General features: G+C 64.9%; 45 protein-coding genes and 3 pseudogenes (1 of these 48 running past the window's edge). 23 read left to right on the top strand and 25 right to left on the bottom strand.

All coding sequences use genetic code 11. The annotated features are described in order from the left end of the window. From mrdA to A6723_RS08925, 6 genes are all read right to left on the bottom strand, one after another. On the bottom strand, nucleotides 1–684 hold the beginning of the coding sequence (gene mrdA / locus A6723_RS08950) for a penicillin-binding protein 2 (protein ID WP_054908517.1). 1,209 nt of this gene lie to the left of the window's left edge; 684 of the gene's 1,893 nt are visible here — the first part of the coding sequence; it begins with the start codon at nucleotides 682–684; its stop codon lies beyond the left edge, outside the window. A 414-nt stretch (nucleotides 685–1,098) separates the two neighbouring features. Next, nucleotides 1,099–1,497, bottom strand: coding sequence for a heme-binding protein (locus A6723_RS08945; RefSeq protein ID WP_054908516.1), 399 nt, complete (start codon nucleotides 1,495–1,497; stop codon nucleotides 1,099–1,101). Between the two features lie 51 nt (nucleotides 1,498–1,548). Next, a complete protein-coding gene (locus A6723_RS08940; RefSeq protein WP_054908515.1) occupies nucleotides 1,549–2,448 on the bottom strand; it encodes a DMT family transporter in 900 nt (299 codons plus the stop codon). A 52-nt stretch (nucleotides 2,449–2,500) separates the two neighbouring features. Further along, a complete protein-coding gene (locus A6723_RS08935) occupies nucleotides 2,501–3,769 on the bottom strand; it encodes an FAD-binding oxidoreductase (RefSeq protein WP_054908514.1) in 1,269 nt (422 codons plus the stop codon). Beyond that, entirely contained in the window at nucleotides 3,766–4,857 is a 1,092-nt protein-coding gene (locus tag A6723_RS08930; RefSeq protein WP_054908513.1) for a polyamine ABC transporter substrate-binding protein, read from the bottom strand. Before A6723_RS08930 ends, A6723_RS08935 begins: the two co-directional genes overlap by 4 nt. Nucleotides 4,858–4,923: 66 nt before the next feature. Further along, nucleotides 4,924–6,222, bottom strand: a complete 1,299-nt coding sequence (locus A6723_RS08925) for an FAD-binding oxidoreductase (protein WP_054908512.1) — start codon at nucleotides 6,220–6,222, stop codon at nucleotides 4,924–4,926. A 158-nt stretch (nucleotides 6,223–6,380) separates the two neighbouring features. Here A6723_RS08925 and A6723_RS08920 point away from each other — a divergent pair, with 158 nt between their 5' ends. Continuing rightward, the gene (locus tag A6723_RS08920; RefSeq protein ID WP_054908511.1) at nucleotides 6,381–7,289 is read left to right on the top strand and encodes a LysR substrate-binding domain-containing protein; all 909 of its coding nucleotides are present in this window, start codon (nucleotides 6,381–6,383) and stop codon (nucleotides 7,287–7,289) included. A gap of 7 nt (nucleotides 7,290–7,296) precedes the next feature. Here the strand turns inward: A6723_RS08920 and A6723_RS08915 are convergent, their stop codons facing one another. The 3 genes from A6723_RS08915 to A6723_RS08905 form a co-directional block, all read right to left on the bottom strand. After that, entirely contained in the window at nucleotides 7,297–8,397 is a 1,101-nt protein-coding gene (locus A6723_RS08915; protein WP_054908510.1) for a M14 family metallopeptidase, read from the bottom strand. Between the two features lie 107 nt (nucleotides 8,398–8,504). Further along, complete coding sequence (locus A6723_RS08910) at nucleotides 8,505–9,398, bottom strand: LysR family transcriptional regulator (protein WP_054908509.1); 894 nt, start codon at nucleotides 9,396–9,398, stop codon at nucleotides 8,505–8,507. Nucleotides 9,399–9,499: 101 nt separating this feature from the next. Further along, nucleotides 9,500–10,885, bottom strand: a complete 1,386-nt coding sequence (locus A6723_RS08905) for an APC family permease (RefSeq protein ID WP_054908508.1) — start codon at nucleotides 10,883–10,885, stop codon at nucleotides 9,500–9,502. 628 nt (nucleotides 10,886–11,513) lie between these two features. On the opposite strand from A6723_RS08905, the gene A6723_RS08900 reads away from it, so the two are divergent. After that, on the top strand, nucleotides 11,514–12,257 hold the full coding sequence (locus tag A6723_RS08900; RefSeq protein ID WP_054908507.1) for a class I SAM-dependent methyltransferase: 744 nt from the start codon (nucleotides 11,514–11,516) through the stop codon (nucleotides 12,255–12,257). Nucleotides 12,258–12,348: 91 nt separating this feature from the next. Here the strand turns inward: A6723_RS08900 and A6723_RS08895 are convergent, their stop codons facing one another. Then, nucleotides 12,349–13,401, bottom strand: coding sequence for a DUF2235 domain-containing protein (locus tag A6723_RS08895; protein WP_054908506.1), 1,053 nt, complete (start codon nucleotides 13,399–13,401; stop codon nucleotides 12,349–12,351). 487 nt (nucleotides 13,402–13,888) lie between these two features. On the opposite strand from A6723_RS08895, the gene A6723_RS08890 reads away from it, so the two are divergent. Then, entirely contained in the window at nucleotides 13,889–15,469 is a 1,581-nt protein-coding gene (locus A6723_RS08890; protein WP_054908505.1) for a bifunctional 3-(3-hydroxy-phenyl)propionate/3-hydroxycinnamic acid hydroxylase, read from the top strand. Between the two features lie 64 nt (nucleotides 15,470–15,533). Beyond that, complete coding sequence (locus tag A6723_RS08885) at nucleotides 15,534–16,181, top strand: TetR/AcrR family transcriptional regulator (RefSeq protein ID WP_054908504.1); 648 nt, start codon at nucleotides 15,534–15,536, stop codon at nucleotides 16,179–16,181. Nucleotides 16,182–16,187: 6 nt separating this feature from the next. On the opposite strand, the gene A6723_RS08880 is transcribed toward A6723_RS08885, so the two are convergent. The 6 genes from A6723_RS08880 to A6723_RS08855 are packed head-to-tail and all read right to left on the bottom strand — an operon-like array spanning nucleotide 16,188 to nucleotide 23,386. After that, on the bottom strand, nucleotides 16,188–17,417 hold the full coding sequence (locus A6723_RS08880; protein WP_064979617.1) for an NADH:flavin oxidoreductase/NADH oxidase family protein: 1,230 nt from the start codon (nucleotides 17,415–17,417) through the stop codon (nucleotides 16,188–16,190). A 4-nt stretch (nucleotides 17,418–17,421) separates the two neighbouring features. After that, nucleotides 17,422–18,615, bottom strand: coding sequence for an amidohydrolase family protein (locus tag A6723_RS08875; protein ID WP_256235519.1), 1,194 nt, complete (start codon nucleotides 18,613–18,615; stop codon nucleotides 17,422–17,424). Between the two features lie 15 nt (nucleotides 18,616–18,630). Continuing rightward, a complete protein-coding gene (locus tag A6723_RS08870; protein ID WP_054910683.1) occupies nucleotides 18,631–19,704 on the bottom strand; it encodes an amidohydrolase family protein in 1,074 nt (357 codons plus the stop codon). Nucleotides 19,705–19,734: 30 nt separating this feature from the next. Then, nucleotides 19,735–20,115 (bottom strand): hypothetical protein, encoded by a 381-nt coding sequence (locus A6723_RS08865; protein WP_054910682.1) that lies wholly within the window; start codon nucleotides 20,113–20,115, stop codon nucleotides 19,735–19,737. Nucleotides 20,116–20,117: 2 nt separating this feature from the next. Then, entirely contained in the window at nucleotides 20,118–21,764 is a 1,647-nt protein-coding gene (locus tag A6723_RS08860; RefSeq protein ID WP_054910681.1) for an FAD-dependent monooxygenase, read from the bottom strand. Then, a complete protein-coding gene (locus A6723_RS08855; RefSeq protein WP_175405534.1) occupies nucleotides 21,761–23,386 on the bottom strand; it encodes a bifunctional 3-(3-hydroxy-phenyl)propionate/3-hydroxycinnamic acid hydroxylase in 1,626 nt (541 codons plus the stop codon). Before A6723_RS08855 ends, A6723_RS08860 begins: the two co-directional genes overlap by 4 nt. 253 nt (nucleotides 23,387–23,639) lie before the next feature. On the opposite strand from A6723_RS08855, the gene A6723_RS08850 reads away from it, so the two are divergent. The 9 genes and pseudogenes from A6723_RS08850 (at nucleotide 23,640) to A6723_RS08810 (ending at nucleotide 38,788) form a co-directional block, all read left to right on the top strand. Further along, nucleotides 23,640–24,254, top strand: a complete 615-nt coding sequence (locus A6723_RS08850) for a TetR/AcrR family transcriptional regulator (RefSeq protein WP_054910679.1) — start codon at nucleotides 23,640–23,642, stop codon at nucleotides 24,252–24,254. A 79-nt stretch (nucleotides 24,255–24,333) separates the two neighbouring features. Beyond that, a complete protein-coding gene (locus tag A6723_RS08845; RefSeq protein WP_064979615.1) occupies nucleotides 24,334–25,437 on the top strand; it encodes a VOC family protein in 1,104 nt (367 codons plus the stop codon). Nucleotides 25,438–25,512: 75 nt separating this feature from the next. Continuing rightward, nucleotides 25,513–26,466: a fumarylacetoacetate hydrolase family protein gene (locus A6723_RS08840; RefSeq protein ID WP_054910677.1), complete on the top strand. Its 954-nt coding sequence runs from the start codon at nucleotides 25,513–25,515 to the stop codon at nucleotides 26,464–26,466. Next, entirely contained in the window at nucleotides 26,466–28,367 is a 1,902-nt protein-coding gene (locus tag A6723_RS08835) for an acyl-CoA synthetase (protein ID WP_054910676.1), read from the top strand. Before A6723_RS08840 ends, A6723_RS08835 begins: the two co-directional genes overlap by 1 nt. Nucleotides 28,368–28,418: 51 nt before the next feature. Beyond that, nucleotides 28,419–29,435: an MBL fold metallo-hydrolase gene (locus A6723_RS08830; protein ID WP_054910675.1), complete on the top strand. Its 1,017-nt coding sequence runs from the start codon at nucleotides 28,419–28,421 to the stop codon at nucleotides 29,433–29,435. Nucleotides 29,436–29,547: 112 nt separating this feature from the next. Further along, complete coding sequence (locus A6723_RS08825) at nucleotides 29,548–31,398, top strand: DUF1302 domain-containing protein (RefSeq protein ID WP_054910674.1); 1,851 nt, start codon at nucleotides 29,548–29,550, stop codon at nucleotides 31,396–31,398. A gap of 14 nt (nucleotides 31,399–31,412) precedes the next feature. Continuing rightward, nucleotides 31,413–32,768: a DUF1329 domain-containing protein gene (locus A6723_RS08820; RefSeq protein ID WP_054910673.1), complete on the top strand. Its 1,356-nt coding sequence runs from the start codon at nucleotides 31,413–31,415 to the stop codon at nucleotides 32,766–32,768. A gap of 210 nt (nucleotides 32,769–32,978) precedes the next feature. After that, nucleotides 32,979–37,052, top strand: a complete 4,074-nt coding sequence (locus A6723_RS08815) for an MBG domain-containing protein (RefSeq protein ID WP_054910672.1) — start codon at nucleotides 32,979–32,981, stop codon at nucleotides 37,050–37,052. Continuing rightward, a pseudogene (locus A6723_RS08810) lies at nucleotides 37,049–38,788 on the top strand (ShlB/FhaC/HecB family hemolysin secretion/activation protein). The gene A6723_RS08815 and the pseudogene A6723_RS08810 overlap by 4 nt, the downstream one beginning before the upstream one ends. Before the next feature lie 171 nt (nucleotides 38,789–38,959). On the opposite strand, the gene A6723_RS08805 reads toward A6723_RS08810, so the two are convergent. After that, nucleotides 38,960–39,286 carry a hypothetical protein gene (locus tag A6723_RS08805; protein WP_054910671.1) on the bottom strand — a complete coding sequence of 109 codons (327 nt, stop codon included), beginning with the start codon at nucleotides 39,284–39,286 and terminating at the stop codon, nucleotides 38,960–38,962. A 19-nt stretch (nucleotides 39,287–39,305) separates the two neighbouring features. Beyond that, nucleotides 39,306–39,692, bottom strand: a complete 387-nt coding sequence (locus A6723_RS08800) for a hypothetical protein (RefSeq protein WP_054910670.1) — start codon at nucleotides 39,690–39,692, stop codon at nucleotides 39,306–39,308. Nucleotides 39,693–39,850: 158 nt separating this feature from the next. Between A6723_RS08800 and A6723_RS08795 the strand changes: the two genes are divergently transcribed. Then, nucleotides 39,851–40,699 (top strand): helix-turn-helix domain-containing protein, encoded by an 849-nt coding sequence (locus A6723_RS08795; protein WP_054910669.1) that lies wholly within the window; start codon nucleotides 39,851–39,853, stop codon nucleotides 40,697–40,699. 406 nt (nucleotides 40,700–41,105) lie between these two features. Further along, nucleotides 41,106–41,489, top strand: coding sequence for a hypothetical protein (locus A6723_RS08790; protein ID WP_139092937.1), 384 nt, complete (start codon nucleotides 41,106–41,108; stop codon nucleotides 41,487–41,489). A gap of 507 nt (nucleotides 41,490–41,996) precedes the next feature. Here the strand turns inward: A6723_RS08790 and A6723_RS08780 are convergent. After that, on the bottom strand, nucleotides 41,997–42,896 hold the full coding sequence (locus A6723_RS08780) for a LysR family transcriptional regulator (protein WP_054910666.1): 900 nt from the start codon (nucleotides 42,894–42,896) through the stop codon (nucleotides 41,997–41,999). Nucleotides 42,897–43,154: 258 nt separating this feature from the next. On the opposite strand from A6723_RS08780, the gene speB reads away from it, so the two are divergent. Together speB and A6723_RS08770 are read left to right on the top strand one after the other, a co-directional pair. Beyond that, complete coding sequence (speB, locus tag A6723_RS08775; RefSeq protein WP_054910665.1) at nucleotides 43,155–44,123, top strand: agmatinase; 969 nt, start codon at nucleotides 43,155–43,157, stop codon at nucleotides 44,121–44,123. Nucleotides 44,124–44,280: 157 nt separating this feature from the next. Further along, nucleotides 44,281–45,318 (top strand): ABC transporter substrate-binding protein, encoded by a 1,038-nt coding sequence (locus A6723_RS08770; protein WP_064979614.1) that lies wholly within the window; start codon nucleotides 44,281–44,283, stop codon nucleotides 45,316–45,318. 166 nt (nucleotides 45,319–45,484) lie between these two features. On the opposite strand, the gene A6723_RS08765 is transcribed toward A6723_RS08770, so the two are convergent. After that, entirely contained in the window at nucleotides 45,485–45,961 is a 477-nt protein-coding gene (locus tag A6723_RS08765; protein WP_054910662.1) for a hypothetical protein, read from the bottom strand. Nucleotides 45,962–46,150: 189 nt separating this feature from the next. On the opposite strand from A6723_RS08765, the gene A6723_RS08760 reads away from it, so the two are divergent. Next, nucleotides 46,151–46,555 carry a hypothetical protein gene (locus tag A6723_RS08760; RefSeq protein WP_054910661.1) on the top strand — a complete coding sequence of 135 codons (405 nt, stop codon included), beginning with the start codon at nucleotides 46,151–46,153 and terminating at the stop codon, nucleotides 46,553–46,555. Between the two features lie 229 nt (nucleotides 46,556–46,784). Here the strand turns inward: A6723_RS08760 and A6723_RS08755 are convergent, their stop codons facing one another. Both A6723_RS08755 and A6723_RS32375 read right to left on the bottom strand, forming a co-directional pair. Continuing rightward, nucleotides 46,785–48,269 carry a lytic transglycosylase F gene (locus tag A6723_RS08755; protein WP_054910660.1) on the bottom strand — a complete coding sequence of 495 codons (1,485 nt, stop codon included), beginning with the start codon at nucleotides 48,267–48,269 and terminating at the stop codon, nucleotides 46,785–46,787. 361 nt (nucleotides 48,270–48,630) lie between these two features. Then, nucleotides 48,631–49,190: pseudogene (locus tag A6723_RS32375) on the bottom strand (autotransporter domain-containing protein). A 32-nt stretch (nucleotides 49,191–49,222) separates the two neighbouring features. On the opposite strand from A6723_RS32375, the gene A6723_RS08745 reads away from it, so the two are divergent. Further along, complete coding sequence (locus tag A6723_RS08745; protein ID WP_054910658.1) at nucleotides 49,223–49,651, top strand: hypothetical protein; 429 nt, start codon at nucleotides 49,223–49,225, stop codon at nucleotides 49,649–49,651. A 187-nt stretch (nucleotides 49,652–49,838) separates the two neighbouring features. Here the strand turns inward: A6723_RS08745 and A6723_RS08740 are convergent, their stop codons facing one another. Further along, on the bottom strand, nucleotides 49,839–50,699 hold the full coding sequence (locus A6723_RS08740) for an SDR family NAD(P)-dependent oxidoreductase (protein WP_054910657.1): 861 nt from the start codon (nucleotides 50,697–50,699) through the stop codon (nucleotides 49,839–49,841). Nucleotides 50,700–51,007: 308 nt separating this feature from the next. On the opposite strand from A6723_RS08740, the gene A6723_RS08735 reads away from it, so the two are divergent. The 3 genes from A6723_RS08735 to A6723_RS08725 all read left to right on the top strand — a co-directional run bounded on the left by A6723_RS08735 (nucleotide 51,008) and on the right by A6723_RS08725 (nucleotide 55,055). Further along, entirely contained in the window at nucleotides 51,008–51,517 is a 510-nt protein-coding gene (locus tag A6723_RS08735; RefSeq protein WP_054910656.1) for a sigma-70 family RNA polymerase sigma factor, read from the top strand. Continuing rightward, entirely contained in the window at nucleotides 51,514–52,470 is a 957-nt protein-coding gene (locus tag A6723_RS08730) for a FecR domain-containing protein (protein WP_054910655.1), read from the top strand. Before A6723_RS08735 ends, A6723_RS08730 begins: the two co-directional genes overlap by 4 nt. 113 nt (nucleotides 52,471–52,583) lie before the next feature. Next, on the top strand, nucleotides 52,584–55,055 hold the full coding sequence (locus A6723_RS08725) for a TonB-dependent receptor (RefSeq protein ID WP_064979612.1): 2,472 nt from the start codon (nucleotides 52,584–52,586) through the stop codon (nucleotides 55,053–55,055). A 324-nt stretch (nucleotides 55,056–55,379) separates the two neighbouring features. Here A6723_RS08725 and A6723_RS32090 read toward each other — a convergent pair whose 3' ends face one another. Then, complete coding sequence (locus A6723_RS32090; RefSeq protein WP_175405533.1) at nucleotides 55,380–55,523, bottom strand: DUF1329 domain-containing protein; 144 nt, start codon at nucleotides 55,521–55,523, stop codon at nucleotides 55,380–55,382. An 86-nt stretch (nucleotides 55,524–55,609) separates the two neighbouring features. Between A6723_RS32090 and A6723_RS32370 the strand changes: the two are divergent. Next, nucleotides 55,610–55,838, top strand: a pseudogene (locus A6723_RS32370) (transposase); the annotation flags it as partial. Nucleotides 55,839–55,907: 69 nt separating this feature from the next. Here the strand turns inward: A6723_RS32370 and A6723_RS08720 are convergent. After that, nucleotides 55,908–57,671 (bottom strand): autotransporter domain-containing protein (locus A6723_RS08720; RefSeq protein ID WP_139092935.1); only part of this gene is annotated, 1,764 nt, incomplete at its 5' end.

Raw genomic sequence — 57,671 nt, 5'->3', positions numbered from 1 at the left:
GGCGTTGGTTTCCACTTCCTCGTAGCCCACATGACCATGCAGCTGCGATTCATAGAAGTGCTCGACGCCGGTCTTGCCGACGTACTCGGTGCCGCGGTACTCGGTGCTGTCGAGGCGGGTGGCCTCGCGCTCGTTGATCCGCCCGACGAAGCCGACCGAGTGGGCGAAATGCTCGCCGTAAGGGTAGTGACGGACGAATTCGGCATCCACATCGATGCCCGGCAGCTTGTAGCGATTGACCTCGATGAGGGCGATCTGCTCCTCGCTCAGCTCATGCAGCAGGGTGACCGGCTCGAAGGGGTGGCGGCTCTTCTTCAAGGCCTTGTCGCACTGCAGGCGTTGCTCGGGGCTCAGGTGAAGAATATCGGTGACCTGATCGAGCACCGCCACCGAGTTGCCGGCGCGCTCGCGGGTCAGGGTGAGGTTGAAGCTCGGCAGGTTCTCGGCCAGCACCTTGCCATTGCGGTCGAAGATCAGCCCGCGCTCCGGGGGAATCGGCAGCACGTGGATACGGTTGTTCTCGGAGACGGTGGCGTTGGTCGCGTAGTCGGTGACCTGGAGGAAGTACATCCTTGCCACCAGGGTCACGCTCATCATGGCCACCAGCAGGCCGCAGGCGATCAGCCGGCGGTTGACCAGCGTCGACTCCTGCTGGTGGTCCTTGAGTTTGATCGGATCGTGCATCGGGAGATTCCAGAAGGTCCCCATCGATCCTGCGGAAAAGCGGTTCAACCACGCCGGGCGCGGGGGCTTTCCGATCGATGCGGCCTGTTTGCAGCGCAGTTGGACGGAAGAAGCCGGCAGCACCTGGCGCGGTGCAATCACGCGTCGTCTGGCATGCCGGCGCGGCATGGTACCAGACCGACAGGCCGGATTCTGACCGATAGTCGAGGCGTTGCCTTCGCGATCCCGCAAAGTTCGCCTGTAAGTGGAGCGCTGGCGCCAGGGCCTACCCTCTCCCTAACCCTGGCTGGGGATAGGGGATGCGCAGGTATGGACTTCCCGGCAGAAGACGGTTGCTCCTACGAAAATGGCAATGCCGGCGCCAGCTGGAGGAGCACGCATGGCCTGCTCCCGCAAGCGATGCCAACGCCTACCTCAGAGCCCGGCGATCCCCGCCCTGGCGACCTGTGCGTCCTGCTCGGCCCTGACGCCGGAAACCCCCACCGCGCCCACCACCTGCCCCGCCACCAGGATCGGCACGCCGCCCTCCAGGGAAGTGAGCAGCGGCGCGCTGAGGAAGGCGGTGCGGCCGCCGTTGACCATGTTCTCGTACTCGCGGGTCTCGCGCCGGCCGATAGCCGCGCTGCGGGCCTTCTCGGTGGCGATGTAGGCGCTGGCCTGGGCGCAGCCATCCAGGCGCACCAGCGCCAGCGGGTGGCCCCCGTCGTCGGCTACGGCAATGCAGACCGCCCAGCCCTGGCGCCGGGCTTCGTCGGTGGCGGCAGCGACGATGCGGGTGACGTCGAGCTGGTCGAGTACGGCTTTCTGTTGCATGAAATCTCTCTTGTGAATCGGCGCGCAGCGCCAAGTGGGAAGCCTGGAAAGTCAGACCACCGAGCCTTCCGGCGGCTGCTCCAGCACCGCCACGACCACCGCGCTGCCGACGATCAGCACGATGCCGACCAACGACAGCAGGCTGAGTACTTCGCCCCAGATCAGGTAGCCGAGCAAGCTCGCCCAGATGATGCTGGTGTAGGTGTAAGGCGCCAGGGTGGCCGCGTGGGCGCGGCGCACGGCGATGGTGAACAGCAGTTGGCCCAGCGTCGCCAGCAGGCCGAGGGCAAGCATCAGCCCCAGGTCCGGCAGGCTCGGCGTGCTCCAGGAAAACGGCAGCGTGGCGCCGGTCACCAGCGTGCCGACCACGGTGAAATACAGCACCGTGGTGGTCGAGTCGTCGGTCTCGCGGATGCGCCGGATCTGGATCATCGACAGCGCGCCGAAGAAGGCACTGGCCACCAGTAGCGCCGGACCAACCAGGCTGGCTTCGGCGTTGTCGGGCTTGACCACCATCAGCACGCCAAGGAAGCCGAGCACCGCCGCCAGCGCATTGCGCGGCAGCAGGCGTTCGCCCAACAGCAGCGGCGCCAGCACGATCACCAGCAGCGCCTCGGAATAGGCGATGGAGATAGCTTCACTCAGGGGCACATAGGGCAACCCGGCGAAGAACAGCGCGGATGACCCGAGCAGCGTCACCGCGCGAATAGTCTGCCCGCGCACGTCCAGCTGCCGCCAGCGCTGCACCAGCGGCCGCCCGCGCAGGCAGAGCAGGAAGGCCGGCAGCACGCCGAAGGCCATGCGGAAGAAGGTCACTTCGTTGGCCGGGTATTTCAGCGCCACGACCTTGGCCAGTGCATCCACCACGGCGAAGCAGAACATCGACAACAGCATCAGGCCCACGCTGCGCATGGCATGGCTGCGAGGGGCAACGAGGGTCAGCTGGGGCATGTCGTGTTCTCCTTCCTGCTCGGGGTGAATGTCCGTGATGAATGCCGGCGCTTCAGCGTGGGCTGAAGCGGCTGGCGAGGAACGGCGTCACCGGCACGCTGGTGACGACGTCGCTGGCCTGCTCGGCGAGCAACTGGCCGGTGATGGCGCCGAGGGTCAGGCCGATGTGGCCGTGGCCGAAGTTGTAGAACACCTGCGGCAGCCGCCGGGACGGGCCGAGCACCGGCATGCTGTCCGGCACCGAGGAGCGGAAGCCCATCCACTGCGACACCGGCTCGTGCTGCAGGCGCAGGAAGCGCCGCGCGCCACGGGTCAGGCAGCGGTAGCGCGCCGGGCTCGGCAGCGCTTCCAGTCCGGCGAACTCCACCGTGCCGGCCACCCGCAGGCCCTGTGCCATGGGCGTCATGTAGAAGCCGCCGGCGCCCCAGCACACCGGGCGATTGAGCACCTGGCCGGCATGGCCGAAGAGCACGTGGTAACCGCGCTCGGTGTCCTGCGGCACGGCATCGCCCAACTGGTCCACCAAGGTTCGCGACCAGGCGCCGGTGCACAGCGCCACGCGGTCGGCGGCCAGCCGCTCACCGGTCGCCAGTTGCGCCTGCACCGCGTCCCTGCCCTGCCCGGCCGGATCGATGCCCAGCAGCTCGCCGCGACGGAACTCGCCCCCCATGGAAACGAAGCGCTCGAACAGGCGCAGGCTCAACGCGTACGGATCGAGCGTGCGGCTCACGCCGGGCAGCTCCACGGCGCAGCTCGCGCGCGCGTTGAGCGCAGGTTCCAGCTCGCGCAACTCGCCGCCTTCGACGAAGCGGATCGGCACCTCGAAGCGCCGGTGGTAATCCACCATGGCCTGGGCGTCACCGCGTTCATGCTCCTCGAAGATGTACAGCGAGCCATCGTGGCGGATCAGGTCATTGGCGCCGGCCGCATCGAACAACCCCTGCCACGCCTCCATGCACGGGCGCAGCAGAGTGTTGAGGTCGTGGCCGATGGCCTCGACGCGATCACGCCGCGAAGCCGCCAGGAACCGCAACAGCCACGGCGCGATGCGCGGCAGGTAGGCCGGGCGGATCGCCAGCGGGCTGTCCGGGCGCAACAGCATGCCCGGCGCCTTGCGCCAGATGCCGGGCGTGGCCACCGGCTCCACCGAGTAGGTGGCGAAGGTGCAGGCGTTGCCGAATGACGTGGCCAGGCCCGGCGGATTGCGGTCCAGCAGGGTCACGCGGAAGTCGCGGCGTTGCAGTTGCAGCGCGGTGGCCAGGCCGACCACGCCGGCGCCGACCACCAGGGCGTGGCGGCGCAGGTCGTTGGGCTGGGTCATTTGCCGCTCATCACTCGGGTCCACAGGCGGGTGCTCATGCGCATCCCGGAGGGCGACAGGGTCTTGATCGGGAACAGGGTGTCGAGCACTTCCTGTGGCGGATAGACGGCCGGGTTCGCACGCAGTTCCGGCTTCACGTACTGGCTCGCGGCGGCGTTGCCGTTGGGGTACTGCACGGCGTTGGTGATGTTGGCGATCACCTCGGGCTGCAGCAGGTAGTTCATGTAGGCGTAGGCGTTGTCCAGGTGCGGTGCGCCCTTGGGAATCACCACGGTGTCCACCGCGATGGTGCTGCCTTCACGCGGCAGGCTGTAGCCGATCTTCACGCCGTTGCCGGCCTGCTGGGCAGTGGTCATGGCCTGCAGCACGTCGCCGCTGAAGCCGATGGCGACGCAGATGTTGCCGTTGGCCAGGTCGCTGACGTACTTGGACTGGTGGAAGTAGCGGATCGACGCGCGGATCGCCTGCAGCGCCGCCTCGGCCGCCTTGAAGTCGTCCGGGTTCTGGCTGGCCGGGTCGCGGCCGAGCACCTTGAGGGTGATGGGCACCATCTGGGTGGCGTTGTCGATCACCGCGATGCCGCACTGGGCGAGCTTCTCCGCATTCTTCGGATCGAACAGCAGTTGCCAGCTGCGGGTGACGTCGGTGTTGCCAAAGATGGCCTTGATCCTGTCCTCGTTGTAGCCGATGCCGACGGTCACCCAGAGGTACGGAATGGCGTAGCGGTTACCCGGGTCGCTGACCTCGAGGATCTTCATCAGCTTGGGGTCGAGGTTGTTCCAGTTGGGCAGCTTGCTCTTGTCCAGTTCCTGGATGGCGCCGGCCCTGATCAGCCGCGGCAGGAAGTGGTTGGACGGGCTGGCCAGGTCGTAGCCGCTGGCGCCGGTCATCAGCTTGGCTTCGGTGGTCTCGTTGCTGTCCACCAGGTCGTAGGTGGTCTGGATGCCGGTCTGCTTCGTGAAGTTCGCCAGGGTGTCGTCGGCGATGTAGCTGCTCCAGTTGGCGATGGTGACGGTCGGCGCCGCCTGGGTGGTGCCAGCCAACAGCGACAGGGCCAGGCCTGCCAGGGTCATGGGACGGTTGATCATGCTGCCCTCGGTTGTTGTTTTTGGAGATGGTCTGTACGGATGGTCGTGCGTGGGTAAAGCGATGGATCAGGCCTCGGCTCGCGCGCGGCGCACCTCCCAGGCCATGCGCAGCGAAGCGCCGATATCGAAGAACGGGCTGGGCGGCAGGTAGCCGGGGGTCGCCTGCGCCAGCACATCGGCCAGCACCGGCGAGCCTCCCCCTGTCGTCATCTCCACCAGCAGGCGCCCCCACAGGGTGCCGCGCGCCACGCCCGAGCCGTTGCAGCCGGCCACGGCATGCAGGCCCTGGTCGACGCGAGCGAAATACGGCTCGCCGGAGCGGGTGCCGCTCAGGTGGCCGGTCCAGCTGTAGGCGATGTCGGCGTCGACGATGCCGGGGAAACGCTTCTGCAAACCGATGAGATGGCGGCGACGGCGCTCGGCCAGCGCGCGGTTGTCGAGGTCGCGATGGCGGTACTCGACGGTGTTGCGGATCAGCAACCGGCGCCCCGGCAGCAGGCGCACGGTGCCGCCACCGGGCAACGGCGCGAGCACGCCCCACTGACGCTCGCCGAACAGCGACTGCCAACGTGGCTCATCCAGCGGGCGGGTAATGCTGGCGCTGAGTTCCAGCGGGAAGGCGCCGCTGTCGTGCAGGCCGGCGCGGGCGATGAATGCGCCCAGGCAGACCAGCACCTGCGAAGCCTGGACTTCGCCCTGGGCGGTGCGTGCCACCCAGCCCTGGCCGCTGCGGCGCAGGTCGGTCACGCCGCTCTGCTCGAAGATCTCCACTGACGCCGGCAGGCTGTCGGCCAGGCCCTTCACATAGCGCGCAGGTTGCAGCAGTGCGTTGCCGCCGGCGCAATGAATGGCCCGCGCATAGAACGCGCTGCCGAGCCGTTGCTCCAGCACGGCGCCCTCGTAGTAGCGAGCGTTGGCGCCCACCGAGGCCAGCGTGGCGAGGATGCCGTCGATATCGCCCAGGTGCTCGGCGCGGTGGGCGGCGAAGTGATAGCCGTCGTTGTAAAGCTCGCAGTCGATGTTCAGTTCGGCGACGCGCTGGCGGACCTCCTGCGCTGCCGCGATGCCGATGCGCGAGGCCACCTGGTAAGCGGCATGGCCGGGTTGCCCCAGGCGTTCGCCGGCCGCCGGCAACTCGTGGGCGACGACAAAACCGGAGTTGCGCGCGGAGGCGCCCTGGGCGATGCGCTGGCGCTCCAGCAGCACCACGCGCTGTTGCGGAAAGCGCGCCGCCAGTGTGTGAGCGGCGGACAACCCGGTGATGCCGCCGCCGATGATCAGCCAGTCCGCCCGCTGGGTTGCACTCAGCGTCGGCCGCGCGGGCAACTCGCCCGCCAGGGCGATCCAGCCGCAGTGATTGTTCATTGCCCGGCACTCCTTCACAATCCATGCGCCGGGCGTATCCAAGCGATTTCCCCGATGGCGCGTCATGACCAGAATCTACGGGCAGTAGCGCTGGGCGCACCAACGCTCATTTTTCATCCTTGTATTCGCAAAACGCATAGATTGTGGATGGACGATTCATGGACAAACTGCTGCGCGTTCCCTCCCTGCAGGCACTGCAAGCGCTGGTGCACGTTGCCGAATCCGGCAGCTTCACAGCGGCCGCGCAACAGCTGCACCTGACCCAGAGCGCCATCAGCCGGCAGGTCCAGCAACTGGAGGAGTACTACCGTGTGTCGCTGTTCGACCGCACCAGCCGCAAGGTGGCGCTGACCGACGCCGGCCGCGAGGTGTACACGGTGGCTGAAGGCATGCTGCAGCAGTTGCTGCGCCTGGAGGAACGCCTGGCGCCGGCCTCGGCGGACCGCCCCTTCCGCATCCGTATCTTCGTCTCGCTGGCGGTACGCTGGCTGCTGCCGCGCCTGAGTTCCTTCTACTCGCGGCACCCGGAGCTGTGCCTGTCCATCGAGACGGTGGGCGGCGAAGTGGTGGACGATGGCGGCGACTGCGACGCCTACGTGCTCTACCTGCCCAGCGGCAGCGACCCCCAGGGCCGTGCGCTGACGCCGCTGTATGACGAATACCTTATCCCGGTCTGCGCCCCGCGCCTGGACGGCGGGCAGGAGCCGCCGCGCTCACTGGAGGAACTGGCTCGCCACCCGCTGATCCACGCCTCCAGCGGCGGCCTGGAATGGCCGCAGTGGCTGCGCGCGCAGGCCGCGCCACCACCGGCGCAGTTCAAGCACATGCTGTTCAACCTCGACGACCTGGCGCTGGACGCCGCCACCCGCGGCCTGGGCGTGGCCATGACCGACCGCATGCTGGCCCACGACGCCCTGCAGCGTGGCGACCTCATCGTGCCTTTCGGCGAAGCGCTGAAGACCGGCGGCCGCTACGCCCTGTGGCTGCGCGACAGCGGCGCCGCCCACCCAGCCTGCCAGGCGGTGCTCGACTGGTTCGAGGAGCAGCGCAACCAGTTGCAAGCTTGACCCGAGTTCAGGTCAGCTCTCGTGGAATCTCGCTGCACAGGCCCTCTACCGCCTTCCAGGCGGTATCCCGCGCGCGAGTCAGTACGGCCTGTTTCCACTGGTCGGTGTCGACGTAGAAGGCATCGCGCAGCTGCTGCTTGATCCGTTGCGCCGTTGCCACCGGCGCACCGGGGTTGCGGTGCAGCCACTGGTCGGCGCGCAGCGCTTCGAGCACTTGCGAGCCGGGCACGGTGCCGAACTCCAGGCTCATGGAGATCAGCAGCGCCTGCGGGCACTCCTCGAATGCCGCGTGGACCAGCTTGCCGCTGAGCTTCACCGACACGCTGTTGCCCTCCTCCGTGGAGCGCACCTCGTCGCCCCACCAGGCGCGGGCGCGGAGCAACGCTGCGGGGCGCGGATCACCCGAGTAGATGTACTCGCCGTAGCCGGTCGGACCGAGGCCGGTGTGCACGTCGATCCAGGCTATTTCGCGGCATTGCCGGCCGTGCTGGCGCAGCACCTGGCGCACGGTGCGGTTGCTCCAGGTCGGCTGAGTGCCCGAGAAGAACAGCCCATCGGGATGACTGGCCTGGCCGGAGGAAATCGCCCGCTGCAATTCCCAGCGACCATGGCGCAGTGCATAGCCGAGCAGCCGCAGGCGCCCCAACGGGCTCGGCCAGCGACGGGGCGCGAGTACCGGGTCCAGGCGCGCATAACCGGGGTTCTCCGGGGCCGCCTGGGTGAAGTCGCGGAAGTTGCGGTTGAGGTCGACGTTCTCCTGGGTCCAGCGGCGCCACCAGGAAAAGCCATGGGGGTTGGCGGCATGCAGGTAGAGCACCGCGCAATCGTGGCGCAGCGCATGCTCGCGCCATTGGGCGTCGGCGAGCAGTGCGCTCTGCACAGCGGAGCCACAGAAACCTTCGACGCCATGGCAGCCGCTGCTGATGATCAGCAGCCGCTGCGCATCGGGCGCGCCTTCGCGGGCGACGTCCAGCGCCAGCGTCTCGCCATCGCGCCCGGTTAGCGGATGGACATGGGACTCCACCAGCAGGCCGGCGGCCGCGCAGGCATCGAGGAACCTGCTGCGCGCCTGGGCGTAGCTCTGGGAGAAATATGACGATGCTTTCATGGAGACTCCGGCCGTTTCGTGGGGCATCTGGCGGCCGGCAGGATGCATCAGCGCGGCGGCACGGAGTAATGATCTCTACACATGAGCATTGAAGCTGGTTATGCCGGTCAGGCTTCCGCGGTATTGAACGCCGCCAGCACTTCCTCGGTCAGCAGACGGGCCTCGCGGGTCATCAGCTCCTGCGGCCGGGTGACCATCGAGATGCTCGCCACCGGTGGCGTCTCGGCGATCTGCAGGGGTACCAGTGCCTGCGCCACCATCGGCAACTGGAGCATGCGCTGCGACCAGAAGCTCACCGCATCGGTGCTGGCCGCCAACTCCAGGTAGAGCAACGACGAGGAACACTCCGTTATGCGCTCGGGCGGCGCCACCTGGCGCTCGCGAAAGAACTGCCCGGCCAGGGCGACTTCCAGCGGGTCGGACAGCAGCCACTCCTGATCCAGCAACTCGTGCAGCGAACGTGCGCCCGCCAGCGGGTGCCCCTTGCGCACCGCCAGCGCCGAGGGCTGCGGCGCCAGTTCGTGCCAGACCTGCCCGGCGGCGGCTTCCTGCGCTGGCTGGGTGGTCAGCACGAGGTCCAGCCGCCCTTCCTTCAGTCCTTCGAACAGTTGCACCGAGCGCAGCTCGAATATCTGCAACTGCACGCTGGGGTAGAGCTCGCGATAGCGCTTGAAGCAGTTGGCGAAGGCGCGGCTGGGCGTCACTGGCGACACGCCGATGGCTACGCGCCCCGCCGCCTCGCCCTTGAGTGTGTCGATCTCGTCGCGCGCACGGCGCACTTCCTCGGTCACCAGGCGGGCCATGCTGACCAGCCGCTCGCCATAGGCCGTGACTGTCACGCCGCGGTTCGAACGCACCAGCAGCGGCACGCCCAGCTCGCCTTCGAGTTCCTTCACCGCCTTGGACAGCGACGGCTGGGTGACCTCCAGCAGCCGCGAAGCCTCCTGCAGGCTGCCGCTCTCGGCAATGGTGCGCAGGGCGCGCAATTGGTGCAGTTTCATGGCGAGATCCGGCCCGTTCCTCGAAGTCGCGCCACCTTAACCAGTATCGGCTGCGCAGGAAAGAAGCCGGGGCTCGGCCGCGGCTCCTCCCGGGCAGGCGATCACTCCGCCATGTTGAGGTCAGGCAGTTGCTGCTGGAACATGCGCGTCGCACTGGCGAGGCAGATGAACCCCAGGCACATCCAGCCGAAGCCGATCAGGAAGGACATCCCCGACAGGCTCGACCAGAGCCAGATGGTGCTGAGGAAGCCCACGGCCGGCAGCGCCCCGTAGCGCAGGTAGTTGCCCTTGCCGGTGAGGCGCTCATCGATCAGGTAGTGCTTGATCACCGCCAGGTTGACCGCCGAGAACGCGAAGAGCGCGCCAAAGCTGATCATGTTGGCGACGGTATCCAGGGTGACGAACAGGGCGATCAGCGACAGCAGGCTGATCAGGATGATTGCGTTCGCCGGCACGCGTTTCTTCGTCACCAGCTTGCCGAATACACGGGGAATCGCCCCATCCCGGCCCATGGCGAAGAGCACGCGGGAGACGCTCGCCTGGGACACCATCGCCGAGGCGAAGCAGCCCGCCACGTAGGTCGCGGTGAAGAAGGTCACCAGCCACTCGCCGCCGATCCGGCGCAGCACGTCGAGCGCCGCGGAATCGGCATCGGTGAGCGCCTGCCACTCGGGGAACACCAGTTGGCCGAAGTAGGCCATGACGATGAACAGCACGCCGCCGATCAGGGTTACCAGCATGATCGCTGCGGGAATCTGCCGGCGCGGCTCCGGGGTTTCCTCGGCCATGGTCGAGACGGCATCGAAGCCGAGGAAGGACAGGCACAGTACCGCCGCACCGGACATCACCAGCGGCAGGCTGAAGTGCTCGTCATAGAACGGCTGGACCAGCGCCACCGGCTCCGCCTGGGCACCCAGGTGGCTCAGCGAGAGCGCAATGAACACCACCACGAAAACCATCTGCGCGACGATCAGCACCCAGTTGACCCGGGTGATCGACTCGATGCCGACGAGGTTGAGCAGGGTCACCAGCGCGATGGACCCGAGTATCCACACCGACAGCGGCACGGAGGGGAAGTAGTCGGTCATGTAGATGCCGATCAGCAGGTAGCTCAGCAACGGCAGGAAGATGTAGTCCAGCAGCAGCGTCCAGCCTGCCATGAAGCCGAAGGCCGCGCCGAAGGTCTTGCGCGTGTAGCTGTAGACGGACCCCGAATACGGGTGCGCCTGCACCATGCGCCCATAGCTGTAGGCAGTCAGCAGCATGGCCGCGAGGGTGAAGAGATAGGCTGTTGGCAGATGCCCCTTGCTCATCCGGGTCACCAGGCCGTAGGTGGTGAAGACGGCCAGCGGCACCATGTAGGCGAGGCCGAACAGCACCAGCGCCGGAATCCCCAGCGACTTGCGGAAACTGCGCGACGACGGCGATGGGTGATGGGCTGGATGGGCAGGCAAGGACGTAGCGGAAGCGCTTGTTGTTTTTTTCATGGCTGACTCATGGACTGCGAGCCTCTGGGCTCGTTGGACTGGAACGGCGCGATGCCGGTCGAGGCTTCCTGCGCAGCGGTCGGATGCCCGATGACCTCAGCCGAAGCCAAGCCTCGGGCAGCCGCTGCCGGAGGAACTCAGCGGGGGTCGATCGGGGCGGCCCGGCAAGCGTGCGGGGCCAGGGAAGCCGGGAGGTGGAGCATGGCAACAGCCCCCTCCCGCAGTGCGAGCCGAGGGGCGCCGCTCAGTGCGTCATCGATGGATGTCCGTGCTGCAAAACACTGCCGCCACTCGTTGAACGCTTGCACCTGGGCACTCCTGCTGGCCGCCTCGAAGGACGTTGTTGTTGGAATGGGGCGGCATGGTGCTTCAGCTTTTCGCGGAGGAAAATTAGTAAAAATATTTTCGAGGCCAATGAAAAAAATGGCCGTGCATTGCGGAGCCGGCGACCGGTTCCGCTGTCGGACGCGATGGCTGGCCGTCAGCCCGGGCAACCCGATCCAGGCACCGGATGCTCGCCATGACACCTGCCTCATCGACCACGCCAGTCCGATTTCCGCGGGGATCGGCCACGGCTGATGTACCATGCCGCGCCCCAACCTGCGGCGAACCCTTTCCCTGGCTGCCTATGTCCTCCAACGCGCTGTACACCGACCTGTCCTCCTACTACGACCTGATGTGCGCCGACATCGACTACCAGGCGCAGAGCCACTGCGTGCGCCGCCTGCACCAATTGTTCGGCAACCAGGGGCACAGGCACCTGGACCTCGCCTGCGGGACCGGGCCGCACGTGCGCCACTTCCTCGACTTCGGCTACCAGAGCGCCGGCCTGGACATCAACCAGCCGATGCTGGACATCGCCCGGCAGCGCTGCCCCGAGGCGCACTTCAGCCGGCAGGACATGGCCAGCTTCCGCGTCGACGCGCCGTTGGACCTGATCACCTGCTTCCTCTACTCGATCCACTACAACCCCGGCGTGGAGCAGTTGCAGGCGTGCCTGGCGAGCGTGCACGCAGCCCTCGCGGACGGCGGCGTGTTCTGCTTCAACAGCGTGGACAAGGGGCAGATCGACAACCGCTCCTTCGTGCGCCATTCGGTCGAGCACGAGGGTAGCCAGTTCACCTTCGGTTCCGGCTGGTACTACAGCGGTGCGGGCGAGCGCCAGGCGCTGCGCCTGAGTATCGAGAAGATCAGCGCCGGCGACACCCAGGCCTGGCAGGACGAACACGCGATGGTCGCGGTGACCTTCGCCGAGCTGCAGCGGCTGCTGGAGCCGCTCTTCGAGGTTCAGGTCTTCGAGCACGACTACGAACGGATCACGCCCTGGACCGGCAGCTCAGGCAACGCGCTGTTCGTCTGCGTGAAGCGCTAACGAAGGCCATGGTATTCGCCGCGGCGTGAGCGACTGTGCTGGCCGCTCGACGAGGAATACGCAACCACGCCACCGGCCAGCGTGCTGATCGTCAGCGGATCTTGCCCACCGGCGTGAAGTTACCAGTGAGATGGCCGCCCACCGGGTTCTTCGGCTTGTACTGGGCATCGTGCTTGAGGCGGTCCTCCACGCTGGGATCGATCGCCTCCTGGCCAAAGGGCGTGTTGCCGATATCCCGGTAATACGGCGGGGTGAGCTGGCTGTAGGCGCCGCCCAGGAACTCCTTGTAGGAGTTGGTGATGGGCTGGGTGGTGGTGGGCAGGCTCGGGGTCTTGCCGGTATCCACCGCCAGGCCGCACTCGATCGCCTTGTTGACCATCCACACCAGGGCGATGTCCGACAGGCTGTTGTCTGGGTAGCCACCGCCGACGTTGGCGTGCGCACCGGAGAACCAGACCTGCTCCACACGCTGGTTGGGCTTGCTCTTCGGGTCCCACAGCGTGCACTGGTAATTCTTGCGCCACTCGTCGATGGCCAGCGCCTGGAAGGCGTTGTGGACGATCGAGCTGAGCTCGGTGTCATGGAACTCGTAATAGGCCTTGTTGAACCAGTCGAAGGATTCCAGCGGCACGCCCAGGGCACCCACGGTATCCCAGATGCCGAGCATGTGGATGGAGATCACCCGCGAGAAATTGTCCCGGAACAGCTTGGCACTGTCGGAATCCGCGCCCTCGTCGCGGGTCCGGTACAGGCCGTAGGCTTCGTTGGTCAGGTCGATGTGCTCGGGCTTGAGCAGGCCGGCATTGCGGATCAGCCCCACCAGGCTGCGCGCCGTATAGGCCCCACGGCTGAAGCCGAACAGGTAGATCTGGTCACCGGCCTCATAGGTCGTGACCAGTTGCCGGTAGCCATCGAGGATCTTCTCGGAAAGCCCCACGCCGAAGGCCCCGCCCGCGAGACGGTCGTACCACGCGGTGCCGACACCCTTGTCGTACCACTTGTCCTGCGTCGTGCCGTCCTTGTCGGTGGGCAGGATGGAAGCATGCAGCTTCCACACATTGGTGCTTTTACTGCCCTTGATCTCGGACTTCGCGTCCGGCGTGTTCCAGGTTCCGTCGAAGGAAATGATGATTTTCTTGGGCATGCCTTTTCTCCAACGCCAGTCGTTCTGGCTGCTCGAAACTTCCCGCTCCGTTGCTGCTTTCGCAGGCGAGGTTCAAACCGGAAACACGAGTGGAGAAGGCCCTCGCAAGAATGCACGACGGATGACTTTTCATTCTGAGCAAAGGTCCGAAGCCCCTTCGTCGGTATCGCCCTCGATGGGCAACTGTAGTTGCCCATCGGCAGGGCTGCATCGCCGCACGGCGGACTGCGCTGACGGGCGATCCCGGTGCGCTGATTCGCCCTGAGTGACGAACAACGGCTACCAGTCGGTCGACGCTGACGGTTCGGAAACCGAAGCCGAAAGCACGGCCTCCTCCCGGCACCTTCTCCCGCTCGCCCGGCACTCGATTGCTTCGACGGAATTTATGATGAAAAAACCAATATTGACGTATTCGTCATTTTTGATAGATTCCGCTCCACCCGGATCAGCAGGATCCGGGCTACTCCCCACGGACCCGGATCTCCCAATGCATAACAACAATGAGTTCCTCCCCGAATCGGTCGACGTGCTGGTGGTCGGCAATGGCCCGGTCGGCGCCACGCTGGCGGCCCTGCTGGGCCGCTACGGCGTGGACAGCCTGGTGATCGACAAGACCCACGACATCCTGCCCATGCCGCGGGCCATTGCCCTGGACAACGAAGCGCTGCGCATCCTCCAGCTCGCCGGGCTGGAGGAGGATGCCTTCGAGACGGTGGTGATTCCCCAGGTAAAGATGCACTGCCCCATCGTCGGCCAGTTCGGCCAGGCCAATACCAGCGGCCGCATCGACGGCCACCACAAGCTGGTGACCTTCTACCAACCCGACCTGGAGCAGGCGATGCGGCGGCAGGCGCAGCGCTATGGGAACCTGCGTTGCCGGGGCGGCCTGGAGCTGCAGGACTTCACCCAGGACGACAGCGGAATTACCGCCACCCTGCTCGATGAGCGCGGCCAGTCGCACCCGGTTCGCTGCCGCTACCTCGTCGGCGCAGACGGCGCGAGCTCGCGGGTGCGAGGGCTGATCGGGCAGGAGTTCAACGGCCAGAGCTACTCGGAGGATTGGCTGATCGTCGATGCCGGCGCGCGCCAGGGAAAGGCCATCGACCACGTCGAGTTCCTCTGCGACCACCGCCGGCCTACACCGCACATGCCCGCCCCCGGCGGCCGCGAGCGCTGGGAGTTCATGCTGCGCCCCGGCGAAACCCGTGACGAGATGGAAGACCAGGAACGCATCCGCTCCCTGCTGGCGCCCTGGATCGAGCCCCAGCAGTTGAAGATCGAGCGCCAGGCGGTCTATCGCTTTCACGCTCGCTGCTGCGAGCGCTTCCAGCAGGGCCGGGTGTTCCTCGTCGGCGATGCCGCGCACATTACCCCGCCCTTCGTCGGCCAGGGCCTGGTGGCCGGCCTGCGCGACGTGGCCAACCTCGCCTGGAAACTCTCCTGGGTCCTCCAGGGGCGTGCCACGCCGCGAATACTCGACAGCTACGACCAGGAACGCCAGCCCCATGCCCGCGAGATGATCGACCTGGCCAAGCTCATGGGCCGCCTGGTCATGCCCGGCAATGCCCTGGCGGCCATCCTGATCCACGGGTTCATGAAAACCCTGCGGATCATCCCGGCGGCACGGCGGCACCTCGAGGACCTCGACATCAAGCCCAGGCACCGCTTCCGCCGCGGCCTGTTCATACGCAGCCCGCGGCGCGCGCGGCTGGTCAGCGGCGGGCTGTTTCCGCAGGCCTGGGTCCGCCATGCGGGGCGCATCTGCCTGAGCGACCAACTGCTGGGCGATCACCTGCAACTGGTCGGCCTGGGCACCGACCCGCGCCGCTGGCTCGACGCCACGCAGCAGAGGCAATGGCTGGAACTGGGTGGCAGCTTCCTGCAGATCGGCCATGCCCGCGACGACAGCCGTGCGGATTTCGCCGAGACCCTCGACGGCGCCCTGCTGACACCCTGGCCGGCCCCGGCCCTGGCGGTGGTACGGCCGGACCGCATCATCATGCACCAGTGCCGCCCCGAGCAGGCTGGCGACCTGCTGCAGCACTGCCAGGCGCTGCTGCGGGCATGAGCGGGTACCGGTCGGCCATGGGCTTCCCGTATCATCGCCGCAGCCCCGCAGCCGACGACCCGCCATGACCGACCGCCCCCCCTGCGAAGACCACAGCGAGCCGCTCACCCGCGGCCACAAGAAACGCGCGCGAACCCGCCAGGGCCTGCTCGATGCGGCCCTGCGGGTATTCGCCCGGCAGGATATCGCCGCAACGGTGTTCCAGGACCTGGCCGCCGAGGCCCAGGTGTCCACCGGCACCATCTACAACTACTTCAAGACACGCGAGGAACTGGCCGAGGCGGTGGGCATCTCGCTGGCCGGCGACTTCTCCGAGACCATCAGCCAGCTCAGCGCCGGCATTTCCAGCGGCTCCCGGCGGCTGGCAATCGGCGTGCGCATGTTCGTCCTGCACGCACAGTCCGACCCGCAATGGGCCAGCGCGCTGTTGCGAGTGATCCACTACGACCAGGCCATGCACTCGACGCTGGCCAACCATGTTCGCGAGGACCTGCGCGGCGGCCTGGCCGAAGGCGTCTTCAGCTATGCCGATGAAGATGTGGCGCTGGACCTGGTAATTGCCGGCGCCACCGGGGCCATCCGCGCCACCCTTGAGGGTCGGGCACCCGAAGGCCAGGACGTGCTGCTCAGCGAAATGCTCCTGCGCGCCCTGGGCGCCACCCCCGCCAGGGCTTCGAAGATTGCCGCCCTGCCCTTGCCGCAGGGCGGCTGACCCGCGTCAGCCCTGGGCTACCCAGCGCCGGTAGCGGCGCGACTGCTTGCGCAGCTTCAACTGGTTGCCGATCAACGCCAGCAGCGGCGAAGTACGCGGATTGGTCGGGCGCCCCTGGCTGAGCAGCACCAGCTGTTTCTTCACCACCGACTGGGTTGCCACCGCGGCGAAGGCCTTGTTCTTCCACGCCACGACTATCGGCTCGACCCGCGCGCCCTCGCCGGCCTGCCAGCGCCTGGGCAGGGCTGGATCGACGGCCAGGGCCGTGGCCATCCCCACCATGGCGACCGCCCCCTGCAAGGCGCGCTCGGCGACCTCCCGCCGGCGGATGCCTCCCGTGACCATCAACGGCATGCGTGCCGTGGCGGCGATACGCTCGGCGAACTCCAGGAAGTACGCTTCCCGCGCCAGGGTGCTGCCGTCGCGGGTCTGCCCCTGCATCGCCGGGCTTTCGTAGCTGCCGCCGGACAGTTCGACCAGGTCCACGCCCCGCTCGTTGAGCAGGCGCACCACGGCCTCGGCATCCTCCGCCGCGAAACCGCCGCGCTGGAAATCGGCGGAGTTGAGCTTCACCGCCACGCAGAAATCAGGCGCTACCCGCGCGCGGATCGCTTCCACCGTACGCAACAGGATGCGCGCACGATTTTCCAGGCTGCCGCCCCAGTCATCCTCGCGCCGGTTGCTCAGCGGCGAGAGGAACTGGCTGAACAGATAGCCGTGTGCAGCGTGTACCTGTACCCCGCTGAAACCGGCGCGTTCGGCCAGCAGCGCGGCATTCAGGTAGCGCTGGATCAGCCCGTCGATCTCCGCGCCGGTGAGCGCGCGCGGCTGGGCGAAGACATTCTTCAGGCCGGGAATATCCACCGCGATGGCGGAAGGCCCGAGGGCCGGCTGGCCCAGATCGGCCATCAACTGGCGGCCCGGATGGTTGATCTGCATCCAGGCGTGCGCCCCATGGCTGCGACAGGCCTCGGCCCAACGCCGGAAGCGCGGCAGCAGGCGCTCGTCTTCCAGCACCACGCCGGCCGGGCCGGTGAGCGCGCGGCGATCGACCATCACGTTGCCGGTGATGATCAACCCGGCACCGCCCTCGGCCCAGCTTCGATACAGACGCAACAAAGTGTCGCCGGGCGCGTGGTCGGCATCGGCGAGGTTTTCCTCCATCGCCGCCTTGGCGATGCGGTTGCGGATCACCTGGCCATTGGGCAGACGTAGCGGCTCGAACAATTGACTCATGGCTTCAGTCCTTCAAGTGTTGGGCCAGGGCGGCGAACGGCTTGCCGGCGCTGCGTCCCAACCAGTGCAAGGTCGACTCGGATTCATGCGGCAATGCAATGGCCACCGCTTCGCCCGGCGCGGCGAAGCGCGGGAACAGGCTCAACGCGTGCCCACGACCAATGCCAGCGAGATCCGCCGTGCTCCAGACGCGGCTGGCGGCAAGCGTGCTGACCTGCTCGGCCACCAGCGCCTGCGGCGCGAACGGGAAGTCGCTGCCGAACAGCACCTGGCCGGGCTCGACCAGCTCGCGCAGCACCACCATGGACGGTGCGGCCGGTGCCAGCGCAGTGTCGAAATAGAAGCGCCGAAGGTAGGTCATCACACCCAGCGGCGCCTGCTCTGCGAACTGTGGCAAGGCGTTGGCCAACGACACCCGCCAGGCCGCATACGGCAGGAAGCCGCCGGCGTGGGCGAGTATCCAGCGGATGCGGGGATAGCGCTCCAGCGTGCCGCTGAGGATCAGGTTCACTGCCGCCCGCGTGGTGTCGCAGACGAACTCCAGCAGGAAGCCCGGTGCCGCCAACCCCAGCGTCTGGCTGCTTGGGTGCAGGTTCGGGTGGAGGAAAACCGTCGCCCCGCGTTGATCCAGCTCGGCCATCAACTCGTCGAAACGCGCATCGCCGAGGAACACGCCGTCATTGCTGGCCAGCAGCACCAGGCCATCGGCCTTGAGCACATCCAGCGCGTGGAGCGCCTCGCTGCACGCCACTTCGGTGGCCGGCAGCGGCACGCAGGCGAAGCTGCCGAAACGCCCGGCATGCTGCTGGCCCAGCTCCGCCGCAAACTCGTTGCAGCGGCGCGCCAGTTCGGCGGCGGCACGGTCGTTGCCGAACCAGACACCGGGCGACGAGATCGAGGTGATTGCGGTCTGCAGCCCCTGCCCGTCGAGCAGCTCCAGCGAACGCTGCGCCGACCACTCCGGCAAGGCCACCCCCGCCACCTTGTCCAGCCCCTGGCGACGCAACGCTTCGGCGTAGAACGGCGGCAGGATGTGGTGGTGCACGTCGATGCGGCCGGGCGCCGGTGGCGACGGGCGCTGCGCGGGCGCAACGGCATCGGAGGGAGCACCTGTCGGCGACAGGGCTGGCAGTTCAGCGGCCAGCAACGAGGCGCTGGCGAGTACGCCGGCGCCCATCACGAATTCTCGGCGATTCATGCGTTCCCCCCCGGATCAGCGGCTGCGCACACGTTCGACGTAGGCGCCCAGCGGCCGGGTCAAGCTGCGCTTCACTCGGCTGCCGAAGGATTCGCCACTGAAGATCGGCGCCGCGGCCACCTGTTCCTGCGCTTCGCGGTACTGCGGGAACAGGCTCAGTGCATGGCCACGATTGATGCCATAGCGCTGCTCGTCCGACCACAACGGGTTCTCCTCCAGGGTCTGGCACGTCAAGGTGGTGACCGGTGCCGGGGCGAAGGGGAAATCGCTGCCGAAAAGAATCTGCGAGGGCGCCACCAGTTCCTTCAGCGCCGCCATGGAGTAGCGCGACGGCGACAGCGCGGTGTCGTAGTAGAAGCGCTTGAGGTAGGTCATCACGCCCTGTGGCGCCTTGTCCTGGAATTGCGGCAGGGCGTTGGCCAGGGATACGCGCCAGGCCACGTAGGGCAGGAAGCCACCGCCATGGGCGAGGATCCAGCGGATACGCGGGTACTTCTCCAGCGTGCCGGTGAGGATCAGGTTCACCGCCGCGCGGGTGGTGTCGCAGAGGAACTCGACCAGGAAACCCGGCGCGGCGATGCCCAGCTTCTCGCTGCTTTCGTGCATGTTCGGGTGCACGAAGACGATGGCTGCGCGGCGATCCAGTTCCGCCATCAGCTCGTCGAAACGTGCGTCGCCGAGGAACACGCCATCGGTGCTGCCCAGCAGCACCACGCCCTCGGCCTTCAGTTCATCCAGTGCGCGGATGGCTTCGCGGCACGCCGCCTCGGTGAAAGGCGTGGGCAGCACGGCGAAGTTGCCGAAGCGCCCCGGATGATCGCTGCGCATCTGCGCGGCGAAGTCGTTGCAGCGCATCGCCAGCTCGCGGGCCTGCTCCACTCCCCCGCCGAAATGCACGCCCGGCGCCGACAGTGAGGTGATGGCGGTCTGGATGCCGTTGAGGTCCATCACCTCGATGGACTTCTGCGGCGACCATTTCGGCAGCGGCGCACCGGCCACCATGTCCAGGCCCTTGTTCGCCATGACCTCGACGAAGGCCGGCGGGATGATGTGGTGGTGCACGTCGATTCGACCTTGTTGGATCGTCATTGTTGTTGTCCTTGTGTGATCCGGGAGGGTTCAGGCAGCACGGGCAATCTTCATCGCCTCGTTGAACCACAGGGCTACTGCGAAGCGCCCCTGCAGCTGGCACTGCCCGCCTTCGACGGCGCGCAGCATGTCGGTCTCGTCGCGGCTGAGCATCACCCGCAGGGCATCCGAGCTGCGCTGCCAGTGCTGGGTGAAGTCCGGCCGACGGTGTTCGCCGCGATGCAGGCTGAGCACCCCGCCGCGCAGCCGGTAGTAGCCGCCGACGCCATCGGCCGTGCGGATCTGCAGCACGAAGGAGTCCTCGTGCAGCAGCTCGCGCAGGCGCGCCGAGCGGCGTTCGGCGCGGCGCAGCAACGGGATGGACGCCAACAGCAGCAGGCGCAGTTTCAGTGAATCGATGAACAGGCTCATGGTCAGCGGGCTCCGCGCAGACGGTTGAACAGCGAGTAGCAATCGACCGGCAGGCTGTCGCCGCGCCAGCACACATGCTGGTCAGGCCGCACCAGCACGAAGCGCCGCTCGTACAGGGTCGCCAGGTATTTCTCGTGGATCGGCAGCACGTTCAGCGGTACGCCACATTCCTGCGCCGCCTCCTGCAGCGGCGCGCAGGCTTCGGCCTCGGCGTCGAACGCCAGCAGGGTGTAGCCACCCAGCGCAAGCTGATCGAAGAGCGCCGTGCCATCTTCGCGGAACGCGCTGGGCAGCCGCGCGCCGGACCAGGTGGTGGGCGTGTAGCGAACTTCCTCATAGGCCGGCTCGCTGGCGGTGTCCGGCTCGATCACCGGCGAGCCGTGGTAGCGGTAGCCGATTTCCACGCCCAGCGATTCGTAGAGCCGCGAGACCTTGCGCTCGAACTCGCGCCCAGCTTCCTGCCGCGCGGCATCGCCTGCCGCCCCCTGGGCGAGCAGCGCATCGTCGCGCCGCATCTGCGCCTCGAAGGTCGCCGCCGCGCACTTCTTCACGTGCTCGCGATTGCGCCGGGCCACCGGCAGGCGCTCCGCCTCGTAGCTTTCCAGCAGGCGCGGGCCGCCCCAGCCGGCCAGGCAGGCGGCCAGCTTCCAGGCCAGGTTGTGCGCCTCGGCCACCCCGGTGTTCATGCCCAGGCCACCGGTGGGCATGAACTGGTGGGTGGCATCGCCGGCAATGAACACGCGCTGCCGGCCGAACGAGCGGGCCACCAGGAACTGCGGGCGCCACGGGCCGGACTGGACGATCTCGTAGCGCAGCCGGGTGCCGAGGGCGGCGTCCACCACGCTCTCCAGCGACTCACCGGGGCGCGGTGCAAAGGGCCGGTGCAGCACGTAGTCATTGCGGCTGGCGTCCGGCGACACCAGCAGGCCGGCGAAGCCCGGCCGGGTCAGCCAGGTATGCCAGTAGGGCTGGTTGTTGGGGAACAGCCCGGCAATCTCGTCGGAGCGCAGGTGGATGATGAACAGCTCGCCGACCAGGTCGCGAGTGCCGTCGTAATCGATGTTGAGGAAGTTGCGCACGCGGCTGTTGGGCCCGTCGCAGCCGATCAGGTACTGGGCGAAGAACTGCTGCGCCTCGCCGCTATCCACTTCATGGGCCATCGCCACCACGCCGGTGGAGCCCTGCTCGAAGCCATACAGGCGCCAGCCCATGCGCAGCTCGATGTTCGGGTCGGCTTCCACTTCTGCCATCAGCACCGGCTCCAGGTGCATCTGCGCGATGCGCTGCATCGACTCCAGCGGCAGGCTGCCGTCGCGGCAGGCACGGATGGCCTGCTCGGCCTGGCTGACCGGCTGGTAGATCAGGTGACGGTCGGACATCACGCTGTAGAACGGCCCGCTGGCCGATGCCGCCATCGCCGAATACTGGTTGGCGTCGGTCGGGTTGCCGGCCGCACGGATGCGTTCGGCCATGCCCAGCTGGCGGAAGATTTCCATGGAGCGGCAGTTCACCACGTCCAGCTTGGGATGCGTGGTGGTCTGCCGGCGATCGTTGAGCAGCACTGAGCGAATCCCCAGGCGGCTGAGGTTCAGCGCCAGGGTCAGGCCGACCGGGCCGGCGCCGCTGATGAGAACGGGGGTGTCGATCATGCCGCCACTCCTTGGGGTTGATTGCTGTGGCGGACCAGCGACAGGCCGGCGAGGAAGCGCTCGGCGACGCGCCCCAGCTGATCGGCGCGGCCGGCGTCGAAGACATAGCGGTCGGGGCGGATCAGCACGAAGTCCATGTCCGCTTCGTCGAACCAGTCCTGCAGCGCGCCGGTGGGGTCGCCCAGCACCGGGCCGGACGGGTCCTCGGCGAACTCCAGCACGCGCAGGTCCACCTGCTGCACCAGGCGCTCCAGTTGGGCTCGCTGGGTGTCGAGGCAACCGCGTCGGGCAAGCACGGCAAAGCCGTGGCCAAGCGCCTCGTCGAGCAGCAGCCGCTCGCCCTCCCCGTCCCGCAACACTTTCGGCTGCAGGGCCAGGTGGCCGGACAGCCGGTGCCCCCAGCCGCAGAAACCGGCGGCCAGGGGCTTCTTGCGATTGGCCTTGTCGGCGAACGCCTTGTTGGCGAAAGGCACCAGGCCGGCGATGCGGAACAGCAGCCAGTCACGCAGGAAGGCCACGCCGCGGTGGCGGGTCTGGATGACGTTGCCGAGGAACATCGCGCCATTGATGATCTCGCGCACATGGGCCGAGCGTTCGGCCTCGTAGTCGTCGAACAGTTTCTCCCGCGCGGCGCCGCGCAGCACCATGTCCAGGCGCCAGCACAGGCTGCTGGCGTCGCGCACGCCAGAGCACATGCCCTGGCCGAGGAATGGCGGCATCTGGTGCGCCGAGTCGCCGGCCAGGATGATCCGGCCATTGCGCCAGTCGTTGGCCCAGAGGCCGTGGAACTTGTAGTAGGCGATGCGGGTGATCTCGATCTTGTCGAGGTCGACGAAGTCGCGCAGTTGCTGGCGCACCAGGTAGGGATCGGTGGCCTCGCGCTCGGACTTGCCGCCGGTGACCATGAACTGCCATTCGTAGTACGGGCCGGCCATGGGCACGTAGGTCACCGGCTGCGCCGGGTTGCACACCTGCGAGTGGTTGGCCGGCAGCAGCGCATCCTTCTCCCCGGAACGGGTCTTGGTATCCACCACCACCCAGGCTTCGTCGAAGTTGGCCGACTCCAGGCGCAGCCCGGCCTCACGGCGGACGAAGCTCTTGCCGCCGTCGCAACCGATCAGGTAGCGCCCCTGGAATACCCGCTCGCTGCCGTCACGCTGCACGGCGGTGGCGCGCACGCCTTCGGCGTCCTGCTCGACGCCGGTAACGCGACAGCCGTACACCGGGGTGACGTTGGGGTAGCGCTTGAGGCCGTCGTGGAAATGCCGCTCCAGGGTCGGCTGGTGGAACCACCAGGCGCCGGGATGGCCGTAGCGGCGGTCCTGGCTGCCGATGCGCGAACGGGTGACCGGCTTGCGCCCAGGGCGCAGGATGATCTCCATGTCGGTGAACGACTCGCTGGTGCGGCCGATGTCGCCGGCCAGGCCGGCGAACTGGAAGATGCGCATGATCTCGTCATCGAAGTGCACGGCACGCGGGGCATAGTAAAGGTCCTCGTCGCGCTCCAGGCCGACCACGGACCAGCCGTAGCGGCCCAGCAGGTTGGCCAGCACCGCCCCGGTGGGGCCGAGGCCGACGATGATCACGTCACAGGTTGTCGTTGTTGTTATGGACTCTTGCATTGCTCGCTCCAGAGGAATACATCGCCGAATCATTTTGAACACCAGTGTTCAATTCAGTCAACTGGAGAACAGCATTCCTCACTGAAACCCTCCGGCCAGAGCCTTTCCAAGGGATCGCTACAGCGCCGGATAGGCGCGAAAGACGGGAGAATCCACGGGGAAGGCAGGAAAAATGACACCCGATAGACCCTGTTGACTTATTTTGAACGCACGTGTTCAATCAGCCCAAGCTTGACGTTGGAGCCGTCTTTTCATGGAAACCCTCAACCCCGTACAACGCCGTATCCACCAGGCCGCCCTGCGCCTGTTCGCCGAGAAGGGCGCGAGCCAGGTGAACATCAGCGACCTGGCCCAGGAGGCCGGTGTGGCCCGGGGCACGATCTACAACAACCTGCAGTCCATCGATGACCTCTTCCAGCACGTGGCCAGCCACCTGGCCGCGGAGATGCACCAGCGTGTGGTGAAGAGCTTCGGCGAGACCTCGGACCCGGCCCTGCGCCTGGCCAACGGCATTCGCTTCTTCATTCGCCGGGCCCATGAAGAGCCCCATTGGGGCGCCTTCATCAGCCGCTTCTCGATGAGCGATGAATCGCTGCGCGGCATGTGGTTCGGCCCGCCGACCGCCGACCTGCTCAGCGGGCTCGCCAACGGCCGCTACAGCTTCCGCCAGGAGCAGCTGCCGTCGGCGATCTCGATGATCGCCGGCGCCGTGCTCAGTTCGATGTTCCTGGTCCTGGAGGGACATCGCACCTGGCGCCAGGCCGGCAGCGACGCCGCCGAGCTGACCCTGCGCGCGCTCGGCGTGGCGCCGGAGGAAGCGCGCAGCCTGTCCACCGGTGAGCTACCGGTGCTGCCACCCGCGGACTGATCCACCCGAACCTGCCAACGCCCCTTTTCAGGGGCGATGGCGAAGCCTTGCCTGACGAAAGCCACGGAGAACAACAAACATGAGCCGTCAGCACCCTTCCGCAAGCCAGTCCACCGCGCTGGCGACGCCGCAGCCGGCACGCCATCCGCAGCCGACGGTCAAGGCTCGCGCGCTGGCCCACCTGATCTTCGAACGCCCGGACCTGGAGCAGGCCGAGCGCTTTCTCGGTGACTTCGGCCTGACCCTGGCACGCCGCGACGCGGACTGCCTGTACCTGCGCGGCACCGGCCCGGCGCCGTACTGCTATCGGGTTGAACGGGCGGCGCAGGCACGCTTCGTCGGCTTCGGCCTGGCCGTCGAGTCGCGCGAGGACCTGCAGCGACTGGCGCGCCTGCCGGGCGCATCGCCAATCCAGCAGTCGACTGCACCCGGCGGCGGCGAAAGCGTGAGCCTGCGTGACCCCTCCGGTTTCGTCGTCGAGGCGATCCACGGCCAGCAGCCGGCCAGCGCGCTGGCTCACCGCCTGGCGCTGCCGCTCAACCAGGTCGACGAGGCGCCGCGGATCAACGCCACCCAGCGCCCGCCCGTGGCTCCGCCAGACATCATCAAGCTCGGCCACGTGGTACTCGAAGTGGCCGACTACCAGGCCACCGCCGGCTGGTACACCAAGCATTTCGGTTTCATTCCCAGCGACGTGCAGGTACTGCCCGATGGCTCTCCGGCGGTGGCCTTCCTGCGCCTGGACCTGGGCGACACGCCAGCCGACCACCACACCCTGGCACTGGCCCAGGGCTTCATGGCCGCCTATAGCCACAGCGCCTACGAAGTGGTGGATGCCGACGCCGTCGGCATGGGCCAGCGGGTGCTGCGCGAGAGTGGCTGGAAGCACGCCTGGGGCATCGGTCGGCACATCCTCGGCAGCCAGATCTTCGACTACTGGCAGGACCCCTGGGGCGACAAGCACGAGCACTACTGCGATGGCGACCTGTTCACCGCCGAGCGCCCCACCGGGCTGCACGCCGTCAGCCCCGAGGCCATGTCGCAATGGGGCCAGCGCATGCCCAAGAGCTTCACCAAGCCGGCTATGAACCTGCAGAAGCTGCGCATCCTGCTGCACAACCTGCGGCACAGCCCGGACCTGACAGTGCGCAAGCTGATCACGCTGGCGCGGATGTTCGGCTAGGCCCGCCGCACAACCACAAGCACAACAACAATCGCCGCCCCGACGCGGCCCACCGCCGTACCAGGAGTCGTTGCCATGCCCGTGCACGTTGTCCGCTTCGAACACCAGAACGAAACCCGCTGGGGCGTCCTGCGCCAGGGCCGCATCAGCCCCCTGCCCGGCCGCTACGCCAGTACCGGCGAGTTGATCCGCCAGGTTGACGTCGAAGAGCTCACCGAGCTGCGTGGCGACGAACTGGCGCTGGAAGCGGTCAAGCTGCTCTCGCCGATCACCCGCGACCAGCAGTTCGTCTGCCAGGGCGCCAACTACCGGCAGCACATGATCGAGTCGGGCATGGACCCGGACGCCAAGCACTTCAACATGATCTTCACCAAGGCGCAGAGCTGCATCGTCGCCGCCGACAGCGACCTGATCAAACCGCGCCAGGTGCGCTTCCTCGACTACGAGATCGAGCTGGGCCTGGTGCTGCGCCGGGAGATCACCGGCAAGGTCGCGGTCAACGACGCCAACCTGCACGAGTTCATCGCCGGCGTGGTGATCGTCAACGACTACTCGGCGCGCGACATCCAGATCCCGCAGATGCAGTTCTACAAGGGCAAGAGCTTCCGCACCTTCGGCCCGGTCGGCCCGTACCTGTGCCTGCTGCAGAAGAACGACATGGGCTACCTGAAGGACCTGCGGCTGCGCCTCACGGTCAACGGCGAGGTGCGCCAGAGCGACAGTACCGCCAACCTGGTGCATGGCCCGGCGGAGACCCTGAGCGAGCTGTCCGGGGTGCAGGACTTCGCTGCCGGCGACCTGATCGCCACCGGCACGCCGGCAGGCTGTGCGCTGTCGGTGCCCTCGCCGGCCAAGCAGCGCATCGCCGCATTGCTGCCCGAGCACATCAAGTGGAAGGCCTTCCTCAAGACGCAGGCGGGGCGCAGCCAGTACCTCAAGGCCGGCGACCTGGTCGAGGCGAGCATCCGCAGCGCCGATGGCGTGGTCGACCTGGGCGTGCAGCGCAACCGCGTGGTGGAGCAAGCCTGATGGCCGTGCAGACCCTCGCCGATATCCAGGCGCTGGAAAGCGTTGCGCTGGCCCGCCGTGAGTTGCCCGCCAGCACCTACGAAGCGCTGCGCCGTTGCGCCGGCGAACACGCCACGTCGACGGCGCTGAGCTTCTTCCTCGAAGCAAAGGACTTCCGTCGTACCCACGACTGGACCTACGCCGAGCTGTTCGCCGACATCACCCGCGCCGCCAACGCCCTCCACCGGCTCGGCATCGGGCCGAAGGACGTGGTCGCCTTCCTCCTGCCGAACCTGCCGGAAACCCACTTCGTCATCTGGGGCGGCGAGGCCGCGGGCATCGTCCTGGCGATCAACCCGCTGCTGGAGGCCGCACAGATCGGCGACCTGCTGCGCGCCGCCAATGCGCGGCTGGTGGTGACCCTGGCGCCGACACCCGGCAGCGACCTGTGGCCCAAGCTGGCCAGCCAGCTCGACAGCCTGCCCGGTGTGCAAGAGGTGCTCTGGGTGAGCATGGCGCCCTACGTCGGCACCGTGGCATCCCTCGCGCTGCGCTGGATGGCGCGGCGCGAACGCCAGCGCCACCCGCGCCTGCGCATCCATGACCTGCGCCGCCTGATGCGCCGCGAGAGCGGCAAGCAACTCAGCAGCGGCCGTGTCATCCGCGCGGAAGAACCTTCCTCCTACTTCTGCACCGGCGGTACCACCGGCCTGCCGAAGATCGCCCGGCGCAGCCACGGTTCGGAAGTCTTCAACGCCTGGGCGATGGCCGCCAACATGCAGCCGCGCCAACCCGGCCAGGTGATCTTCTGCGGGTTGCCGCTGTTCCACGTCAACGGCCAGCTGGTGACCGGGCTGATGCCCTGGACCCATGGCGACCGGGTGATCATTGGCACGCCCCAGGGCTATCGCGGCGAGGGCGTGATCCCGGCCTTCTGGGCAATGGTCGAGCACTTCGGCATCAACTTCTTCTCCGGCGTACCGACCGTCTATTCGGCCCTGCTGCAGCAACCCGTCGCCGGCCACGACCTGTCCAGCCTGCAATACGCACTGTGTGGCGCCGCGCCGATGCCGGTGGAACTGTTCCGCGAGTTCGAGCGGGTGGTTGGCGTGCGCATCCTCGAAGGCTATGGCCTCACCGAAGGCGCGTGCGTTTCATCGAGCAACCCGCCAGACGGCGAACGACCGATCGGCTCCATCGGCCTGCGCCTGGCTTACCAGGACATGCGCGCGGTGATCCTCGACGATCAGGGCGCCTACCTGCGCGACGCCGAGACCGACGAGGTCGGGGTGATCGCCATCCACGGACCCAACGTGTTCCTCGGCTACCTCGACGACAGCCACAACAAGGGCTTGTGGATCGACATCGGCGGGCGGCGCTGGCTGAACACCGGCGACCTCGGGCGGCAGGACGCCCAGGGCTACTTCTGGCTCACCGGGCGCAAGAAGGAACTGATCATCCGTGGCGGCCACAACATCGACCCGAAGCAGATCGAGGAAGCGCTGCAGGCGCACCCGGCGGTGGCACTGGTGGCGGCAGTGGGCAGCCCCGACCCGCACGCCGGCGAGATTCCCGTGGCCTATGTGCAGCTCGCCACCGGCCAACGTGCCGACAGCGCTGCGTTGCTGGATTTCGCCAACCAGCGGATCAGCGAACGCGCCGCGGTGCCCAAGCGCATCGAGATTCTCGACGCCCTGCCGGTCACGCCGGTGGGCAAGATCTTCAAGCCCGCGCTGCAGCAACGCGAAATCGCCCGGGTGATCCGCCAGGAAGCGGACAACCAGGGCCTGGCCGGCATCGCCGTGGAGGTGGTGCAGGACGCCCGTCGCGGACTGGTGGCACAGGTTCGCGCCGGCTCCGGGCGCGATGAACTGGCCCGTGCGCTGGGCCGCTACAGCTTCGCGGTGGACTGGCACGGCTGAGCCCGACCACAGCGCTCGCACACACAACAAGAACAAGACGAAGGAAGTGCCATGCGACCCCGACTGCCCCGAGCCCTTGCCCTGCTGCTCGTCCTCGCCCTGCCCGGTTGCGAACGCATCCAGCACGCGGCGCTGGATGCCATGGTCAAGGACCACACCGACCAGTCCCTGATCCAGGGCGGCAATGCCATTCGCGTCATCCTCTGCGGCACCGGCACGCCGCAGGTGAATGCCACCCGCGGCCAGGCCTGCACCCTGGTGGCCGCTGGCGGCCGGCTGTTCCTCTTCGATGCCGGCGAAAACGCCATGCGCAACCTGGAGACCAGCCACGTGCCAATCCAGGCACTGAACCAGGTGTTCATCACCCACTGGCACTCGGACCATTTCAATGGCCTCGGCGCGCTGATCAACCACAGCTGGATCTACGGCCGGCAGACGCCCTTCGTGGTCTACGGCCCGACCGGCGTGGAGCAGGTCGTCGAGGGACTGGCCATGGCCTACGCCCAGGACGCCAGCTACCGCAGCGCCCATGCCCTGCCCGCCACGGACCGGCGCCTGGCATTCGCCGAGCCGCGCCGGGTGGAGATCGCCGAAGGACAGGAAGCGGTGCGCGTCTATGACCAGGGCGGCGTGACCATCGATGCCTACCGCGTCGATCACCATCCGGTGGAACCCGCGTACGGCTATGTGCTGCGCTACCAGGGCAGGAAGCTGTTCATCAGCGGCGATACCCGCGTCAGCGAGCGCTACCTGGAAGCCATGCGCGATGCCGACCTGGTGGTGCACGAGGCGATCAATGCGCATCTGGTGCACGAGGGCGCCGCCGCGCTCGAACGCACCGGGCAGAAGGACCGTGGCCAGCAGGCCGTGCGCGTACTCGATTACCACGCCGACACCCTGGAGCTGGCACGCATGGCCCAGCGCGCCGGCGTCCGCCATCTGCTGCTCACCCACCTGATCCCGGCCCCGGACAACTTCCTCGCCAGACGGATGTTCGTCAGCGGCATGGCCGATGAGTATTCGGGCGAGATAACGCTCGGGGAGGACGCCCTCGACCTGAGCCTCTAGCGCCTCACCCACCACCTTCATCAACTGGCCCGCACGCCGCGGGCCAGCGGGGCCCCGCTGCGCCCGAAAAAGGGCCGGCAGACGACAGAACAACAACAAGAGGTCGTTTCAGATGAACCGCAGATCACCCGCCTTGCACCTGCTCGCGCTTCCCGCCGCCATCGGCCTGGCCGTTTACGGCGACGGCGCACAGGCCTTCACCTTCTCCCTCGGCGAGATCGAGGGGCAGTTCGACTCCAGCCTCTCGGTCGGCGCCAGCTGGGCCATGCGCAATGCCGACGCCGGCCTGCTGCACAGCCACAGCTCCGACGACGGCAAACGCAACTTCCGCGAGGGCGACACCTTCTCCAAGGTGTTCAAGGGCATCCATGACCTGGAGCTCAAGTACGGCGACTCCGGTGCCTTCGTCCGCGGCAAGTACTGGTACGACTTCAAGCTCAAGGACGAGCACCTGCACTTCAAGGACATCGACGACCACGGCCGCGAGGAAGGCGCCAAGGCCTCCGGCGCCGAATTCCTCGATGCCTTCCTCTACCACAACTACAGCATCGGCGACCTGCCCGGCACCGTGCGCCTGGGCAAGCAGGTGGTGAGCTGGGGCGAGAGCACCTTCATCCAGGGCGGCATCAACGCGATCAACCCGATCGATGTCGCGGCGTTCCGCCGCCCCGGCTCGGAGATCAAGGAAGGGCTGATCCCGGTGAACATGTTCTACGTCTCGCAGAACTTCAGCGAGCACCTGTCCGCCGAGGCCTTCTACCAACTGGAATGGCAGAAGACCGTGATCGACAACTGCGGCACCTTCTTCTCCACCACCGACGTGATGGCCGACGGCTGCAACGGCCTGGCCGCCGGCCCGGTGATCAACCAGAATCCACTGGCGGTCCAGGCCCTGGCGCCAGCGGGGATCAACCTGACCGACGAGGGCATCGTCATTCCCCGCGGCAAGGACCGCGAAGCACGCGACGACGGCCAGTGGGGCGCGGCCCTGCGCTGGTTCGCCCCGGAGCTGGACAGCGAGTTCGCCGGCTACTTCATCAACTACCACAGCCGCCAGCCCTACCTCAGCGTTCGCAGCGGCCCGCACGCGGCCGACCTGGGCTTCGCCCCGCAGCTGTGCGGCAACCTCGGCATTCCGGATGCCCTCTGCGGCGCGGTGATCGGCAGCGGCGCCGGCCAGCAGCTGACCCAGGCCTATCGCCTGGGCAGCGCCCAGTACTTCGCCGACTACCCCGAAGACATCCAGCTCTACGGCCTGAGCTTCAGCACCAGCCTGCCCACCGGCACCACCCTGGCCGGCGAGATCAGCTACCGGCCGAACATGCCGGTGCAGATCAACCCGGTGGACCTGGTCACCTCGACCCTGGGCATACCGGCGCTCACACCGGTCTACGGCGATGCGCCGGCACCGGCCAACAACGCGATCCTCAAGGGCTACCGGCGCAAGGAAGTGACTCAGGCGCAGGTCACCGCGACGCACTTCTTCGACCAGGTAATGGGCGCCGATCGCCTGACCCTGATCGGCGAGATCGGCGTCACCCATGTCGGCGGCCTGGGCGGCGACGACGAGCTGCGCTATGGCCGCAGCCCGGTGTTCGGCCAGGGGGCGCTGTACCCGGACAACAGCCTGTGCACCGGCAACAGCGTCACGCCGCAGTACTGCAACGACTCGGGCTTCGTCACCAGCACCGCCTGGGGCTACCAGACGCGGGCGATCTGGGAGTACGCCGACCTCATCGACGGCGCCACGGTGCGGCCCAACCTGGCGTGGTCCCACGACGTCCACGGCTACGCCCCGGAACCGGGCTTCAACCAGGGCGCGCGGGCGATCAGCGTCGGCGTCGATGGCACCTACCTCAACACCTACAACATGAGCCTTTCCTACACCAACTTCTTCGGCGGTAAGTACAACGTGAATACCGACCGGGACTTCCTTGCCTTGAGCCTTGGCGTGTCGTTCTAAGCGGAGAGAACCCGATGAACAAGAAACTTGCGTGCGCTTCCCTGCTCCTCCTGTCCCTGCCCTTCAACCTCCAGGCTGCCGTTCCCGAAGCGGAAGCGGCAAAGCTGGGCAGCACCCTCACACCGCTGGGCGCGGAGCGTGCCGGCAATGCCGACGGCAGCATTCCCGCCTGGGACGGCGGCCTGCCGACCAACGCCGGCAGCCGTGGCGCGGACGGGCGCCTGAGCGATCCCTTTGGCGCCGACAAACCGCTGTTCAGCATCACCGCGAAGAACATGGCGCAGTACGCGGCGAACCTCACGCCCGGCCAGCAGGCGATGCTCCAGCGCTACCCGGACTACCACCTCAACGTCTATCCCGCACATCGTTCGGCTACCTACCCGGCGGCGGTGCTGCAAGCCGTGGCCGCGAATGCGCGGCATGCCAGCCTGGTCGAGGGCGGCAACGGCCTGAAGGACTTCCAGACGGCGATCCCCTTCCCCATTCCGCAGAGTGGCGTCGAGGCGCTGTGGAACCACATCACCCGCTACCGCGGCGGCAGCGCCCAGCGCCTGCACGTGCAAGCGACGCCCACCGCCAACGGCACCTACACGCCCACGTACTTCCAGCAGCAGTTCAGCTACCGCGACCAGCTCACCGACTACAGCCCGGACAAGGACAACAACGTCCTCTTCTACTACAAGCAGCTGGTCACCGCGCCGGCACGGCTGGCCGGTGACGTGGTGCTGGTCCACGAGACCCTCGACCAGGTCCGCGAGCCGCGCATGGCCTGGGTCTACAGCGCCGGCCAGCGTCGCGTAAGGCGCGCCCCGCAGATTGCCTACGACGGTCCCTACCCGGCCTCGGACGGCCTGCGCGTGGCGGACAACCTGGACATGTTCAACGGCGCGCCGGATCGCTACGACTGGAAGCTGGTGGGCAAGAAGGAAATCTACGTGCCCTACAACAGCTTCGCCCTCGACTCCACCGCCCACCGCTATGACGACCTGGTCAAGCCCGGCCACCTCAACCAGGACCTGGTGCGCTACGAGAAACACCGCGTGTGGGAAGTCGAGGGCACCCTGCGCGCTGGCGAGCGGCACATCTACGCGCGCCGCGTGCTGTTCCTCGACGAGGACACCTGGCAGGCCGTGCTCGCCGACCACTACGACGGCCGCGGCACCCTCTGGCGCGTGGGCGAGAGCTTCATGACACCGCTGTATGACAAGCAGATTCCCTGGCTGGGCGTGGAAGCCATCTACGACCTGATCAATGGCCGCTACCTGGTCTCGGGCCTGACCAACCAGGAGAAATCCCAGGTGGAATTCGGCTTCAGGGCCAGCAGTGTCGACTACACCCCGACGGCGCTGCGCAACCAGGGCATCCGCTGATCCCTGCGTCGGGCCGAGCCGCGGACTGACCTCCCCTCGGCCCGATACACCCTTGGCGGCAGCAGCCGGGACTCTCGTCCGCTCTGCCGCCATCCGCCCTGCTCAATCCGTATCAGGGACGCACTACAACGCATCGCGCGGATGCACTATTACCCGCAACCGGGCCAAGGCGAATGATCTCCCCTAGAGAAAAACTCCAGGAGAGTCGCCATGCAGAGCCCTGCAGTGCACACCAGCGCGCACCCATCACTTCGCCTGAAACGCCTCGTCGTGGCAGTCGCACTAGCCACCCTCGGGTCTTCGTGGTCGCTCTGCGGGATGGCGGACAACCTGCCCCAGGGCGGCAAGGTCATCGGTGGCCAGGCCACCATCTCCAGCCAGGGCAACGGCGTCGACGTCACGACATCCGGCCCGCGCACCGCCATTGACTGGCAGAGCTTCAACGTTGGCCCGGATCACAGGATCACCTTCAACCAGCCGAACGGAAAGTCCGTGACGCTCAACCGGGTGATCGGGACCGATCCATCGAAGATCTATGGTGCGGTCACCTCCAATGGCCAGCTGATCCTAGTCAACCCCAATGGGCTGATGATCGGGCCGAACGCGCATATTTCCGCCAGCGCGCTGGTGGCCAGCGCCGGGTTCCTCACCGACGAGCAGGCCAGGTTGTTCGCCCAGACTGGCAAGCTGGATGTCCAGCTGACCGGCAACGTCACCAACCAGGGCAGGATCACCGTCCACGACAACGGCATGGTCGCCCTGCTCGGCGCCCAGGTGAACAACGCCGGCGTCATCCAGGCGAAGAAAGGCCTCGTGCAATTGGCCACCGGCCCCAGGGCCACGCTGGACTTCCAGGGCGACGGCCTGTTGAGCATCGGTATCAATGGCGAGCCGGGCGACGCATCCAGCGTCAATGCCGATGTCGCCGGCGGTGTCGCTCACAGTGGCGAGATCGACGTGGGCAACGGTGTCGTCGCCATGAGCGCCGCCCGCGCGGCGAAGCACCTCGATTCGGTGATCAACGTCTCGGGCAGCGTTGCCGCCAACTCGGTCAGCAACGACGGCGGCACCATTGTCCTGGGCAACGCGGCGCGGACCCAGGTCAGCGGCTCGCTCAGTGCCAGGGGCGTCAATGGCGGCACCGTGAAAGTGCTGGGCGATGAAGTGAGTGTCGCCGGCACAGCGAAGATCGATGCCTCGGCTGCCGGCGGGGCCGGCGGCAAGGTGCTGGTCGGCGGTAGCTACCAGGGCAAGGGCAGCGAACAACGAGCCCGCAATACGAGCATTGCCAAAGGCGCCGAGCTGCGTGCCGATAGCCAGACCCAGGGCGGCCAGGTCGTCGTCTGGAGCGACGGCAACACCCACTTCGCCGGCCACGCCAGCGCCAGGGGGCAGCAGCAAGGCGGCGTGGTGGAAACCTCCGGCCAGCAGCTGCGAGTCACCAGCGACGCCAGGGTCGATACCAGCGGCGCCGTCAAAGGCACCTGGTTGCTCGATCCGGCGACCGTCAACATCGTCGGCGATGCCCAGGCCGACGCGGGGACGGGCGTGCTTAACGGCTCCGCCACCGGGCCCAGCACCGCCGACCTGTGGAACGTCGCCGCCAGCGCCATCGTCAACGGCCTGGCCAATGGCAATGTCGAGGTCTCGGCCAGCCAGCGCATCAACGTCAACACCGCCATCGTGGCGACCAACATCGGCCAGGACGGCAATGGCCAGCCCGGCACGCTGGCGCTGATCGCCACCGGCAACCCCGCGCAGGGGAGATCCTACGAGGGTACCGACCTGAGCAGCGACAGCGGCTCGGTGCATATCAACGCGCCGATTCTGCTCAAGGACGGCAACCTGTTCATCGCTGCCACCGGCGACATCCGCCTGAACAACACCGGTCCGGAATACGGCCAGCGGGCGATCATCGATGTCGGCAACGGCATCGCCTGGCTGCGCACTTCCAACGTTGCCTCGATCATCCAGCAGGACGGCACCGCACTGATGGGCAAGCAGGTTGCCCTGGAAGGTGCCAGCGTGCGGATGGAGAGCAACCTCAACTACGCCGGTACGCTGGCGGGCAAGGCCAGCAATGGCGTGTTCCGCTTCAACCAGACCAATGCCAGCGGCACGACGACCACCGGCACCGTCACCGCGCCCTACTCCGGCGAAACCCTGACCGGCGTGACCGCCCAGCAACTGGTCTACCGCGGTTATCAGGACGTCGTGGCGGAGCCGTCCCATACCTGGGGCGCGAATACCCGCGCGGTGACGCTGAAAACCCAGGACGGCTCGTCCTTCGACTACCTGGTGTTCGAGGCCACTGGCTACGTCACCCCCGATGGCAAGGGCGGCTACCAGGAAATCGACCCGGCCGTGCTGCTGAACTACCTCGACAGCTCGGACTACCTGGTCAGCGGCCTGACCTTCAAGGACTCGGCAGGCATCACCTGGAAGATCACGCCGGATGCCGCCGCCCCAAGCCTTTCCAACGTCATTCGTATCGATACCGATGGCACGCAGTCCTCCGCATCGCTGCCCGTAGGGTTCGCGTTCGGCGCCAATGGCGGGCTGCAGGTCGTTTCCACGCTGCACGAGCATGGCTGGGGCGTGGAGTCTTACTCGGCGATCCAGGGCGCGAGCGACCAGAAGGAAATCCAGCACAACGCCCAGGATGGCAGGAGCCAGCAGCTCATCGTCGACCTCGGCAGCAAGGTCGACTCGCTGGATGCGCTGATTTCGAACCTGATCAACGACACACCCTGGCTGCAGAAGGCCGACAACAACGGCCCCTCGCTCGCTTCCGGCGAACAGGCCCTCGAACGCAGTCGGGTGCACTTCTACGAGACCGTCGACAAGACCGGCGAACCGGGCGTGATCCTCAATCATGCCGCCCAGGCCACGCTCAGCGTCAGCGCGGACGACAAGGCCCGCGAGTACGGCGATGCCAATCCGGCGCTCACCCAGACCACCCGCCATGACAGCAACGCCCAGGCCGTGAAAGGCATCGACGACTACGTGAACCAGCAACTGGGGCGCGGCGGCATCCAGGTGGGCGCCCCGGCCACGACCGCCACTGCGACCAGCGATGTGAAACCTGGCGGCTACGACATCACCAACCAGATCACGGCGGATGAGCGCTCCCAGGGGCGCTACCGGATCGAGGACAACAAGGGCACGCTGACCGTCGAACAGGCGGAACTCAAGGTCAAGGCCGATGAAAAGTCGAAGGTCTACGGCGACCAGGACCCGACCCTGACCTATCAGGTCAGCGGGCAGAAGCTCGGCGAGAACGCATCCGACCTGGTCAGCGGCAACCTCGCCCGCAGTGCTGGCGAAAATGTCGGCGACTATGGCATCCACCAGGGTGGCGTGGCCGGCCTTTCGGGGAACTACCGCATCACCTACGAAGGCAATCTGCTGCACATCACCCCGGCCCCGCTGGAGGTGGTCGCCCAGGATAAGAGCAAGGTCTACGGCGACGCCGACCCGTCGCTCTCCTACTCCGTGAGCGGACTGAAGAACGGTGACCAGGCGAGCGCTGTGCTCAACGGCGGCGACCTGCAACGGGAGGCCGGCGAGCACGTCCGCCCGCAGGGCTACGCCATTGGCCAGGGCAACCTGGCGCTGGCCAGCGGCAACTACACCCTGGTGTTCAAGGACGGCACCCTGCAGATCACCCCGGCCCAACTGGTGGTGAGCGCGGACGACAAGTCGAAGACGCAGGGACAAATCGACCCGCAACTGACCCATCGGGTCAGCGGCCTGAAGAATGGCGACAGCGCGGATATCGCGACAGGCAGCTTGAGCCGTGCCCCCGGCGAAGAGACCGGCAGCTACGCCATCGGCCAGGGCACTTCGTTCAGTGCTGGCAACAACTACAGGGTGGTGTTCCGCGACGGCACGCTGACCATCAGCGGCCCGGTGGCCCCGATACAGCCGGTCCCTCCCGCGGAGCCCGTCGCGCCAGAGGGCCCCGTGGTGCCCGCCCAGGCACCTGCGGTGGCTTTGCCCATCACGGCCCAGTCGCCCGGCAACACTCGCTGCGACGCTTTGGAGTCCCCCAGCGCCGTCTCGGCCAACTACACCGTTTCGCCCGCGATCGCGCGTACCTATTCCGTCCAGCTGATCTGCAAGCCGCGCTCCTACGGCAACCAGCAGAGCACCACGCCAGACCTGCGCGACGTACTCACCTACGCCAACAGCCTGTTCAAGGACGGCAAGCTCATCGTCCCGGACTGGAACCGCAGCGTGATCCCGCATGACCTGCAGGCACCCGGCAAGGGAGGTAAATGATCATGAAATCGCATGCTTTTTCTCTGCATCGCCTGGCCATCGCGGTCGTTGGCGCCCTGCTGCTCACCAGCCAGGTGCAGGCCGCACCACTGGGCCAACTCAACCCCGGACGGGTGGAAATGCCCGACAAGGCGGGTATCCGCACTTCGCCCACCGAGATGCCCGGCACTCTGGAAATGCCCGATACCGTCGTAACGCCCGAGCCCGTGGCCCAGGAGCTGGAGGCGCTGCCCGACACCCGCTTCCCGGTGAGCCACGTGACGCTGGTGGGCGCCAACAGCTATCCGGCAGGCACTTTCGACCCGCTGCTCAAGCGCCTGGAGGGCCATCAGGTCAATCTGGCCGAGATCCACGCCGTCGCCGATACCATCACCGCACGCTACCGCAAGGCCGGCTTCCTCCTGGCCCGGACCATCGTGCCGGCCCAACGCCTGGAAGGCGGCAACCTGGCACTCCAGGTCTTCGAGGGCAAGGTGAACCAGGTCAGCTTCACCGGCCCCAGCAACAAGGCACTGGCGCGTTACGCGGACAATATCCGCCAGGAAACCCCACCGACCGCCAAGACCATCGAGCGCAACCTGCTGCTGATGAACGATGTATCCGGCAACGACAGCCGCGGCACGCTGCAGGCTTCGCCAGTGGAAAGCGGCACTGACCTGCTCGTCGAAAACGCCTTGCGCAAATACGAGGGCTTCTTCGGCTCCGACAACCGAGACAGCCGCTACTTCGGCCCCTGGCAGATTTACGCTGGCGTTGGCGTAAACGACCTCACCGGACACGGCGACCACCTCGGCATCCGCGCCGGCAAATCGTTGGAGGGCAACAAGATGACCTTCTTCGAAGGCCAGTACGAACTGCCGGTCGGCAGCCAAGGGGATGTCGTCAGCTTCCTCGCCCAGCATAACGACGGCCACGCCGACACCTACTCCTTCCTCAATGCCAACAGCTCCGGCGACACCTTCGCCGTGCGCATTACCCGGCCGTGGATTCGCCAGCGCGACGAGACACTCAAGACCTCGGCTGCCTTCACCTACTACAACGGCACCTCCGAATACCTGGATGACAAGAACCTGCCGCCCTCCAGCGAGGACCGCATCCGTGCTCTGCGCCTCGGTGCCAGCTACGACTGGTTCGATGCCTACGGCGGCAAGAACCTGGTCAAGAGCGAGATCAGCAAGGGGTTGGCAATCATGGGCGCGAGCAGCGAGAGTCGCCTCAATCCCTCGCGCGAAGACGGCTAGACCGACTTCACCAAACTCCAGGTAGATGCTCAGCGCCTGCAGGACCTGTCGAAACTGATGGATGGCCTGAACCTCTACGTTGCTGCCACCGCGCAGACATCCTTCGGCCAGCCGCTGCTCAGCCCCGAACAGTTCGGCGTGGGCGGCAGTGAGTTCGGCCGTGGTTACGACCCGTCGGAGATTACCGGTGACAGCGGTTTCGCGGTGAAGACCGAGCTGCAGTACAACCGCATCCACACCTTCAAGGATTACGCCGTGCCGACCCAGTACTACGCCTTCTGGGACTTCGGCAAGGTCTGGAGTGAAGACCCCAGCTGGGTGAGCACGGAAAGCCTTTCTTCCACCGGTATCGGCGCGCACCTGAATGTCTTCAAGGACACCTATGTTTCTCCCGAGGTTGCGTTCCCGCTGACCCGCTCCGTGTCCGCCAAGGAGCTTGACGATGACAACGGCAAGGCCCCGCGTTTCTATCTGAACTTCCTGAAGCTCTTCTGATGGAATCGCCGGCGGCACCCAACCGCCGGCCTTCGGGAGATGTTGAATGGACCCGCTTCGAGTCGGTAACCGATATCGGCAAGCGGCTCTTCGTCGCGCCATACCGGGACCATGCTCGCCCACTGGCAGGCTCATCCGGGTGCGAGCGCCTGGGGATTCCCTCGCGTCAGTCTATCGAGCCGTCTCGCCGGAGGATTCAATGAGCGGCGACACCAGGAATGTCCCGAACCGCAGCCCACTGATCAGTCGCTCCGACACCAGTTCGAACAGCCTGGCCAGGCACGGCAGATTGAAGTGCGCGGTCATGCGCTCAGGTGAGTCCCAGTACCCGGTGAGGATCCAGCTTTCACCAGGACCACTGCCGCAAGTCAGGCGATAGGCTGTACAGCCGGAGAGATGACCCAGGTCGTCCAGCAACGCCTCCAATCCCTCTCGAAGCGTCGCCATCGAGCCGATGGCCGGGTCAATCTCGACTGTATTCACTGCCACGATGCGCATGGAGGTCATCTCCCAACGCTCACCGGCCCAGCAGCTTGCGCGCCAGCGTCCAGCCGTCCCCTCGGGTCGCGACAACCAGCAGGGGGTATCCCCAGAACGATTCGAACTTGCCGGCGAACTGCTCGGCTGCCTTTTGCTTGTCCAGATCGGGCTCGATGTAGATCTGGGCTTTGACGAATGATCGCAAGGCGGCCTTGTGGCGCTTCATCCACAAGGACAACTGCTTTCTCTCTTCATGGGACTGTTCCTCGGCACGCTGTTCCGCTCTCCCCTCGTCCAGCAGCACGAAAGGCTCTGCCCGTGCCAGCAAGGCTTCAAAGGCCTTGAATCCCTCATCGCCGGTGTCGATGGTGGATGCGCCGACCTTCATCCAGACCATTGGAAAGAGCGTGGAATCGATAACCATGTGGGCCGTCTCCTGCGTTGCCAGGTGGGCGCCCGCCGAATGCGGACGCCGTTCGTTCACCAGCAAGATAACCAGCCGGACCAGCTTGCGTCATTGCACAATTCGGCCACAATATTTTTCATTTCGGCCAGGCGTTCGAGCCTGCTTCGAGGACCGCCATGGACTCCAGCCCCACCGACGACCCTCTGCTCACGAGGGACGTTGATAGCATCGCGCGTCAGGTCACTGCACTGAATGCGTCCCAGGTTGCCAGGGATTGGGAGCATGCACTTCACCATCATCGCAAAGCGCAACTGATCTACTCAGTGCGCGGAGTCCTCAGCTGCGAAGTGGAAAAGGGCGTGTGGGTCGTCCCACCGCAGTGTGCGCTCTGGATTCCTGGGGATATGTCTCACTCGGCTCGCGGCGCAGGAGAAACCGAGTGCTACTGCCTCTTCGTTGAGCCGAACGCCATCGAAGGCTTGCCTAGCCAATGCTGCACCCTCTCCGTCTCGCCGCTGCTGCGCGAGCTCTTGCTCAAGGCAACGGGATTCGATCCGTTGTACGACGAGAGTGGCTCGGAGGCGCGATTGATCGCCGTGCTGCTGGATGAGTTACGCGAGGCAAGTGTCGAGCACCTTCATTTGCCGATGCCGCAGCACGCGCGGCTACGTCAGCTTGCACAAATGCTGCTGGCCGATCCCTCAAGCAGAACCTCCATGGCCCAATGGGCCAAGTGCATCGGCATGAGCGAGCGCAGCATGAGCCGCTTGCTGATGCAGGAGGTCGGCATGAGCTTCGGACAGTGGCGCCGGCAGCTGCACATCATCCTTTCGCTTCGGCGACTTTCGCAGGGAGACAGCGTGCAGACCGTTGCCCTGGAATTAGGCTACGAAAGCGCCAGCGGCTTCGTCACCATGTTCCGCAAGGCAATGGGAAAACCACCAGCGCGCTACCTGCTGGAGCATGCGACCAACGCAGGCAGCACGGACGTAACAGCCGGAAGTGGCATCGTGCTGCGGCCTTGAAAGGTCCTCGCTCCAACGCGAAGAGCAACCCTGATTCGAGAGGGTCGAACAGGGCGCATTGTCAGCGGGTGATGGTTGCTGTTGGCCAGGAGCGGACGTTAGACAAATATCGTCCACATGCTCAGAGCCAGTGCCATCGTTTCCCCAAGACCTGATCGAACGCTAATGCGGAAATGGCCGGTGCATCAAGCAATCTGAACTGGCGGCGTATGCGCCGGAAGCACGCAAATCCTTAGCTATTCGTTCCTCCGGGTAACGACTGATCTATGCTCGAATCAGTCGAGTCAATGGAGGATTCGCCGTGGCTTTGAGTTCACCGAAACCCATCCCATCCTCGCCGGGAAGCGCTCCCCGTACGGAACAACCAAATGCAGCCACCCTTAGGAAATTACGCCGGAACATGGTTTTGGCTCAGTTGTTCTATTCTCTGGCCATGGCAACCTTGCTGTTATTCACCTATGCCATCGAGATTCCCGCAACCTTGAACGAAACCACGGGGATTCTTTCCGTTGAGCGGATCGGAAAGAACTATTACACCGTGATCGCTCACGACAACGAACCTTTGCTCCTGACTTGTGTTGATCATCTTGGCGGCTACTCACGATGCCTCACCGACGAAGAGACGTCGCGCTATATCGGCCAGAACGTAGTCGCTTCCTGGACTCGGATATGGCTCGCGCCCCTGGTCGAAACCAACAGACTGGTCATCCTGAAAAGTGCCGATACAGATATCATCAGCCGACAGCAGACATTGGCCCGTATACAGCACTCGCGTACTGGCCTTCTGTGACTCGCCATCGGTCTTTTTACAGCTCTGTCTATTGCTCTCTGGTTCATGTATCGCACAGCCAAGCGAAAGATAAGTGCTGCACATTAAATGAGAGTCCGCGATGGGTCGGAAACAGACCTTTACTGCTGGCCGAATTTACCGCCATTCCGCTTGCTGCCTTTGACCACGATATACAACAGCGGGCCCAACGAAACGAATACCAGGGTGAGCAGCAAGCAGGGAAGCACGCTAAAGCTGGAGTCGTCGCGCGATCGGGCGTCCCTCACCATCCGTGCCGCAGCGAGCCCTGCCTTCAGGGAGAGGTCGATCACTACCTGGAAATAGCACACGGCACAAAGTCGGAGCGCCAACGCAGCCTGGGGCCATCGGCAAGGGCGGCCGACCTCGCAGAACGTTCAGGTCAGTACAGCCCCCCTCATAAGACCTTGAATGAGCCAACACCCGGCCTTCAGCGAGCGGCTCAAGCAACTTTTCCGAGCGTTCAGTAATTTCGAGCCGCGTTCTTCCTCAACTTATATCCTTGATATAAAGCTTATCCATCTCGTCTCTGAAAGCCTGTATGAGCGGTTCGCGACTGCGCCCATTCTTCATGATCAACGAAAATTCAGCCCGATATCCAAACGTTTCAGGGAGCAGTCTGAACAGCCTCCCCTGCTGCTCCCACTGCAGGGCCAGATGATCAGGAAGATAGCCGACGTAACTTCCGCACAGCACCAGAATCAGCGCGGCCTCCATGCTGTCTATCGTGGCGGAGCAATCCTTGAAGCCGTGCCGCATGGCTTCGGCGCTGGACCAGTAACCTCGATTGAGCAAAGCATTGTCCCTGACAATCTCAGGCGAAAGTTTCGTCACTTTGGACAGTTCATGCCGATCACTGCAGTACAGCCAATGCTGTTCGACATATAACTCTATGTACTTCAGCCCGCTCATCCTGGTTGGCAATGAACCAATGGCAAGGTCGATCTTACCTTCCAGCACCTCCCTCTGCAGTTCGAAGGGATTCAGAACTTTCAGGTTGACGTGGACCTTGGGATGTTTCGAGGCAAAGTTTCCCAGCAAGTCAACGATATTGACTTGCTTGTCGGTGAGCATCGAATCAAGGATGCCTACTGTCACAGCCCCTCTCAACTCTCCCTTCAACTCCAGAACATAGTTCTCGAAGCCATCGATCTGGCCCAATAAACGCTTGGCTTCATCAAATATCAGCTGCCCTTTGCTGGTCAGACTGAAACCAGAGCGCCCTCTGTTGCAGAGTTGCATTCCAAGCTGCATCTCCAACTGGCTCATGTAATTACTTATGGCCGGCGTGGACATGTTCAGATCTTGCTGCGCCGCAGAAAAGCCTTTTCGCTCCACCACTGCAACGAAGACTCTCAACAGGCGAATGTTATATATATTTTCCTTCACCAATCACCCCAGCAAGCCAATCAGCACGTCGACCCCGATGATATCCAAAAATCGCAGATTTCGCATAATATTACATTAATAATCTGATTAACATTAGGTTTCACACCAATGAATTTACCCCCCGATGCACAGCTGTTTAAATCAAAGGCGTAATCGTATTTTGCCGCTAAAACCCTTGAGGCGAGCAAGTTACTCAGACAGTTCAAAACACTAACAACATATGTTCCGCAATCCGTCCTGCGGGGAAAAGAGGTGGTTATGCCTGACTCCAAGTTCAAAACCAATTTTGCCGACGGAACCGCCTACGACCCGCAGAAACGCCCGCGATTCAACGAAATCGCCAGCTTCATGCGCGCGCCTGTCGCGGAATCACTCGATGGCATCGATATCGGCCTGATCGGGGTTCCCTATGATGGCGGTACTTCCTTCAAGCCCGGAGCACGCCTCGGCCCGCGCGGCGTCCGCCAGCAATCCTGTCTCATGCGTACCCGGAACCATGCTTCAGGCATTGCCCCGTTCGAGCTCTGCACTATTCGTGACCTGGGCGACGTTTACCTGGAGCGCATGTACAACATCGAGGACGCCCACGCGTGCATTGAGCAGTACTACCAGGAAGTCTGCGCCAGAAACATCATGCCGCTGACCGTCGGCGGCGACCATTCGATCACCTATCCGATCTTCAAGGCGCTGGCCAAGAACGGGCCTATCGGCATGGTGCACATCGATGCCCACACGGATACCTGGGATAGTCTTTACGGCTCGAAGTTCTTCCACGGCGCCCCGTTCCGCCGAGCAGTCGAGGATGGCCTGCTGGACCCTCATCGCACGATCCAGATCGGGATTCGAGGATCCGAGCATTCCGGTACACCGAACTACAGCCTCGAGTGCGGTATGCGCGTTATCTTCATCGAAGAGTTCGATGAGCTTGGCGTGGACGGTGTGCTTCAGGAAGTGCGACGAGTCGTCGGCGATGGGCAAACCTATGTCTCCTTCGATGTCGACGGTCTCGACCCCGCGTTCGCCCCAGGTACCGGCACGCCCGAGGCAGGGGGGATTTCCATGCGCGAAGCGCTCCGCCTGATCAAGGGGCTGAAGGGCCTCAATCTCATCGGCGGTGATGTGGTTGAAGTAGCTCCGGACCTGGACCCCTCCGGCATGACTGCATTGAATGCCGCGACACTGATGTTCGAAATGCTCTGCGTACTCGCCGATGCCCGCGTGAAATGACAATGGAAGCCGCCCGATATCGTGGCGGCCCTTCTACAAGTCACTGACTGATTAATGCCACACCAAGAACGATTCATGTGAGTTGCCAACGGTAACCAGCACCGGCACTTCGCCGCGCGCCGTTTAATAATCAAAACAAGAAACGCCAGAGGTAAACATGAAAGCAAGCATTCTCGGAACTCTTCTTCTCACCACGGCAACCTCTGCGGCCCTGGCCAATGAAATCACTGTCGTTTCGTTCGGTGGCGTAGCGAAACAGGTACAAACCGAAGCCTTCTACAAGCCCTATGAAAAAGAAACTGGAAATACCGTCGTAGCAACGGAATACAATGGCGAGATGGGTCGCATCAAAGCCATGGTCGACACTAAAAGTGTCAATTGGGATGTAGTGGAAGTCGGCGGCGCAGAATTGATTACCGGCTGCGAAGAGGGACTTTTCGAAGCGCTGGACCAATCGAACATCGGTGAGGCGACAGATTTTGTTCCGGGAGCTATTTCGCAATGCGGAGCTGGTGTATTGGTCTGGTCTACTGCGATGGCTTACAACGCAGACAGATTCAAAGTGGAACCCACCGGCTGGGCAGACTTCTGGGATCTGAAGAGGTTTCCGGGAAAGCGAAGCCTGCACAAGAGTGCCAAGTACACGCTTGAGATTGCATTAATGGCAGACGGCGTCCCCTCTGCAGAAGTCTACAAGGCACTCTCCAGCAAGGAAGGCGTCGATAGGGCATTCCGCAAACTTGACGAGATCAAGAGCAGCATTCAATGGTGGGAAGCTGGCGCCCAGCCCATGCAATATCTGGCCAGCGGCGATGTCGCAATGACCAGCGCATTCAACGGTCGAGTGTTTTCCGCCCAGGAGTCCGGAGCGAATATCAAGATAATCTGGCAGGACAGCATCTACGACATTGACTCCTGGGCAATCCCCAAGGGCAGCAAGAACAAATTGGCCGCCGAAAAATTCATCAATCTTTCCCTACGGCCTGAACACCAGAAACTGCATACCGAAAAGCTCGGCTACGGCTCCACCAACGTCCACACTCAAGCTCTGCTGGAGCAGAGCCTGGCTGAGCGCATCAACACGGCACCGAACAACCTGGCTCAAGCCCTGCGGATTGATAACACTTTCTGGGTTGATCACGGAGAGGAACTCGAGGAGCGCTTCAATGCCTGGGCAGCCAGGGGTTTGAACTGACGCTGTCCATCACGCTGCAATACTCCATACGGCGTATATAAACATCGCACATCAAGCGTAGAAGGCATCGGCTGTCATCGGCCTGAATGAAAGCACAGCGCATATCGGGTATCCGGAGGATGAGTCGCACGCGAGTGCTTCACAGGACAGCCATGCCTCTCGCCCCTCAGCGGCTGCCGTTGCGTTTGAGGGTCATCTTGAATGAGAACTTCCCATTTACATCGGGTTTATCGTCAGTGGTAGTGGCTTTGCCATTGGCTCCACCATCAATTGAAAGCGCGTAGTCCTTGTGCATGACCATTGCTGCCAACCCAAGCACGCCGACGGTGGCAATCGCAGCAACGGCAACCGCAGCCGCACCGCCGCTGATACCGGTGGCCCCTACCGCACCTGCTGCCGCGCCAAAGGCCACCAAACCGCTGGCTCCGGCTACGCCGCCAGAGATAGCTCCCACCGGGTTCCAGAAACTGGCCGCCGCGACCCCTGCTCCTCCTGCGATCAATGCAAGCTTGGTGTACGTCACGGACTTGATCACACGCACCGCCAAAGCGAGCTTGCGATCAGTGATCACGATGTTGTCGGCCTTGTCGTTCAGGGCGCTCTTCAGCTCTTTCGCATTCCCTACGAATCGCGTGCTGCTCACTTCGGCTGTCCTCGGAATGATGTTCAGAGGTAGCAACGGTGCAGCATTACGAGGCAAAAGGCCAGCATCCGTTCGGGTACGCTTTCCCAGGCTGCTATCGGCCAGAAGCGGACGCCGAATGGATGTGATTCTACTCTCTGGCTTTGATCCATCTGGCTAGGCAAGCCCATCACTACAGGACGACGTTGAATGACCTTGAATATTCCGACGGAAAGGCAAGTGCTCCGCTGTATCTACGACATGTACGCCCCATCCTTTCCGACGAAGGCTTCGGCAGTCGGAACGGTGATGATTGAAACCGACATTGAGGCGCTAGCGGCCAAGCTGAAATGCGACAAGCACATGCTGTTCGGGTATCTCTACTACTACCTAGACCACAAGTACGCCTATCCGACCGGTGAAAACTCGTCAGTCAAGCTGTTCGCTGTGAAGGTCGGCGAGCTGAAACACGCCGTCAACCTGCCTTACCTGGCTGCGATTCTGGCGACTGCCGATCAAGAACACTCGAAATTCGCTTGGTCTTTGGGCGTGTCGCTGGTGGCGCTCGCACTATCGGTGGGCGCCATCATTGCGCAACTGATTACGGCGAGCTAATGGGCGCCTGCTCTTCCTGAGCCTCGCAAGCGGTTCTTTGATATGGCGGCAGCGCAATAGAACTCGTAGGGCGGTAAGACTTCCGATCTTTGCTGCTCAGCCCTTCAATAGACTGCTTTCGGTCGTCTAGAGCTATCCACGAACGGCTGCAATGGGTCGCAAGCGGCTTTCAACAAAGGCAGCAACCGCCCAGAAACCGACGCGCGCAATCTTCCTTTCCTGAGGCCCATCACTGCGCCGTCTGCTGAGGCCGCCTCTTGTCTTCGGCCAGTTTGTACGCCACGTAGTACTTGTAGATGTTGCCGACGTAATCGACTGTTTCTCGGCCAACCACTCTTGCAGCGGCGTGCTCAACGTTACCGAACCAGATGTTTGGGTCCAGACCCGATTCCTGGGCCAGGCGACGGAACTTCATGAGGTTGCCGGGGCCGGCGTTGTAGGCGGCGAAGGTCATCAGTGTCTTATTCAGTGGCGTCAACTGCGAGTCGTTGAGGTACTTGTCGGCAAGCAGCCGCATGTACTTGGTGCCCGCCTCGATGTTCTTGTCCGCGCTCTTGTCGATGCCGCGAATGGCGACCGAGCGGTCCGCCGCGGTACTGGGCTTCATCTGCATCACCCCAACCGCCCCGCGCGAGCTGCGCGCTTTCTGGTTCAGCTGCGACTCCTGAAAACCCTGGGCGACCAGCATCAGATAATCGAAGTCGTAGGTCCCGGCATGCTTCTGGAACAGCCCGACCATGTTGCGGAAGTTTTCCATATCGGCCTCGGACGTGGCGTCGAACAGTCGCTTGCTGTTCTTCACGTACTTGTTGCGCAGGGAGTTGCCGAAGGTCGTCCCCACCTTGTGCGTTTGCACGAATGCCCCCAGGGCCTCCTGCAACTGCGGGCTGCCCTTGCGAATTGCCCAGGCGAACTCGGCCCCCTGAGCGTTGATCACGATATTCTCGTGTACCTGCATCTGCCGGTACAGCGCTCCCCACGACCTTGCGATGTAAAGATCAACGACAGTAGCCGGGACCAGTCCGGCATTGACCATTTCCAACAGGTCCTCGGACTCGAGGTTCTCGTCTGCCGCCTTGATCTGTACCGGGGCGAGCCCCTTTTCGGCGAAGGTTCTGTTCAGCGCCTGCAGGTGTTCGTAGTAACTGCTTGACGGCCGCACCATGACCTCCTGTCCTGACATCGCTTCGAGCTGGTCCGGCGATTTGCTGCCGGGCGCCGTCACCAGCACTTCCTTGATCCCCGTGGCGAAAGGCGCGGCGAAGTCCACCGCCTGCAGGCGGCTGTCAGTGATCGTCAATCCTCCTGCGGCAATGTCGCCGACGCCGGCCTGTAACTGGGGCATCAACTGGTCCCGGGGCGTGGGGATAAACAGGACCCTCCACTGCAGCGACTTTTCTGCATAGGGGTACTGCTTGTTCAGCCAAGCCTCCAGTGCCTTGCCCAGCTCGTAGCTGATTCCGGCCTCTCGCCCTCGGTCGACGGCGAAGAAGGTCCGGCTATAGGGCACGAGGATGCGTACCAGCCGGCGCTCTCGCATTCCGTCCAGGTCGCCCTTCCAGGCCGGCGGAATCGGCAGCACCATGGCCCGGACCTCCGCCTCTTCCTGCTGGGTCAGCCGGGCATCGGGCAGTGAGGGTTGCGCGGCATGGGCGTAAAGACATGACAACAGCGTGAACGACAGGCACACGGAAGCGAGGCTGCGGCGTCCCATGGTTCGAACCTTCCCGTTGAGCTGGATGACCGGTCGCAATACAGGCCCAGGTCACGTGGCCGGCGCCGAGCCCTGGGCGAATACCGCTGGCGTAACTGGGGATGCTCCGCCGTCAGTTGAAGACTAGTTCAAGGCCCGTCAAACGCATCGCCACTCGCTTCCCAGCTGCGGAGGTCTCGTACCGTTTGCCTCCATCCAAGTCTGCCTTGGGTTGGTAGCGGACTTACGATCATCCGTGGCGGTCGTTCTGCGTTACATGAACCACGCCTAGCGACACCGGATTGCCGGACGCCCCAGAGGCTCTCACGACTGCGCGAGAGCCTCTGGGATTCACAAAGCCAAAGGCAACGGGTTGGCGGACTCAGAAGCTCGCGTTCAGTCCCAGGCGAACGCCGTTGTCGGTGTAGCCGTCGCCGAATTGCCCGGAGTAACCCAGGCCCACCGTGGTGCCGCTGGCCACTTGCGCGGTCACACCCAGTTGCGCCAGAGCGGTGTCCTGCGCCAGCGGTGTGCCCTTGACGGTGAACGAGTCGCTGCCGGCGAACGACAGCTGGCGTTTCGAATCGAGGTCGTCGTAGGCGTGTTGCCAGCCGAGCGTGCCTTGCAGCGCCAGCGGTACCGAGTCCAGCGTGGTCAGCGCCGTCGAGGCGTGCAGATCACTTCGTCCTGCTCGCTGTCGCTGCGCAGGGTGCTGCTGCCGCCGTATTCCTTGAAGCTGTCGCTGTCGACCTTGACGTGCGCGAGGCCCGCGAAGGGTTCCAGGGTGAAGTCACCGGCCTGGACGTGGCGGCGGCTGTCGATGTCGTTCCAGGCATGCGAGGCGCCCAGACGGGAACACGAGGCCAGATCGATTTTCAGGAGCGGCCTGTCGCGGCAGGTTACCCGCAAAGCTCCTACTCGATAGACTCCACCGCATACCACCGGCGATAACCCCCACTGACGAAGGACCGTTCATGTCTGCAAAATCGATTCTGCTTTCCAGCACGCTCACCTTCAGCCTCAGCCTGCTCTCAGGGTGCGGCCACTACTTTCAGAGCATCCCGGACATCATCGATGCGGGCGACTGGAAAGGACGCCCGCTGCAGGAAGCCGTGGATACTTTCGGCAAACCCACCGATGTGGTGAAGGACGACCAGAACAACTCGGTCGCCCGCTGGATTTACTCTGAACAATTCACCCGTACCCAGGGCTATAACGAATTGTCAGCCGGCCCGACAGCCGGGAGCGTGACGGTGACCCCGCACTCCTATCAGGAGAATTACGGTAAAGAGTGCCGTCTGGAACTGACATTCAATACCCAGAACATCATCACCGACTTCAAAACCTGGAAAAGCGTAGGAGATGCCTGCAACTCCTATTCGTTCTCGTACCCGAAAAAGTAGCCTGCGCAGTCGCCCTGTCTGAAAGGCACGACCTCTGCAGGTCCGGCAGACAGGGACTTGCTGCAATACCAGTCAGCAGCACCCGCCGCGGGTGAAACTGAGTTGATCCGAAAGCAGGCCACGCCCTATACCACTGAAGAAAAAAGCCCAGGGTGAACCTGGGCTTTGTTCTTCGTGATGGCGGACCTCAGCTACCGAGACGCTGCACAGCTCCCGGGTCGATATCGGCATTGCCGTTGCGAGCGCGCTCTTCGGCCAGGCGCGCACCCTCGGCGGCGGTGAGCGCGAACAGACGCTCAGGATCGGCGCTTCGCAGTTGCAGGGCGAGCTTCTCGGTGCCCTCCGCTACCTCGATGGTGCGCAATCCGACTGCCAGCCCATCGACGATGCGCCGCGCGGCTTCATCAGCAGGCATGCCGTTATCGATATTGACGTCGGAGCGGCCGCGACGGGCACCGTCGCCACCCAGCGCGTTGACCGCCACGCCAGTGCGTACCGAACCAGGCAGGATCACGCTGACCCTGATGCCATGGGCCTGTTCGACTTCGGCGCGCAAGGCTTCGAAGTAGCCGATTACGGCATGCTTGGCGCCGCAGTAGCCCGTGCGCAGTGGGGCTCCGACCTTGCCGGCCACAGAGCTGACGACGGCCAGTTGGCCACTCCCTTGAGCAACCAGGCGCGGCAGCAGCTGCTGGGTCAGGGCCACTGGAGCCAGGTAGTCGACTTCCATCAACTCGCGGTACACCTCGAAGCGGGTATCCACGGCCAGGCTGCGCTGGCTGATGCCGGCATTGTTGATCAAACAGTCGATACGACCCTGCCAGGCCCAGGCCTGCTCGACCACCTGCGGCAGCGCGGCAAAGTCAGTGCTTTCGAAGGGCAGGACCAGGGCGCGTTGTGGCGCCTGCTCGGCAACGGCCTGCAGCGCGGCTTCGCGCCGGCCGGAGAGGATGACGCACGCGCCCTGCTGCAGCAGCAGACGCGCCAACGCCTCGCCAATGCCGGAGGATGCCCCGGTGATCCAGACCACTTGGTGGTTGAAAGTCATGTGCCACTCCTTCTGTTGGGTAGCCGCAGTCTAGTGTGCGCCGTGGCGCTCGCCCCATGTCCGAGCCGGCCAAAGCGCTGGCTCCAGGGCCATGAACAGGTCCGCAGGATGGAAGACCGCTCTCCGATGGGCCGGTGTCCGATATTCGTCAGGCGCAAGCCACTGCACCGCTCGCAGAGCACCTTGAATGCTTGATCAAGCGCTATCGACCAACTGCGAACCCCCACCAGAATGCAGTTTTCAAGCCCTGCCACATCCCGTATATTTGATAACGATTGTCGTTTGCAAATTGTTCTTAGGGGATTGCAATGCAGGGAGATTCGTCGCTGCAGTCGGTAGGGATGCTGTACCGCGACCATCACGGCTGGCTGCGTGGCTGGCTGCGTCAGCGCCTCAACGACTCCGCCGATGCGGCCGACCTGGCGCAGGACACCTTCGTGCGCGTGCTGATGGCCAAGAGCGCCGGGGTGATTCGCGAGCCCAGGCATTACCTGCAGACCATCGCACGGGGACTGGTGATCGACCTGTACCGCCGCCGCTCACTGGAACGTGCCTACCTGGATGCGCTGGCCCTGCTGCCCGAGGCGGTCCAGCCGTCCCTCGAAGAGCAGGCCCTGCTCCTCGAAGCGCTGACGGAAATCGACCGAATGCTGGATGGCCTGGGACAAAAGACCCGGCAGGCCTTCATCCTGTCCCAGCTCGAAGGGCTGACCTACAGCCAGATTGCCGAGCGACTGGGCATCTCCATCCGCACTGTCAACAAGTACATGGCCAAGGCCATGGAACACTGTTGCCTGGCCATGGCGGGCCTCTCGTGAACGACGCCCTCAAGCCGAATGAGCGCGAGGCCATCAGCGAAGCAGCACGCTGGTATGCGCGACTCGCCAATGAATCGCCTGCTGCCAGCGACCAGCAAGCCTGGCAGCGCTGGCTGGCGGCCGACCCGATCAATCAGCGCGCCTGGCAGCGCATCGAGTCGGTGAACCTGCAGATGGCCCGGGTACCGGGTCGCCTGGCTGCTGCAACCCTGGCCTCGGCCGGAGCGTCGCGGCGCCAGGTGCTGCGCAGTGTCGTGGTGCTCGCCTCTCTGGGCGGGCTGGCCACCCTGGGTTGGCGCAGCGATACGCGCCAACGCTTCACTGCTGGCTACAAGACCGCAGTGGGTGAGCGCCGCACCTTCACCCTGGCGGACGGCAGCCAGATGCTGCTCAACACTGATAGCGCGGTGGATGTGCGCTTTGACGCGAACCAGCGCCTGATCATCCTGCGTACCGGCGAGGTGCTGGTGAGCACCGCCAGCGATAGCCTCGGCAGGCCATTTCGCGTGCAGAGCCCCGATGCCAGCGTGCGCGCACTCGGGACTCGCTTCACCGTGCACAGCTGGAGCGGCGGCACCGATGTGGCGGTCCTGGAAAAAGCCGTCGAAGTGACCGTTCCGGGACAGCGCAACGTCCTGCGCCTGGAAGCAGGCCAGCACACCCGCGTCACCTCCGGAGTCATCGGCCCTGCGCAGATCAACAGCGCCTCGGTGGGTGCCTGGGAACAGGGCAGCCTGATCGCGATCGACCGCCCGCTGGGAGAGTTGCTCGAGGAACTCGGACGTTACCGCCACGGCTGGCTGAGGTGCGACCCGCGCATCAGCAGCCTGCGCATTTCCGGAGCCTTCCCCCTGGATGACACCGACCTCGCACTGCGATCCCTGGAGCGCAGCTTCCCCGTCACGGCGGTGTATCGCACGGGGTATTGGGTAACCGTGATTCCACGCAGCTGACGCTGTCAGGACGCCGGCAAAAAATAATTCTGAACACCGTGCACTTTTTTCGTCCCTGGTTCGGCTTTCCCGGCATCAGTGACCCACTTGGTCACCACTACCGGGGAGAGACCATGCTGTATCCGTTCGTTCGCCATCGGCTCGCCATCCATGTGCAGGCCGCCCTCTTCAGCGTCGCCATCGTGGGCGTACCCGCCATCCAGGCCGCAGAGCCGGTATCGTCCGGCGCGGTACAAAGCGTCCGGCAGTACGACATCGCTGCCGGCTCGCTGACCGAAGTGCTCAGCCGTTTCGCCAGCGAGGCCGGGGCAGCGCTGTCATTCGATGCCAGCAGGACTGCCAACCGGCAATCGGACGGTCTGCATGGCAGCTATTCGAGAGAAGCCGGGTTCGCCGCCCTCCTCGCCGGCACCGGCCTGCGCGCGGTCGATCAGGGTGGCAGCTACGTACTGGAGGAAATCCCGACAGCACTGGAAATGAGCGACACGGTCGTTACCGGCCAGGGCCTGGGCCCAACGACGGAAGGCTCCGGCTCCTACACCTCGAGCGAAGCCACTATCGGCAAGTCCACCCAGCGACTGAAGGACATCCCGCAATCGGTTACCGTCATCACGCGCAAGGCGATGGACGACCAGCGCCTCGATACCCTGGACCAGGTGCTGGAGAAAACCACCGGCATCACCACCTACCAGAGCCCCTCCGGCGGCAAGTACATCTACTCGCGCGGTTTCGAGGTAGAAACCATCCAGTACGACGGCGTCCCGCTCGATCGCCGCTACTACGCCATCGGCAGCAGTTTCACCTCCGATACGTTGCTGTACGACCGCGTCGAAGTGCTCCGTGGTGCCAACGGCCTGTTGCAGGGCAGCGGCAACCCCGGAGCGGCCATCAACCTCGTGCGCAAACGCCCGAAGGCCGAGCCGTCGCTGTCCCTCACCGCCAGCGCCGGCTCCTGGGACACCTACCGGCAGAGCATCGATGCCAGTTCTCCGCTCACTGCCGACGGCAAGCTGCGTGGTCGCCTGGTGGCCGCTCACGAGGATCGGGATTACTTCTATGACACGGCGGAAAGCCGCAAGAACGTGCTCTACGGGATTCTCGAATACGACCTGACCGACGACACCAAGGTGGCCGCCGGCGCCAGCGTCGAGGACCTGCACTCGACACCATCCTTCGGCGGCCTGCCGCGCAACAAGGATGGCAGCGCGGTCCACGCGGGCCGCTCCACCTTCACCGGCGCCGACTGGAACAAATGGAACAACAAGCAGACGACCTACTTCGCCGACGTCACCCATGACTTCAACGATGACTGGCGCCTGAATGCCTCGGGTAGCTACATCCGCGAGACCAACGACATCCTCTACAGCTTCGGCCGGGGGGCGGTCGACCCGGCCACCGGTGACGGCATGCAGTCACGCGCCTACCTGTACGACTTCGAAAACATCAACAAGGGCGCTGACATCAACCTCGCCGGCAAGTGGCGCGCCTTCGACCTGGAACACCAGGTAGTGGTCGGCGCCAACGCCAGCGACCTGAAGACTGACGATGTGCAGGGAGGTCTGCTCAACCTCGGGCCGATCAACATCTACGACCCGGTTTCCCCGCGCGAACCAACCGAAGAAGAGATGCTGAGCACCACTTACGCCGGCGCCTCCGAAGGCAGGATTCGCCAGAACGGGCTTTATGGCGTCGTACGCTACAAGCTGGCGGAGCCACTGACGTTGGTCGTGGGCGGGCGAACCAGCAACTACAAGTACGATTATGAACTGCGCCGCTTCACCACCTCCTCGCCCGCTCCAGCCCATTCGAAGGAGACCGGCGAATTCACTCCGTACGGCGGCCTCATCTACGAACTGAACAATCAATGGTCGGTCTACGCCAGCTACACCGACATCTTCAAGCCACAGACCGAGCTGACCCAGGACAGCACCCCACTCAAGCCCATCGAAGGCTCGAACTACGAGGTCGGGTTGAAAGGCGAACTGATGGATGGCCGCGTGAACACCAGCTTCGCGATCTTCCGCGTGGACCAGGAAAACCGAGCCCAATATGACTATGCCTCGGAGTGCGGGCAGAACGGCGAAGACAACTGCTACGTGGACGGCGGCAGGGTTCGCGCCGAAGGTTTCGATGCGGAGATCAGCGGCGAGGTACTCAGGGGCCTGCAACTGTTTGCCGGCTATACCTACACCTCGACCAAGTTCCTCAACGACCCGGGCGATGGCACCTCGTCATCCGGCTCCACCTTCAACAGCTACACGCCGCGCCACCTGCTGCGCTTCTGGGGCGACTACAACCTGCCGGGCGAACTCAGCCAGTGGACCGCTGGCGCGGGCGCCAGCATCCAGAGCGAAAACTACAACACCAACTTCGGTGGCACTGGTGGCGTGGGCGATATCAAGCAATCCGGCTACGCCATCTGGAACGCGCGCCTGGGCTACCAGATCAACAAGAACTTCAGCGTTGCACTGAATGGAAACAACCTCTTCGACAAGAAGTACTACTCCTCCATCGGCTGGCTGAACGCGAGTAACCAGTACGGCGACCCACGCAACTACACCGTCACCCTGAAAGCCGACTTCTGAGGTGAGTGGGTAGCGGCAATTCCTCCTGATGATTCTGCTGAAAGGGATTGCCGCTCACCTCACCCAGCTCGGCTGGATCCAATGGCTGCATGCGAGTTACGGCTGCCCCTTGAAGCGTTGCACTACGGCTTCTGCAAAGCGGTGCCCCAAACTGTGCTTGTGAGTTCACGTCAAGGCGCTGCGGCGACGGTCAAACGGTATTAAATATCTGCGAAGGGTGGGGAACCGTTTCTCGCCAGGGGCAGCTATCGGCCATTAGCGGACATCGGCAAACGTCCAGCCGAGATCAGCGAAAACGACTGATCCCGACCGCTCCTCAGCTGCTTAGCGTACCCCCTCGCTGTATAGTGCACCTGGGGTGTAATCCGACGTCGACGCGCGATAGGTGAATTCATACGCGTTGCGTTGTTCGTTGGTCATGCTGGAGGCGATGTAGCGACCGTTCTGCAGATCGTAGAAGACTTCCATGGCCGCCGCGGTACCTGCATGTCGTAGCGGACGTACGCGTACTCTTCGCCTACTCGCCAAAGTTCGCCACGGCTGAACAATTACGGCAGGAGTTGCTCGACGCCAATCAGCCGCTGGCCATCGTCTACATGTTCAAGGATGCGTTAAAGGAAGTTTGGTACGCCCCGCTTTGCTGGAGGGCTGCCGGCGCTGGTGAAGCTGGCGACGACACGCCCAGGACAGCGGTCTGGCGCCGCTCCAACGCTTTGCCCGGAATCTGCGCAAAGCTATGCTCGAGGCATCCTAGCCAGCACCCGCCGACACACCTGCCTTCTCCGGGAAAGCGCGATGAACCATGAAAAAGCCCCGCCGGGGCGGGGCTTCAGGGCTGGCGCGCGGGTGGCGTCAGAAGGCGATCGACACGCCGGCACGCAGGCCGTGATCGCGGGTGCCGCTGCCGAACTGGCCGCTGTAGCCCAGGTCGACGCTGGCCTGGGGCGCCAGTTGCTGGGAGACCCCGAGTTGTACCTGGGCGGTGTCCTGGGCGACTGGCACGCCTTGCACGGTGAAACTGTCGTAGCCGGCCAGGGTCATACGCGTATCACCATCGGGCGTCTGCAAGGCATGCTGCCAGGCCAGGCCGCCGCGCAGCTCCAGTGGGCGATTGGCGATGCGCCCCAGGGGCGTCTCGCCGCGCACACCGAGGCTGGCGTAGTCGACCCGGTCCTTCTCGCTGCTGGCGTTCAGGGCGGCATCGCCGCCGTGCTCGTGCACGCCATCGCTGCTCACTTCGACATGCGCCAGGCCGGCGAAGGGCTCCAGACTCAGGTCGTTGATCTGCACGCGGTAGCCCAGCTCGCCGAAGGCCTGGGTGGTGGTGGCGTCGTAGCCGGCCTTGAGGGTTTCGCTGAGGTCGCCGACGCGCACGTCGCGCTTGCTGTCGACATCGCTCCAGGTCCGCGCCACACCCAGGCGCAGGTTGATGGCCTGCCACTGGCCACCCAGGTAGGCCGCCAGAGTGGTGTTGTCGACGTCGGCGGAGGAGCTGCGGTCATGCACATTCAGGTCGCTGGTGCCGTAGCCGGCGGCCAGGCCGGCGCGCCAGGTGTCGTTCAGCGGCAGTTCGATGCCCAGCAGGGTGCCACGGTTGTCGTTGTCGATATCGGCAACGTTGTGGTTGCCGTCGTGCTGACTCCAGTTGCCGTAGCTGCGCAACCAGAAGGTCAGGCCGCTGGCCGCGTCATGGTGCAGTTCATCGCCGGCGGCCTGGCCGGTGGGCACGTTGCGCAGGTGTTCGCCGAGCGCCTCGCGGATCTGGTAGCTGTCGCCGAGCATGGCGCCGCGGGCACTGGCGTACAGCTCGCCGGAGAGGCTGTCGAAGGCCTGTCGAGCCTGGGCGGCGTTGAGGCTCAGTGCGGCGTCGGCGAGGCTGCCGGAGCCGCTGGCCAGTGCGTTGGCCACGGCCCGCTGGTTGCGCGTGTCGGCCACTTCGGCGAAGGCGATGTCGTTGCGCGTCAGGTTCAGCGTGGCACTGTTGTCGGTGTAGGTGACGGTCGGGGTGAGGAAGGCCAGGTCACTGGTAATCACGCCGAAGGTGCCGCTTAAGCTGCCGGCCTCGATGATGCTGTATTGGGTGGTTGGCGACCAGTTGCCGGCCCCGCCGAGCACGCTCAGGGCGGCGCCGCCGAGGGTGACGGTGCCGGTGGCTTCAAGGCGGTCGGAGCTGCCGTCGGGGTTGGCTTCGATGGCCAGCACCGAGCCGCTCTCGAAGGTGACGTCGCCATCGACGCTCAGGGTGCCGATGGAGTTGCCGGGGGCCAGCGTGGCGCCGCTGGCCACGCTGACGTCACCGATGATGCTGCCATGCCCGCCGAGCAAGGCGCCGCTCTTCACGTCCACATCGCTGCTCAGGCTGGCCGTGGAGCCGCTGCTGCCGCCGACGATCAGGCTGCCGGCGGCCACCGTGGTGGTGCCGCTGTAGGTGTTGACGCCTTCGAGTATCAGCTTGCCGCTGCCCTGCTGGGTCAGCGTGCCGTTGCCACTGATGGTGCCGTTGTAGGTGACGGTGTCGGAACGGTCGAAGACCAGCGCGGCATTGTCGAGGATATCGCCGCTGATGCTGCCGCTGGTGCCGCCGTCGCCGATCTGCAGGGTGCCGGCACTGATGGT

Source organism: Pseudomonas sp. AU11447 (assembly GCF_001672555.2).
In the GTDB taxonomy this organism is placed as follows: Bacteria; Pseudomonadota; Gammaproteobacteria; order Pseudomonadales; family Pseudomonadaceae; genus Pseudomonas; species Pseudomonas nitroreducens.
The sequence above is the reverse complement of the archived record's forward strand: the minus strand, read 5'-3'. Positions and strand labels throughout refer to the sequence as shown.

Excerpts from the sequence above, each read along its gene's own strand:
- A6723_RS08945 (WP_054908516.1), bottom strand. The coding sequence starts at position 1,497 with ATGCAACAGAAAGCCGTACTCGACCAGCTCGACGTCACCCGCATCGTC.
- A6723_RS08940 (WP_054908515.1), bottom strand. The coding sequence starts at position 2,448 with ATGCCCCAGCTGACCCTCGTTGCCCCTCGCAGCCATGCCATGCGCAGC.
- A6723_RS08935 (WP_054908514.1), bottom strand. The coding sequence starts at position 3,769 with ATGACCCAGCCCAACGACCTGCGCCGCCACGCCCTGGTGGTCGGCGCC.
- A6723_RS08930 (WP_054908513.1), bottom strand. The coding sequence starts at position 4,857 with ATGATCAACCGTCCCATGACCCTGGCAGGCCTGGCCCTGTCGCTGTTG.
- A6723_RS08925 (WP_054908512.1), bottom strand. The coding sequence starts at position 6,222 with ATGAACAATCACTGCGGCTGGATCGCCCTGGCGGGCGAGTTGCCCGCG.
- A6723_RS08920 (WP_054908511.1), top strand. The coding sequence starts at position 6,381 with ATGGACAAACTGCTGCGCGTTCCCTCCCTGCAGGCACTGCAAGCGCTG.
- A6723_RS08915 (WP_054908510.1), bottom strand. The coding sequence starts at position 8,397 with ATGAAAGCATCGTCATATTTCTCCCAGAGCTACGCCCAGGCGCGCAGC.
- A6723_RS08910 (WP_054908509.1), bottom strand. The coding sequence starts at position 9,398 with ATGAAACTGCACCAATTGCGCGCCCTGCGCACCATTGCCGAGAGCGGC.
- A6723_RS08905 (WP_054908508.1), bottom strand. The coding sequence starts at position 10,885 with ATGAAAAAAACAACAAGCGCTTCCGCTACGTCCTTGCCTGCCCATCCA.
- A6723_RS08900 (WP_054908507.1), top strand. The coding sequence starts at position 11,514 with ATGTCCTCCAACGCGCTGTACACCGACCTGTCCTCCTACTACGACCTG.
- A6723_RS08895 (WP_054908506.1), bottom strand. The coding sequence starts at position 13,401 with ATGCCCAAGAAAATCATCATTTCCTTCGACGGAACCTGGAACACGCCG.
- A6723_RS08890 (WP_054908505.1), top strand. The coding sequence starts at position 13,889 with ATGCATAACAACAATGAGTTCCTCCCCGAATCGGTCGACGTGCTGGTG.
- A6723_RS08885 (WP_054908504.1), top strand. The coding sequence starts at position 15,534 with ATGACCGACCGCCCCCCCTGCGAAGACCACAGCGAGCCGCTCACCCGC.
- A6723_RS08880 (WP_064979617.1), bottom strand. The coding sequence starts at position 17,417 with ATGAGTCAATTGTTCGAGCCGCTACGTCTGCCCAATGGCCAGGTGATC.
- A6723_RS08875 (WP_256235519.1), bottom strand. The coding sequence starts at position 18,615 with ATGAATCGCCGAGAATTCGTGATGGGCGCCGGCGTACTCGCCAGCGCC.
- A6723_RS08870 (WP_054910683.1), bottom strand. The coding sequence starts at position 19,704 with ATGACGATCCAACAAGGTCGAATCGACGTGCACCACCACATCATCCCG.
- A6723_RS08865 (WP_054910682.1), bottom strand. The coding sequence starts at position 20,115 with ATGAGCCTGTTCATCGATTCACTGAAACTGCGCCTGCTGCTGTTGGCG.
- A6723_RS08860 (WP_054910681.1), bottom strand. The coding sequence starts at position 21,764 with ATGATCGACACCCCCGTTCTCATCAGCGGCGCCGGCCCGGTCGGCCTG.
- A6723_RS08855 (WP_175405534.1), bottom strand. The coding sequence starts at position 23,386 with ATGCAAGAGTCCATAACAACAACGACAACCTGTGACGTGATCATCGTC.
- A6723_RS08850 (WP_054910679.1), top strand. The coding sequence starts at position 23,640 with ATGGAAACCCTCAACCCCGTACAACGCCGTATCCACCAGGCCGCCCTG.
- A6723_RS08845 (WP_064979615.1), top strand. The coding sequence starts at position 24,334 with ATGAGCCGTCAGCACCCTTCCGCAAGCCAGTCCACCGCGCTGGCGACG.
- A6723_RS08840 (WP_054910677.1), top strand. The coding sequence starts at position 25,513 with ATGCCCGTGCACGTTGTCCGCTTCGAACACCAGAACGAAACCCGCTGG.
- A6723_RS08835 (WP_054910676.1), top strand. The coding sequence starts at position 26,466 with ATGGCCGTGCAGACCCTCGCCGATATCCAGGCGCTGGAAAGCGTTGCG.
- A6723_RS08830 (WP_054910675.1), top strand. The coding sequence starts at position 28,419 with ATGCGACCCCGACTGCCCCGAGCCCTTGCCCTGCTGCTCGTCCTCGCC.
- A6723_RS08825 (WP_054910674.1), top strand. The coding sequence starts at position 29,548 with ATGAACCGCAGATCACCCGCCTTGCACCTGCTCGCGCTTCCCGCCGCC.
- A6723_RS08820 (WP_054910673.1), top strand. The coding sequence starts at position 31,413 with ATGAACAAGAAACTTGCGTGCGCTTCCCTGCTCCTCCTGTCCCTGCCC.
- A6723_RS08815 (WP_054910672.1), top strand. The coding sequence starts at position 32,979 with ATGCAGAGCCCTGCAGTGCACACCAGCGCGCACCCATCACTTCGCCTG.
- A6723_RS08805 (WP_054910671.1), bottom strand. The coding sequence starts at position 39,286 with ATGCGCATCGTGGCAGTGAATACAGTCGAGATTGACCCGGCCATCGGC.
- A6723_RS08800 (WP_054910670.1), bottom strand. The coding sequence starts at position 39,692 with ATGGTTATCGATTCCACGCTCTTTCCAATGGTCTGGATGAAGGTCGGC.
- A6723_RS08795 (WP_054910669.1), top strand. The coding sequence starts at position 39,851 with ATGGACTCCAGCCCCACCGACGACCCTCTGCTCACGAGGGACGTTGAT.
- speB (WP_054910665.1), top strand. The coding sequence starts at position 43,155 with ATGCCTGACTCCAAGTTCAAAACCAATTTTGCCGACGGAACCGCCTAC.
- A6723_RS08770 (WP_064979614.1), top strand. The coding sequence starts at position 44,281 with ATGAAAGCAAGCATTCTCGGAACTCTTCTTCTCACCACGGCAACCTCT.
- A6723_RS08760 (WP_054910661.1), top strand. The coding sequence starts at position 46,151 with ATGACCTTGAATATTCCGACGGAAAGGCAAGTGCTCCGCTGTATCTAC.
- A6723_RS08755 (WP_054910660.1), bottom strand. The coding sequence starts at position 48,269 with ATGGGACGCCGCAGCCTCGCTTCCGTGTGCCTGTCGTTCACGCTGTTG.
- A6723_RS08745 (WP_054910658.1), top strand. The coding sequence starts at position 49,223 with ATGTCTGCAAAATCGATTCTGCTTTCCAGCACGCTCACCTTCAGCCTC.
- A6723_RS08740 (WP_054910657.1), bottom strand. The coding sequence starts at position 50,699 with ATGACTTTCAACCACCAAGTGGTCTGGATCACCGGGGCATCCTCCGGC.
- A6723_RS08735 (WP_054910656.1), top strand. The coding sequence starts at position 51,008 with ATGCAGGGAGATTCGTCGCTGCAGTCGGTAGGGATGCTGTACCGCGAC.
- A6723_RS08725 (WP_064979612.1), top strand. The coding sequence starts at position 52,584 with ATGCTGTATCCGTTCGTTCGCCATCGGCTCGCCATCCATGTGCAGGCC.
- A6723_RS32090 (WP_175405533.1), bottom strand. The coding sequence starts at position 55,523 with ATGGAAGTCTTCTACGATCTGCAGAACGGTCGCTACATCGCCTCCAGC.